General features: G+C 66.0%; 54 protein-coding genes (1 of these 54 running past the window's edge). 26 read left to right on the forward strand and 28 right to left on the reverse strand.

The features are described from left to right. Positions 1–80 precede the first annotated feature (80 nt). Positions 81–1,526: an MFS transporter gene (locus ACFUTU_RS01065; protein ID WP_377959926.1), complete on the forward strand. Its 1,446-nt coding sequence runs from the start codon at positions 81–83 to the stop codon at positions 1,524–1,526. A 119-nt stretch (positions 1,527–1,645) separates the two neighbouring features. Here ACFUTU_RS01065 and ACFUTU_RS01070 read toward each other — a convergent pair whose 3' ends face one another. The 4 genes from ACFUTU_RS01070 to ACFUTU_RS01085 form a co-directional block, all read right to left on the reverse strand. After that, on the reverse strand, positions 1,646–2,323 hold the full coding sequence (locus ACFUTU_RS01070; RefSeq protein WP_377959927.1) for a haloacid dehalogenase type II: 678 nt from the start codon (positions 2,321–2,323) through the stop codon (positions 1,646–1,648). 172 nt (positions 2,324–2,495) lie between these two features. Then, complete coding sequence (locus ACFUTU_RS01075) at positions 2,496–3,332, reverse strand: hypothetical protein (RefSeq protein ID WP_377959928.1); 837 nt, start codon at positions 3,330–3,332, stop codon at positions 2,496–2,498. Beyond that, positions 3,329–3,877 (reverse strand): RNA polymerase sigma factor, encoded by a 549-nt coding sequence (locus tag ACFUTU_RS01080; protein ID WP_377959929.1) that lies wholly within the window; start codon positions 3,875–3,877, stop codon positions 3,329–3,331. The genes ACFUTU_RS01075 and ACFUTU_RS01080 overlap by 4 nt, the downstream gene beginning before the upstream one ends. Before the next feature lie 101 nt (positions 3,878–3,978). Continuing rightward, positions 3,979–4,734 carry a hypothetical protein gene (locus ACFUTU_RS01085; RefSeq protein WP_377959930.1) on the reverse strand — a complete coding sequence of 252 codons (756 nt, stop codon included), beginning with the start codon at positions 4,732–4,734 and terminating at the stop codon, positions 3,979–3,981. A 195-nt stretch (positions 4,735–4,929) separates the two neighbouring features. Between ACFUTU_RS01085 and ACFUTU_RS01090 the strand changes: the two genes are divergently transcribed. Beyond that, complete coding sequence (locus tag ACFUTU_RS01090; RefSeq protein ID WP_377959931.1) at positions 4,930–5,289, forward strand: LuxR family transcriptional regulator; 360 nt, start codon at positions 4,930–4,932, stop codon at positions 5,287–5,289. Between the two features lie 27 nt (positions 5,290–5,316). Here ACFUTU_RS01090 and ACFUTU_RS01095 read toward each other — a convergent pair whose 3' ends face one another. Together ACFUTU_RS01095 and ACFUTU_RS01100 are read right to left on the reverse strand one after the other, a co-directional pair. Then, entirely contained in the window at positions 5,317–5,988 is a 672-nt protein-coding gene (locus ACFUTU_RS01095) for a hypothetical protein (protein ID WP_377959932.1), read from the reverse strand. Positions 5,989–6,040: 52 nt separating this feature from the next. Next, a complete protein-coding gene (locus ACFUTU_RS01100) occupies positions 6,041–6,463 on the reverse strand; it encodes a DUF3592 domain-containing protein (protein WP_377960093.1) in 423 nt (140 codons plus the stop codon). 151 nt (positions 6,464–6,614) lie between these two features. On the opposite strand from ACFUTU_RS01100, the gene ACFUTU_RS01105 reads away from it, so the two are divergent. Continuing rightward, positions 6,615–7,202, forward strand: coding sequence for a GNAT family N-acetyltransferase (locus tag ACFUTU_RS01105; RefSeq protein ID WP_377959933.1), 588 nt, complete (start codon positions 6,615–6,617; stop codon positions 7,200–7,202). A 122-nt stretch (positions 7,203–7,324) separates the two neighbouring features. Here the strand turns inward: ACFUTU_RS01105 and ACFUTU_RS01110 are convergent, their stop codons facing one another. After that, on the reverse strand, positions 7,325–8,386 hold the full coding sequence (locus ACFUTU_RS01110; RefSeq protein ID WP_377959934.1) for a glycerophosphodiester phosphodiesterase family protein: 1,062 nt from the start codon (positions 8,384–8,386) through the stop codon (positions 7,325–7,327). A gap of 188 nt (positions 8,387–8,574) precedes the next feature. On the opposite strand from ACFUTU_RS01110, the gene ACFUTU_RS01115 reads away from it, so the two are divergent. After that, on the forward strand, positions 8,575–9,102 hold the full coding sequence (locus tag ACFUTU_RS01115; RefSeq protein ID WP_377959935.1) for a flavodoxin domain-containing protein: 528 nt from the start codon (positions 8,575–8,577) through the stop codon (positions 9,100–9,102). A 28-nt stretch (positions 9,103–9,130) separates the two neighbouring features. On the opposite strand, the gene ACFUTU_RS01120 is transcribed toward ACFUTU_RS01115, so the two are convergent. The 4 genes from ACFUTU_RS01120 to ACFUTU_RS01135 form a co-directional block, all read right to left on the reverse strand. Next, on the reverse strand, positions 9,131–10,105 hold the full coding sequence (locus ACFUTU_RS01120) for an SAM-dependent methyltransferase (protein WP_377959936.1): 975 nt from the start codon (positions 10,103–10,105) through the stop codon (positions 9,131–9,133). 350 nt (positions 10,106–10,455) lie between these two features. Beyond that, positions 10,456–11,307 carry a sugar phosphate isomerase/epimerase family protein gene (locus tag ACFUTU_RS01125; RefSeq protein ID WP_377959937.1) on the reverse strand — a complete coding sequence of 284 codons (852 nt, stop codon included), beginning with the start codon at positions 11,305–11,307 and terminating at the stop codon, positions 10,456–10,458. 179 nt (positions 11,308–11,486) lie between these two features. Next, entirely contained in the window at positions 11,487–12,380 is an 894-nt protein-coding gene (locus ACFUTU_RS01130) for a potassium channel family protein (RefSeq protein ID WP_377959938.1), read from the reverse strand. A 59-nt stretch (positions 12,381–12,439) separates the two neighbouring features. Continuing rightward, the gene (locus ACFUTU_RS01135) at positions 12,440–12,940 is read right to left on the reverse strand and encodes a helix-turn-helix transcriptional regulator (protein ID WP_377959939.1); all 501 of its coding nucleotides are present in this window, start codon (positions 12,938–12,940) and stop codon (positions 12,440–12,442) included. A 779-nt stretch (positions 12,941–13,719) separates the two neighbouring features. On the opposite strand from ACFUTU_RS01135, the gene ACFUTU_RS01140 reads away from it, so the two are divergent. Next, a complete protein-coding gene (locus ACFUTU_RS01140) occupies positions 13,720–14,118 on the forward strand; it encodes a DUF1304 domain-containing protein (protein WP_377959940.1) in 399 nt (132 codons plus the stop codon). Between the two features lie 9 nt (positions 14,119–14,127). On the opposite strand, the gene ACFUTU_RS01145 is transcribed toward ACFUTU_RS01140, so the two are convergent. The 3 genes from ACFUTU_RS01145 to ACFUTU_RS01155 form a co-directional block, all read right to left on the reverse strand. After that, complete coding sequence (locus ACFUTU_RS01145; protein WP_377959941.1) at positions 14,128–15,192, reverse strand: hypothetical protein; 1,065 nt, start codon at positions 15,190–15,192, stop codon at positions 14,128–14,130. Positions 15,193–15,921: 729 nt separating this feature from the next. Beyond that, the gene (locus ACFUTU_RS01150; RefSeq protein ID WP_377959942.1) at positions 15,922–17,367 is read right to left on the reverse strand and encodes an SLC13 family permease; all 1,446 of its coding nucleotides are present in this window, start codon (positions 17,365–17,367) and stop codon (positions 15,922–15,924) included. Between the two features lie 29 nt (positions 17,368–17,396). After that, on the reverse strand, positions 17,397–18,515 hold the full coding sequence (locus ACFUTU_RS01155; protein WP_377959943.1) for a PrpF domain-containing protein: 1,119 nt from the start codon (positions 18,513–18,515) through the stop codon (positions 17,397–17,399). A gap of 219 nt (positions 18,516–18,734) precedes the next feature. Here ACFUTU_RS01155 and ACFUTU_RS01160 point away from each other — a divergent pair, with 219 nt between their 5' ends. Further along, positions 18,735–19,694 carry a LysR substrate-binding domain-containing protein gene (locus ACFUTU_RS01160; RefSeq protein WP_377959944.1) on the forward strand — a complete coding sequence of 320 codons (960 nt, stop codon included), beginning with the start codon at positions 18,735–18,737 and terminating at the stop codon, positions 19,692–19,694. A 103-nt stretch (positions 19,695–19,797) separates the two neighbouring features. On the opposite strand, the gene ACFUTU_RS01165 is transcribed toward ACFUTU_RS01160, so the two are convergent. After that, positions 19,798–20,466: a TetR/AcrR family transcriptional regulator gene (locus tag ACFUTU_RS01165; protein WP_377959945.1), complete on the reverse strand. Its 669-nt coding sequence runs from the start codon at positions 20,464–20,466 to the stop codon at positions 19,798–19,800. A 115-nt stretch (positions 20,467–20,581) separates the two neighbouring features. Here ACFUTU_RS01165 and ACFUTU_RS01170 point away from each other — a divergent pair, with 115 nt between their 5' ends. Then, positions 20,582–21,418, forward strand: coding sequence for an oxidoreductase (locus tag ACFUTU_RS01170; RefSeq protein ID WP_377959946.1), 837 nt, complete (start codon positions 20,582–20,584; stop codon positions 21,416–21,418). Positions 21,419–21,501: 83 nt separating this feature from the next. On the opposite strand, the gene ACFUTU_RS01175 is transcribed toward ACFUTU_RS01170, so the two are convergent. Next, positions 21,502–21,975 (reverse strand): DUF4383 domain-containing protein, encoded by a 474-nt coding sequence (locus tag ACFUTU_RS01175; protein WP_377959947.1) that lies wholly within the window; start codon positions 21,973–21,975, stop codon positions 21,502–21,504. Positions 21,976–22,318: 343 nt separating this feature from the next. On the opposite strand from ACFUTU_RS01175, the gene ACFUTU_RS01180 reads away from it, so the two are divergent. Then, entirely contained in the window at positions 22,319–24,598 is a 2,280-nt protein-coding gene (locus ACFUTU_RS01180) for a phytase (protein WP_377959948.1), read from the forward strand. Positions 24,599–24,633: 35 nt separating this feature from the next. Here ACFUTU_RS01180 and ACFUTU_RS01185 read toward each other — a convergent pair whose 3' ends face one another. Next, positions 24,634–25,383 (reverse strand): DUF2306 domain-containing protein, encoded by a 750-nt coding sequence (locus tag ACFUTU_RS01185; RefSeq protein WP_377959949.1) that lies wholly within the window; start codon positions 25,381–25,383, stop codon positions 24,634–24,636. Between the two features lie 9 nt (positions 25,384–25,392). Further along, the gene (locus ACFUTU_RS01190; protein ID WP_377959950.1) at positions 25,393–26,454 is read right to left on the reverse strand and encodes an NAD(P)-dependent alcohol dehydrogenase; all 1,062 of its coding nucleotides are present in this window, start codon (positions 26,452–26,454) and stop codon (positions 25,393–25,395) included. A 110-nt stretch (positions 26,455–26,564) separates the two neighbouring features. Between ACFUTU_RS01190 and ACFUTU_RS01195 the strand changes: the two genes are divergently transcribed. Both ACFUTU_RS01195 and ACFUTU_RS01200 read left to right on the forward strand, forming a co-directional pair. After that, positions 26,565–27,335 carry a TetR/AcrR family transcriptional regulator gene (locus tag ACFUTU_RS01195; protein ID WP_377959951.1) on the forward strand — a complete coding sequence of 257 codons (771 nt, stop codon included), beginning with the start codon at positions 26,565–26,567 and terminating at the stop codon, positions 27,333–27,335. Positions 27,336–27,491: 156 nt separating this feature from the next. After that, positions 27,492–28,589, forward strand: coding sequence for a TerC family protein (locus tag ACFUTU_RS01200; protein WP_377959952.1), 1,098 nt, complete (start codon positions 27,492–27,494; stop codon positions 28,587–28,589). A 104-nt stretch (positions 28,590–28,693) separates the two neighbouring features. Here ACFUTU_RS01200 and ACFUTU_RS01205 read toward each other — a convergent pair whose 3' ends face one another. Together ACFUTU_RS01205 and ACFUTU_RS01210 are read right to left on the reverse strand one after the other, a co-directional pair. Further along, a complete protein-coding gene (locus ACFUTU_RS01205) occupies positions 28,694–29,623 on the reverse strand; it encodes an NADP-dependent oxidoreductase (RefSeq protein WP_377959953.1) in 930 nt (309 codons plus the stop codon). Positions 29,624–29,716: 93 nt separating this feature from the next. Further along, on the reverse strand, positions 29,717–30,493 hold the full coding sequence (locus tag ACFUTU_RS01210) for a FadR/GntR family transcriptional regulator (protein WP_377959954.1): 777 nt from the start codon (positions 30,491–30,493) through the stop codon (positions 29,717–29,719). A gap of 95 nt (positions 30,494–30,588) precedes the next feature. Between ACFUTU_RS01210 and ACFUTU_RS01215 the strand changes: the two genes are divergently transcribed. From ACFUTU_RS01215 to ACFUTU_RS01235, 5 genes are all read left to right on the forward strand, one after another. Continuing rightward, complete coding sequence (locus ACFUTU_RS01215; RefSeq protein ID WP_377959955.1) at positions 30,589–31,467, forward strand: carbon-nitrogen hydrolase family protein; 879 nt, start codon at positions 30,589–30,591, stop codon at positions 31,465–31,467. Positions 31,468–31,477: 10 nt separating this feature from the next. Beyond that, positions 31,478–32,830 (forward strand): APC family permease, encoded by a 1,353-nt coding sequence (locus tag ACFUTU_RS01220; RefSeq protein ID WP_377959956.1) that lies wholly within the window; start codon positions 31,478–31,480, stop codon positions 32,828–32,830. 30 nt (positions 32,831–32,860) lie between these two features. Next, complete coding sequence (locus ACFUTU_RS01225; RefSeq protein WP_377959957.1) at positions 32,861–33,640, forward strand: carbon-nitrogen hydrolase family protein; 780 nt, start codon at positions 32,861–32,863, stop codon at positions 33,638–33,640. A gap of 464 nt (positions 33,641–34,104) precedes the next feature. After that, positions 34,105–34,740 (forward strand): hypothetical protein, encoded by a 636-nt coding sequence (locus ACFUTU_RS01230; RefSeq protein ID WP_377959958.1) that lies wholly within the window; start codon positions 34,105–34,107, stop codon positions 34,738–34,740. A gap of 298 nt (positions 34,741–35,038) precedes the next feature. Next, positions 35,039–36,427: an MFS transporter gene (locus tag ACFUTU_RS01235; protein ID WP_377959959.1), complete on the forward strand. Its 1,389-nt coding sequence runs from the start codon at positions 35,039–35,041 to the stop codon at positions 36,425–36,427. Positions 36,428–36,785: 358 nt separating this feature from the next. On the opposite strand, the gene ACFUTU_RS01240 is transcribed toward ACFUTU_RS01235, so the two are convergent. Continuing rightward, the gene (locus tag ACFUTU_RS01240) at positions 36,786–37,739 is read right to left on the reverse strand and encodes a hypothetical protein (RefSeq protein WP_377959960.1); all 954 of its coding nucleotides are present in this window, start codon (positions 37,737–37,739) and stop codon (positions 36,786–36,788) included. Between the two features lie 616 nt (positions 37,740–38,355). Between ACFUTU_RS01240 and ACFUTU_RS01245 the strand changes: the two genes are divergently transcribed. The 3 genes from ACFUTU_RS01245 (at position 38,356) to ACFUTU_RS01255 (ending at position 41,401) form a co-directional block, all read left to right on the forward strand. Continuing rightward, a complete protein-coding gene (locus ACFUTU_RS01245; protein ID WP_377959961.1) occupies positions 38,356–38,793 on the forward strand; it encodes a hypothetical protein in 438 nt (145 codons plus the stop codon). 547 nt (positions 38,794–39,340) lie between these two features. Next, positions 39,341–40,621 (forward strand): DUF1524 domain-containing protein, encoded by a 1,281-nt coding sequence (locus ACFUTU_RS01250; RefSeq protein WP_377959962.1) that lies wholly within the window; start codon positions 39,341–39,343, stop codon positions 40,619–40,621. A gap of 45 nt (positions 40,622–40,666) precedes the next feature. Further along, on the forward strand, positions 40,667–41,401 hold the full coding sequence (locus ACFUTU_RS01255; protein ID WP_377959963.1) for an excalibur calcium-binding domain-containing protein: 735 nt from the start codon (positions 40,667–40,669) through the stop codon (positions 41,399–41,401). A 103-nt stretch (positions 41,402–41,504) separates the two neighbouring features. Here ACFUTU_RS01255 and ACFUTU_RS01260 read toward each other — a convergent pair whose 3' ends face one another. Continuing rightward, positions 41,505–42,245 carry an ABC transporter ATP-binding protein gene (locus ACFUTU_RS01260; RefSeq protein ID WP_377959964.1) on the reverse strand — a complete coding sequence of 247 codons (741 nt, stop codon included), beginning with the start codon at positions 42,243–42,245 and terminating at the stop codon, positions 41,505–41,507. 52 nt (positions 42,246–42,297) lie between these two features. Beyond that, entirely contained in the window at positions 42,298–43,419 is a 1,122-nt protein-coding gene (locus ACFUTU_RS01265) for an ABC transporter permease (protein WP_377959965.1), read from the reverse strand. A gap of 177 nt (positions 43,420–43,596) precedes the next feature. Between ACFUTU_RS01265 and ACFUTU_RS01270 the strand changes: the two genes are divergently transcribed. Then, on the forward strand, positions 43,597–44,853 hold the full coding sequence (locus ACFUTU_RS01270; RefSeq protein ID WP_377959966.1) for a sensor histidine kinase: 1,257 nt from the start codon (positions 43,597–43,599) through the stop codon (positions 44,851–44,853). Continuing rightward, a complete protein-coding gene (locus ACFUTU_RS01275; protein WP_377959967.1) occupies positions 44,850–45,509 on the forward strand; it encodes a response regulator in 660 nt (219 codons plus the stop codon). The genes ACFUTU_RS01270 and ACFUTU_RS01275 overlap by 4 nt, the downstream gene beginning before the upstream one ends. A gap of 28 nt (positions 45,510–45,537) precedes the next feature. Here ACFUTU_RS01275 and ACFUTU_RS01280 read toward each other — a convergent pair whose 3' ends face one another. Genes ACFUTU_RS01280 through ACFUTU_RS01290 form a run of 3 tightly spaced genes read right to left on the reverse strand, consistent with a single transcriptional unit; the run spans position 45,538 to position 46,953 of the window. Continuing rightward, on the reverse strand, positions 45,538–45,927 hold the full coding sequence (locus ACFUTU_RS01280; protein ID WP_377959968.1) for a hypothetical protein: 390 nt from the start codon (positions 45,925–45,927) through the stop codon (positions 45,538–45,540). A 10-nt stretch (positions 45,928–45,937) separates the two neighbouring features. Continuing rightward, positions 45,938–46,261, reverse strand: a complete 324-nt coding sequence (locus ACFUTU_RS01285; RefSeq protein ID WP_377959969.1) for a hypothetical protein — start codon at positions 46,259–46,261, stop codon at positions 45,938–45,940. Continuing rightward, entirely contained in the window at positions 46,258–46,953 is a 696-nt protein-coding gene (locus ACFUTU_RS01290; RefSeq protein ID WP_377959970.1) for an ArsR/SmtB family transcription factor, read from the reverse strand. Before ACFUTU_RS01290 ends, ACFUTU_RS01285 begins: the two co-directional genes overlap by 4 nt. 100 nt (positions 46,954–47,053) lie before the next feature. On the opposite strand from ACFUTU_RS01290, the gene ACFUTU_RS01295 reads away from it, so the two are divergent. Next, positions 47,054–47,542: a hypothetical protein gene (locus tag ACFUTU_RS01295; protein ID WP_377959971.1), complete on the forward strand. Its 489-nt coding sequence runs from the start codon at positions 47,054–47,056 to the stop codon at positions 47,540–47,542. A gap of 107 nt (positions 47,543–47,649) precedes the next feature. Beyond that, a complete protein-coding gene (locus tag ACFUTU_RS01300) occupies positions 47,650–48,879 on the forward strand; it encodes an MFS transporter (RefSeq protein WP_377959972.1) in 1,230 nt (409 codons plus the stop codon). 33 nt (positions 48,880–48,912) lie between these two features. Here the strand turns inward: ACFUTU_RS01300 and ACFUTU_RS01305 are convergent, their stop codons facing one another. Beyond that, complete coding sequence (locus ACFUTU_RS01305) at positions 48,913–49,707, reverse strand: alpha/beta fold hydrolase (protein ID WP_377959973.1); 795 nt, start codon at positions 49,705–49,707, stop codon at positions 48,913–48,915. Positions 49,708–50,010: 303 nt separating this feature from the next. Between ACFUTU_RS01305 and ACFUTU_RS01310 the strand changes: the two genes are divergently transcribed. From ACFUTU_RS01310 to ACFUTU_RS01325, 4 genes are all read left to right on the forward strand, one after another. Further along, entirely contained in the window at positions 50,011–51,525 is a 1,515-nt protein-coding gene (locus ACFUTU_RS01310) for an MFS transporter (protein ID WP_377959974.1), read from the forward strand. Between the two features lie 109 nt (positions 51,526–51,634). Further along, on the forward strand, positions 51,635–52,066 hold the full coding sequence (locus tag ACFUTU_RS01315; RefSeq protein ID WP_377959975.1) for an ester cyclase: 432 nt from the start codon (positions 51,635–51,637) through the stop codon (positions 52,064–52,066). 303 nt (positions 52,067–52,369) lie between these two features. Beyond that, positions 52,370–54,028, forward strand: a complete 1,659-nt coding sequence (locus ACFUTU_RS01320; protein WP_377959976.1) for a DUF4435 domain-containing protein — start codon at positions 52,370–52,372, stop codon at positions 54,026–54,028. A gap of 72 nt (positions 54,029–54,100) precedes the next feature. Beyond that, positions 54,101–54,769 carry a hypothetical protein gene (locus ACFUTU_RS01325; RefSeq protein ID WP_377959977.1) on the forward strand — a complete coding sequence of 223 codons (669 nt, stop codon included), beginning with the start codon at positions 54,101–54,103 and terminating at the stop codon, positions 54,767–54,769. Positions 54,770–54,802: 33 nt separating this feature from the next. Here ACFUTU_RS01325 and ACFUTU_RS01330 read toward each other — a convergent pair whose 3' ends face one another. Then, positions 54,803–55,805, reverse strand: partial view of an MFS transporter gene (locus ACFUTU_RS01330; RefSeq protein WP_377959978.1) — the 3' portion only. The gene runs 242 nt beyond the window's last position; 1,003 of the gene's 1,245 nt are visible here — the last part of the coding sequence; its start codon lies off the right edge, out of view — the gene reads right to left on this strand; its stop codon occupies positions 54,803–54,805.

Consider the following 55,805-nt stretch of genomic DNA (forward strand, 5'->3'; position numbering starts at 1 on the left):
CGCCAATTCCGGCGCGGCCGCCTACCAGGCCAGACAACAGGCGGCACGCAATGACAACCACTTCACTGAAGGACGAACCAATGATGACCAGTCCCCAGCCCGTGCATGACAGGCAGCCGGACGCGGCTCCGGGCGCCGAACCACGCACCGCGGAGGGCAAGCGCAGCCTGCACCGTTCCATCCTCGGGTCCGCCCTGGGCAACGCCGTCGAATGGTTCGACTACGGCGTGTACGGCTACCTGACCATCTACATGGCCACCAACTTCTTCGGATCGAAGGAGGGCGACGGCGGCCTGGGGGTCACGCTGACCCTGGCCACCTTGGCGCTGTCCTTCCTGGTGCGGCCGCTGGGCGGACTGATCCTGGGACCGCTGGGTGACCGGGTGGGGAGGCAGAAGGTCATGGTGCTCACCGTGACGCTGATGACGCTGGCCACCGGTGCGATCGGCCTGCTGCCGACGCTGGATACGGTTGGCCTGCTGGCTCCGGTGCTGCTGCTGGTGTGCCGCCTGGTCCAGGGCTTCTCCGCCGGCGGCGAGTACGGCGGCGCGGCGGTCTACATGGCGGAGTCCTCCCCGGACCGGCGCCGCGGCTTCCTGGGCTCCTTCCTGGAGTTCGGCACCACTGTCGGGTTCATGCTGGCTGCCATCCTGTGCACCACGCTGATCGCGATCGTGGGTGACAGCGGGATGGAAGCTGGCTGGTGGCGGCTGCCGTTCCTGCTGACCATCCCGCTGGGCCTGACCGCGCTGTGGATTCGGACCCGGCTGGTGGAGGCGCCGGTGTTCTCCGAGGCTTCACAGCACAAGGAGACCATTAAGTCCCCGCTGCGGCACGTCCTGCGGAACAACTGGCGGCAGCTGCTGGTCCTGGCCGGTTTCGTGGTGCTGCTGAACGTGGCGTTCTACCTGATCCTGGGTTACATGCCGACGTATTTGAGCGGCCAGCTGGGGCACAGCACGGCACAGGGCAACTGGATGCTGGTGGCCATCATGGCCCTGATGCTGGTGGCCATTCCTCCGGTGGGCGCCCTGTCGGACCGGGTGGGGCGCAAGCCGCTGCTGCTCGTGGCTGCGGCCGGCTACATGCTCCTGTCCGTGCCTGCGGTGCTGCTGCTGGGCATGCAGAACCTGGTCCTGCAGTTCCTGGGCCTGGCCGTGCTGGGCTTGCTGCTGGTGATCCTCGTGGCCTCGGTGTCCTCGACTTTGCCGGCACTGTTCCCCACGGCTGTCCGCTACACCGGCTTTGCGATCGCCTACAACTTCTCCACGGCGTTTTTTGCGGGCCCCTCGCAGACCGTGGCCAACCAGCTGATTGAGTCAACAGGCAACCAGTTGGTGCCGGGATGGTACATGGCGCTTGCCGGCCTGATCGGACTGGTGAGTGTCTTGTGCATGCGCGAAACCGCGCAGGCCAGCCTCCGCGGCGAGGAGCTTCCGGGCGTGCCCGGTTCCGAAGGCCTGCCCAAGCGCAGCCACGTTGAGCTGAACCGCCGGGACGCCGAAGCACGGAGGGCGCGCGTCTAAAACTGCCTTACCCAACTGACTGGCAGTTGTCGTCGTTTTGAACCCTCAAAGCGACGGCAACTGCCAGCTACTTTTCTGGCAACTCGGCGCTTGACCGGTGGCGCCTGGGCCGAAACCGGCTACCGCTTGACCAGCGCGCCCGGAAGCTGCCCAAGCGACGTAATGGTGTAATCGGGCTTGGTGAAGTAGCCCGGGTAGGCGGCCCCCGAGCGGTTAATCCATGCGGTGACAAGCCCGGCCCGTGCGGCGCCATGGATATCCCAGGGATGGACCGCCGCCAGGAGCATGTGTTCCGGATCGGTGCCGCAGGCCGTCGCGGCATGGTCGTAAGCCGCGCGGGCAGGCTTCCAGGCGGGCCCGTCCTCGACCGAGAGCAGGCGGTCGAAGCTGTCCCGGATACCGGCAGCAGTGAAGAGTTTCTCCGCAACGTTGACTGAGCCGTTGGTCAGCGTCACGAGCCGGTACCCGGCAGTCTTCAGAGCGGACACCCCGTCGGGCACGTCCGGATGGAGGCCCAGGCCAGCCATGCCCTGCATGATGTGCTCCACGGCGGCGTCTGGCTCCATGTTCAGGTTGAAATCAACGAGCAACCCGCGCAGTGCCTCGGCTCCGATCTCCGCGAAAGCCTTGTTGTCGCCGGCCGCGGTGAGGGCGAAGCCGTCGCGGAGCAAAGTGGCGAACCACAGCTTGGCGAGCGACGCCGGGGCGCCGGTTTCGGCGAAGCGGTCGGCCAGCGGGGACATATCGGACAGGGTCTCGTTGACGTCGAAGACGATGACCGGGTGTTGGCGAGGCACGTGAGGGCTCCTTCTGCAGCGGTTGGGTCACGCCCAGTCTTGCGTGCGGAAAGCCCCGGCGGAAGGCCCCACGGGTCGCCCGCGCCGGGTTGCCAATAATGGCCGCCTGCGGACGGCTTCACGCGGCCACTTTTGGTAACAACGCTGGTTGAGCCTGTCGAAACCAGCTTGCTTATCGGCCGCTACCTTTGGCCGGGGGCGCTTTGGGCTGATCGGCACCAGGGCCGGTTCCGACGTCATTCCGTGTTTTGCCGTTGGCATTGCCAATACCCGGCGTCTCCCGGCCGCCCGCAGAAATTCCATTCGCAGGCCGGTTGTTGGAAGGCGGGTCATGTGCCGGCCGTTCCTTTGTAGGTGACGGCACCTCGGCAGCCGGGGAAGCTCCGGGCTGGGCCGGCATCCCGGTAACTGCGGCGTCCCGTCCGGTTGCCTTGCCATTCTGCGCCTGCCGTTCATGCGGAGGCTCCTGCGCGCCCTTCCGCCCTTCGCCTGCGGAACGTTCTGCTGTTGGCTCCGGGGCGGGCGCAGTTCCGGCAGGGGAGGGAAGTACGACGGCGGGCGGCGCGGGTGCGGGTGCCTTCGCAGGCTTGGGTGCCGGTGATGGTGACGACGGTGCTGGCTTCACCGGCGGGGGAGGGAAGAACGAGCTGACGATGCTGTCGATAGTTCCCTCGGCCTTGCTGCGCACGGTGTCATTTCCGGCCGCTGCCCCGCCGGCGACCCCGAGCGAGGCTGCTACAGCGAGCGTGGTGAAGATGACGCGCTTCCTCCCCGGGCGTTTGCGGGGCCAGTCTTCCAGACGGATCACGTCCGGCGTCGCTTGCTTACCCAGGAGCGCGGCGAGCTCTGCGGAAGGCTCGGGGACCTCAGCGGCCCGAAGGTTCCGAAGCTCCAGCAGCACAGCCCGCAGTTCGGCGTCGTCGGGAAGGCCCGCCTCGGCGAGCAGCCCGTCCACGCAGCGTTCGTCGTCGAGCCGGCGCTCTTCCTGCCACTTGTCCGCATTGGTCATGACGCGCCCTCTCTTAGTGAGTTCCGGAGTTTTCGGAGCCGGCACAGGGCTCGACGCTGGAGTTGCTTGATGGCTCCCGGGGATTTGCCCATGATTTCCGCCGTGGTTTCCAGGGACAGGTCCGCGACGATCCGCAGTGCGAGGACCTCCTGCTGGTCGGGTTGCAGCGTCCCGAGCAGCTCCTTCACGTTTGCGGTGGCCTCTTCTGCCAGGACCTGGTCTTCGGCGGACGGGTCACAGCGAGGGTCTGCATCGGGGTCGTAGCCTGTGGTCGCCGGGGCTTTGCTGCGGCGCCGATGCTCGTCCACATAGCGTGCGTGGGCGATCGAGAAGACCAGTGACTTGATTCCCGGCAGCCCGCCCCGCACGCCGGCCAGTTGGGGGTGCAGGGCGAGGAAGACCTCCTGCGTGGTGCCTTCCGGATCTTCCACGCCGCGCGAGCGGAGATAGCTCAGCACGGCAGGGGAGAACTCGCGGTAGGCAGCGCAAAAGACGCCCTCGTCGGACTGACCGGACGTCGTGGGATCACCCTTGACCTCTTGCATCCACCCCCCTGCCAGATGCCCATGCGCAGACATCGGTTGGACGGGCCCCCGGGCCGGGCCGAATATCTCGTCCCGGCCCGGGAGTCCCCCCAGCTGACAGGCTACCCGCGGCCGCCGGACTTGGCGTGCGAGTTGCCGGAGTGGTTGTGCGAGTTGCCGGACGGGTGGCCCTGACCGCTCCGCTGGCCCGGCGCGGCGCCCCGGCGCTCCTGCTGCACCTGACGCTCCTGCTCCACCTGCTGTTGCGGCTCCGCCTGCTGTTCTGTCTCCTGCTGGCCGGTCACTTCCTGGCCAGTCGACGTCTCGGCGGCATCGTCGTCGTCCGTGTCGCGCGCACCTGTGACGTCCGCGCAGTAGGAGACGATCCGGCTTTCACCGCCGGCGGCCTTGACGAGTGCGGCACGGGCTGTGGATGTGGCGCCCAGGCCGCCGTGACTGAAGGCATTGCAGAGCCCGAAGGCGGCCGGGCCAGTGGCGTCTGGTCCCGCGGCGGCGGAGCCGGGCGATGGTGCTGGTTCCTCAGACTCAGAGGGCGACGGGCTCGGGGTTTCCGTTTCCGTAGGAGACGGTTCCGGAGATTCGGACTCGGTCGCTGTGGGACTGGGCTCCGGAGATTCCGTTTCCGTTTCTGTAGGAGTCGGCTCCGGAGATTCGGACTCGGTGGCCGTCGGGTTGGGCTCCGGTGATTCAGTTTCGGTAGCAGTGGGGCTGGGCGACGGCGATTCCGCTTCCGCTACTGTGGGGCTGTCCTGCAGCGAAGCAGCGACGGCGGTGACTCCTGTTCCGCCTACCACCAACGCTCCGGCCGCCAGAACGGTTGCCGCCAGCTTGTTTCCGGTAAGGGTGAACAAAGACATGAGATGAGACCTTCCGTTGACGAAAAAACTTGCGTTCAACTTTGCGGTTTTTCCCCCCGCACTCTGTGGATCGAAAATCGGGTCACAAAGGTTACGGGTTTGGTCAAAAACTTTCTGGCCGCATCGAATCGGGTGTCGAGTCAGCCGTCTGCCTGCGCCCCGTTTACCGGAAGAGCATCTGGGTACCGTAACTCCATGCAGAAGATATCGATCGATGCCTTGGCCAAGCAGCAGCTCGAAGCTGCCGTCACCTCGACCAGCGGGCGGGCGGCCGACACCGTTTTTGGCGGGCACGAGAAGGTACTCCGCCAAACAGTGATCGCCATGAAGGCCGGGGTGCAGCACAGCGAGCACCTGAATCCAGGCGAGGCCACCCTGTTTGTCCTTCACGGTTGTATCCGGCTCGTGGTCGAGGATGCGTCCTGGCAGGGAAAGCCCGGGGACCTCCTAATCGTGCCGGACGGACTTTACAGCGTCGAAGCCGAGGAGGACTCCGCGTTTCTCTTCACCGTGGGCAAGACCGACGGCGGAACGGGAGCCTATGAAGGCTCCTAGCGGGCACAGAAGTCAGAAGGCGCCGGTTCAGGCGGCTGGCAGGACGTGGACGATGATGACCTGCACGTCCTTGGACCCGTCGTAACGGAGGTCGTAGTTCACCTCAACGCCCGGAGCGTGGCCAGAGGTGAGGGAAAATCCGCTCTTGCCTGAAGGGTCCGTCTCCGTGGAGCTGATCCAGCGTTCGGCGGATTCGCTGTCGATGCCGTAGCGCTGGACCCCGTCGCGGATGAGCCCGTAAAACTCCTCCCTGGATTCCGCCGTGAGGAAGTACGTGACTTGGCTGAAGTCCGTCCGGGTTTCCGCTGCAAGGAAGCGGATCCTGTCTGTCTTTGCTGTGATTTCTCCTGACGGTCCTTCAATCGTGAGGTCGATCTTGCCCTCACCGATCGTGTTGATCTCGGGTCCGAAGGTCTCCGTTGCACCAACCTTGACGGCAGTTTTCTCCAAGGTCCCGGAACGCATGTCCAGCCGGGCAACCTTGCTTGCCTCGATCTGCGCAACGCCGGCCGGGTCCAGGGTGGAGAAAGCGCCGGGCGCCAAAGTGGCAGTTGATGTGGGTTTTGCCGGCCCGCTGGTCACAACACACGATGGGAGCAGCAGTCCGACCGCCATCAGGGCGCCAGTTACGGCCAAGGTCCGGCCCCGGGCGCCCGCCATGGGCCGGTGAATGGACTTACGCAGTGCCGCGATATTCATGAGACCCCCAGCTTGTCACGTGAAAATTCCTTGACGGTTGGCAGCGGGCAGGTCAGCCCATCGGAAAGACGCCGATGAACCAGAACAGGGCAACGGCAAAGACAGCGAAGAAGGGAATCAGGCAACCCAGCGCCGTCCTTGTCTGAGTTGAGACGAGGAATGACTCGCTGGGGTTGGCGGGGTTGTAGGCAATCTCCACCTGCGATCCCGGCACTGGCTGCTCGACAGACGAGACATCGGATTTCCCTATGAACGGCCTACCGTGCAGATCGGTGAACTGGTACGTGGGAAAGAAGCGGCGGTTGCGGGTCATGTTGCCGGTGCCGCCACTCCAGCCGGCCCGGCTGCCGGTGACCATGGCCTGAACGCGGGGCCAATCAGCTGTCCGCTGTTCGTGTTGTCTGTTTTTCCGGATCGTGTGGATAAACGAGTAGACGGTCCCGGCAACAAACAATGCCCAGATGACGTACAGCACGATTTTCAAGAGAACCCCCAAAGCTCACTAAGCAGTATGTCAGCTTGGCGTAGCGTCACAAGCCAGAGCTCGGGTGAAAGACAATAAGTGGCAGCAATCCATGTTGCCAACGGAACCCAGCCGGCCCATCCTTCAGGAGACAGAAGACCCGATGAGAGTCACCACGACCACACTCGAAATGCTTTCGCCGCCGGCACACGAGGCACGGGCCTTTCCCGAGGAGGTCCGGCTGGACCGCGCGACCGGTGTTTCCCCTGAGTACGCGCGGTTCCTCTACGGGCTGGTCGGGGGTCCCTGGCACTGGACCGACCGGCTCGGCTGGTCCCGGCAGCAATGGGTCGATGAGCTCAGCGTCCCCGGCAGTGAGTTCTGGATCCTTTACGGCGAGGGCGTTCCACTCGGCTACGTGCACCTGCACCCCGTGACTGCCGGCGAGGGCACGGACGTGGAAATCCGTTACTTCGGGCTGGCGGAACGGGCCATCGGCCGCAGCCTCGGCGGATGCCTCCTCGAACACGGCATCCAGGCAGCCTGGTCACTTTCGGAGCGGTTCGAGCTGCCACCCGTCTCCCGTGTCTGGGTCCACACCTGCACTCTCGACGGACCCGCCGCCCTAGCCAACTACCAGGCCAGGGGGTTCGTCGTGGTCGCCGCGGAAAACGAAGAACAGGACATCGCAGAGCACCCTCTCGGGTCATGGATCTCAACGGGCGGACCTGCCGGCGCCGATCGCCCCTGAACCGTCCCTGTCCTGCTTCCCGACCTCGCCGCCCAATGGGACGGCCGCCCAACGGAACGGCGAACCAACGGAACGGCCGCCCCCGAAAGGACGGCCCGCCGTCGTACATTCTGGCTGGACAGCTAGAGTGCGTAAGCCTTCGGCAGCTTGGACCCGCGCTCCTGCATGAGGGTGCGCAGGCGGGTGGGGTAGTCGGTGATGATGCCGTCCACGCCCAGGTCCATCAGGTTGGCCATGTCCGCGGTGGTGTTCACGGTCCACGGGATGACGGGCAGGCCGAATTCGTGGGCTTCGGCGATCATCTGCGGCGTGACCGAGCGGTACGTGGGGGAGATGACGTCGTAGCCGAGTGCTTTGGCCGCCTTGGCCAGGGAGCCGTCGTAGTCGTCGATGTCGATGCCGCCGAGCTCCGGGGCGGCGCCGGGCTTGCCCACCTGCAGCCAGGCGTCGCCGCTGGAGAGTGCCACGAGCGGCAGCTGCGGGGCGATCTTCTTCGTGTAGTTCAGGGTGGACCAGTCGAACGACTGCACGGTGGTCCGGCCGGACATGCCAGCCATGTAGATCTCGGTGACCACGGCCTTGGTCAGCGCCACAGAACCTTCGCCGCCGGCCTGGCCGTCCTCCACCTTGGTCTCCACGTTGAAGCGGACCTTCTTGGCGCCGTACTCGTTCACCAGCGCGAAGACGTCCTTGAGCTCGGCGATGCGGTTGCCCTCGATGACCTGCTGCTCCGGGTAGCCGGCCAGCTGGGTGTAGCCGCAGTTCAGGGTCTTGACCTGGGCCAGCGACAGGTCCGCCACGCGGTCGCCGACGTATGGGAACTCGGGGTCGTTGGGCGTAGCGGGGGCGGTGTCGGTGCACTTGTTGGCCTGGATCGTGTCGTCGTGCCAGACGATGACCTTGCCGTCCTCGGTCAGGTGCGTGTCCAGCTCCAGCGTGCTCACGCCCAGCTTCAGCGAGTTGGCGAACGCCGCCAGTGACTCCTCGGTCCACTCGCCGCGGCCGCCGCGGTGCGACTGCAGGTCGAAGGAGCCGTTGCTCTCGTTGGTCTTTACAGCTGACGTTGCGGTGCCCGCAGCGTTCGACGACGGCGTGCCGGCCTCCGCGGCAGGTGCGGCGACGGCGGGGCTCGCCATGGCGGTTAAGAGCGCGACGGCGGCCGCAGCGGTCAGGACTTTACGCATTGTTGGGGTTCCTCCCGGAAGTCGGTGGTCGGCGCTGAGCCGCCGACCCGTTCACCCTAGGGAGGCCAGGTGGCCTGCTGTCTGCGGGCAGGTGGCGGTGAGGTTAACGGCATAGAGGGGACGTTTGGCAGGTTCCATCCGGCGCCTGTTCCAGCAAAATGGTGGGAGGAAAGGCAGGAGGCTCCACCATGACTGTTCTTGTTGCCTACTCAAGCGCGCTGGGTTCCACCCGCGAAATAGCCCAGCACATGGCCGCACGCATGGCGGATACTCTGGACGGGATCGAGTGCCGGTCCGTGGAGGAGGTCGGTTCCGTCTCCGGCTACGGGGCCGTTGTGGTCGGCAGTGCCATCCACAACCAGGCGTGGCTGCCGCCGGCCTTGGAGTTCCTCACCCGGCATGGCCCCGATTTGGCCAGCCGTCCGGTCTGGGCCTTCAGCGTGGGGATGTCCGACGGTCTGCCGAAGCTGTTCCGCGGGCGCGGCGCCGAGCTGCAGAAACAACGCCTGGAACAAACGCAGTTCCAGAACGTCCCGCTTCGCGGCCACGCCGTCTTCTCCGGCGTTTACGAGGCGAGCCAGTTATCGGCTCCGCTCCGGGCGCTGTTCCGGCTCACCGGCGGCCAGTTCGGAGACCTGCGCGACTGGTCGGCAATCGACGCCTGGACGGATCAGGTGGCAGCCGAACTCGCAAAACCGTCGGCATCACCGTCCTGAGGCAGTGCCCTGTTCGGGCCGGGGTGGCTTACGGCAGCCAGGCGGTGACAAAGCCGCCGCGGGACTGGTCTTGCCCGTGGGTGTCCTGGCCCCGGGTCTCCGGTCCGGCCTGCTCTGCTTGGGGCTGCTCTGCTTCGGGCGCGCCGACTCCAGCGTCAGTGGCTGGGTCCAGCGACAGCACCCTGCCGTACTTCGAACACAGGTCCTCCACGGAGCTGGCGTTGCACCGCCAGCCGGCCGCTTCGAGCAGTTCCACGGGGTCCGGCGGATCTGCCCGTGCCAGCAGCTGGCTCATGGGGAGGCCGGTTTTTTCGCTGAACTCACGCAGCTTGGTGTCCATGTCGTCGGTCTTGGGAATCGGTACGGCGCGCTCAATCACCGCCCGGGATCCCGACGACGACAACGCGGCTATTTCGCCCAGCGCCGCATGCTGGGCGGCGGCATCGAGGTACGGCAGCACGCCTTCGAGGACCCATGTCGTCGGCTGTCCGGGGTCGAAGCCAGTGGCGAGCAGCGGCTCCCGCCAAGGCAGTGACAGATCCGCGCCCAAAGGAATCACTTCGCAGCCAGGCTCCGCGGACAGCCGGCTCAAAACATGGGCCTTGAATTCCAGCACGTTGGCGCTGTCCAGCTCGAAGACCCTGGCGCCGGCAGGCCATGCCAGCCGGAACGCCCGGGTGTCGAGCCCGGCGCCCAGAACTACTGTCTGCAGGGTGGGGGAGCCGGACTGCAGGAAGTCGTCGATGAACCTGGTCCGCATTCCGATGTAGATGGAGGCCAGCAGGAGCGGCTGCTGCAGGGGAGCTGCCTCGGCCGGTTGAGCAGGCCAAACTGTCGGCAGGTCCAGGTGCGAGCGGGCGGCCACCACCAGGGCGGATGCGTAGGGATCGGCCACGAGCGGGTCGGGCCGGGACGCCTCGACGGCCCGGCCCGCCGCCACGGCCAGCGCGGTCAGCGGCAGCCCCTCGTCCTTGAGTTCTGTACTGCCGCCTGGCTCTGCCACGCTGTGCCCTCCCGATGCGCCGGACCGTTTTCGGCGAGCTTACTCCACGCCCGTCACGCCTGTGTGGGGCTGTCCCACCAGCCTTCCCAGGGTGCGGAAGTGAGTTTGCCCTGGGGGAATTCACTGGCCGGCCCGGTCTCACCAAATGATGAATTTCCGTTTGCCAGCGACGAAGTGAAAAACAGGTTCAAGGTGTTCCAAAGCACGGCAGCTGTTTCCTTTCAGTTGACCTGTGGGTGACCCTCTCTCAGGTAGGAATTAGCGTAGCCATGGCATGTTTCAGCGCGTCGCTCCAAGGTTTCGTTCTTGTATCCGTCTGCTCACACGGCAATTCTGGAGACGTGGAACCGTCAGGCCAGGAGCATCTGGACGGTGTTGCGCAGCGTGAAGGCCACCAGGGTGTCCTCGAGCTCGGCAACCTTGTCGCAGAAGATCTCCGGGCAGTACCAGCCCTCGTAGCCGGTGGCCTTGCACGCGTCGATCCACTCCTGCAGCGGGATGTTGCCCGCGCCGGTCCAGACGTTCCGGGAGATGGACTGGTCGGGAACTTCGCCCGGCGGGACGTGCAGGCCGTCGCACACGTGGACGGCGGCGATCAGGTCCGAAGGGAGGGCGGCGATGTCCTCGGGGGTGTCGCCGGAGGCCCAGAAATGCCAGAAGTCCACGCACAGCTTCGCGTTGGGCCGGTCGATGGTTTCAAAGATCTGCAGCGCCTGGCTCACACGGTTGATGGGGGACCAGGCCAGCGGCTCCAGGTACAGGCTGACGCCGTGGTCGGCGGCGATGTCCGCGGCCAGGGCGACCCGGCGGGCGGTATCGGCGAGGGCATCCTTGTCTGCCATGCCCAGGGCGCCGCGGAAGCGGAGGTCGTCGTCGCCGAGGGACCCGGCGCGGAACTCCTTGACCACCCGCACGTCGACGGGTCCGGTGCACATCTGCACGAACGGGGCACCCACAATGCCGGCCACCCCGGAGAGTCGGACGGCGTCGCGCTTGAATTCCTCGTCCGGGGCTTCCTGGATGGCGCCGACGCCGGAGACCGGGAAGCCGTCCAGCAGCGGCAGCAGGTCATGCCCGGTGTAGCCCGCGTCGAGGAAGCGGAACAGCTTGGGCGTCTGGAGTTCGACGGCGTCATAGCCTGCCGCTTTGGCCACGGCAATGTCGCGGCTGGTGGTTCCGTGGAACGCCGCTGTCGAATTCATTGAAATCTTCATGTTTCCCCTTTAGAAGTGCATGACTGGAGTGCGTGACCGGGTGCCGCCGTAACGCCGGTGTCCCCGCCCGCCGTCGTAAATTTCCGCCCAAGGGCAAAAGCGCACGGCGAGCTACCCAAGAACTTTGTAAGTTTGTCAGCACATATCCGGGGAGTCAATGACCGGAATTAAGGGGTCCCGGGCCAGCCGTCCCGCCGGTGCCTGTGGTGGTTGGAATAGTGTTCGAACACTTCGGACGACGTCGTCCCCGCGTGGCCGAATCTGCCTTGGAGGACCTTGGCGAGATCCTCCAGCGCCGCCTCCAGCATCCGCCCGGCGAACTGCAGGTCGGGGTGGTCGCTGGCCCTGGCTTCGGAGGCGAGCTCCTGCGCGTAGGTCACCGTGGCCGGCAGGGAGCCCCTCTGCTCGACTTCCTGGAAATAGTACGTTTCGTGGAAGGCAAGCAGATCGATGCTGACGGCGGCCACGCTGCCGGCCAGCGATTCGAGCAGCCCGGCGGCGTGGCCCGCGTCCATTGAGAACGGATTGCCGGGAGTGGCTGCTTCCCGGAAAAGGTTCAGTTGGTGGGCAAGGGCACGGCGGCGGTTCAGGGCTGGGTACATCTGCAGGATCCAGGACACCGTGGCCGTCAGCAGGCCGAAGCCCGTGACGGCCTGGGCGGCCGAGATCAGCCTCAGCAGGGGGTAGCCCGCCACGACTTCCCCGAATCCGACAGTGGACAGGGTCACCATGGAGACGTAGACCGCCTCGAGGAAATCCGCCTGCCGCGGGACCCCGTCACCGTAGATGAAACCCTCGGGCAGGTGAGGAAGGTACAACAGCGCCCAGCCCAGGATGGCCATGCCGGCCCAGGCGAAGATGACGGCAGCCATGGCCACAGGGGCCGCGATGGAGGAGGCACCTCCCCTGGTGAGGCGGGAGAGGCTCCAGCAGGCGTGCATGATGGTCCTGCACACCGGACCGGAGCCGTGCGGATAGAGCAGTGTGTGGAAGACATCGACGAACATCAGCAGAATCAGCCCGGCCCCCGCCACGGTCCACACGACGTCCCAGAAGTCCATGCCCCATCATAGGATCCCGGCACTCCGCGGGGCTCTGGGAACACCTCTGCCGGAACGCCTCAGGCCAGCAGCTTCGCCACGAGTTCACCGCGGCTGCCCACGCCGACCTTCTCGAAGAGGGCTTTCAGGTGGTCGTGCACCGTGTAGGGGGAGATGAACAGGCGGCTGGCCATCTCCGCTGTCGTCGCTCCGGCGATGACCTCCAGGCACACGTCGCGCTCTCGGGAGGTGGCGCCGTATGCGGCGAGCAGCAGGCTGACGAGGTCGTGGGTGGTGACCGGCTCCACCTTGACCACCATCTGCCCGGGATCGTCCCCGGTGATGAGGCGGCTGGCCTGGAGCACCACCCAGTTGTTGCTGGCGTCGCGCATCCTCCCGCGCGCGGTGCCGGAGGGTGCCGCCCGGGCCCCTGCCACCACGCCGTACAGGACCATGCTGAACCGGCCGGGTGCCGCGTCCTCGAGCTCGGCCAGCCAGGAGGCCGCCGCTGACGTGCCGGCACGCAGCTCGCCGCGCGGACCCACCAGCACGATCACCGGACCCTCGGCCGTCCGCTGCACCGCACCACCGGAGCGCTGCCCTGCACCACCGGAGCGCCCGGAGTGCCCGGCCCCGCTCCGCCCGGACGGCAATCCGGCTGGCCGCGGCCAGGGTCGCCGTGAGCGCTCCGAGGAACTCCACCTCGCGGTCCGTGAAGTCCTGGCCCTGCCCGCGGAACAGGCTGCCGACTCCCCAGCAGGCCTCGTCCACGCGGAAGGCCGCCCGCAGTTCGTGCTCCAGGCCCTGCGGGCGCAGGAGGTCGTTCAGGCGGACGCTGCGGACCACGTCGCGGTGCGCAGCGTCGGAGATCCGGGCCACCGGGCGCGGACGGAGCACCAGCTGGGTGAAGGTGTTTGGCTCAGAGCCCGTGTATTCGGATTCGGCGAAGCGCAGCGCGTACTCCTCCGGCACCGGCCAGTCGTGCCAGTTGGTCACCGAGGTCATGGCCATGGTTCCGGGGTCGACGCCGGCCCAGCAGGCCTGCTCGAACGGCACTACTTGCTGCACGGCGGCCTGCGCCGAGGCATGCAGCTCGGCCACACCCAAACCGCTCGCCGCCAGCGCCGCAATCTCACGCCGGACACGCTCCGCGCGTTCCTCCCACATACGTCCAGTATCCGTCCGCTGCCGTCCGCGGCAATCCCCTCGGAAGGGGATACCGCAAAGCAGCCCAAGCCCCGGCGCCGGGGATGGGTGCCCGCGGGCCGCCGTCGTACTGTTCGATCAGGGGCACCAAGCACCCTTTCTTCTACTCACCGGAGCCGAGCACCATGGGCCACTCACGCAACAGGAACCGGCGATGAACGCCGTGGCGCAGGTTTTCGCGCTGCTGGCTGCGCTGATCTACATTCTGGTGTTCCCGCTGGAGAGCTTCCTCATGCGCTACCCGGCGGTGCAGAAATTCCTGAGCACCCCGGCGCAGAACGTGCCTGCCGTGATGATGTGGGCCATCCCCACCGGGTTCCGGAACCTCCTCATTGGCCTCGGCGCGGTCGCGGGGGTGGTGGCCGCGAACATGGGATACCCCGTGGTGGCCCACACGCTGGTCATCTACTGCTGCGCGAACATGGTGCTCAGCGGCGCCACCATGGGACTGGCCGACTGGCTGGGGCACTACCCGAAAAAGGGGGACAGCGTGCCGGGGACCCTCGCCTCGACGGTGCCGGCCCTGCTCGCACTGGTCGCCCTGGCGTTCTGACCGGAAGGTCTAGTGCCGCTCGGGCGCCCACGAACTCCAGGAACTGAGCAGCGCCAGCCCGGCGGCCACCGCGGCGCTCAGCACCACGGCGCCCAGCCACAGCGAGACGGGCCAGCGGATCGCATCCGTCACGGCGAACGCCACCAGCTGTCCAGTCCAGATGAGCGCCGCGATCCCGGCGGTGACGGCGGGCAGCCCCCTCCCCGGCCAGGAGTCCGGGAGCTGGGTCAGCAGCAGGTCGGCGACGACGGCGGCAACGGTCGCACCCGCGGCGCCGGAAATCGAATAGGCGTGCAGGCCCACCATCACCACGGGCAGCCAGGCCGCCGCCACCACCAGCAGGGTGACGATGCCGCGGACCGGGCGCCGGGCCGTGGACAGCGTGAAGAGGAACGGCGCGATGATCAGCGCGGTGGTCAGGAAGTAGCTCGCCAGGGTGATCACCACGGGCAGCTCCGCCTGGATGCGGCCGGGGGTGCCCACCGGCGACGGCACGAACACGGCCGTCGGCCCGGGCCGTACGAACGCCGAGCAGTACACCAGGAAGAACGCCCCCAGCCCGGTCATGAGGACGACGGCGAAGATCGCCGCCGGGGTCAGGCCGGCGTTCCCGGGATGCTGCAGTCCGGCCGGCTTGCCGGCGGCGCGGGCGCTCCGGACGGCGGTGCCCAGGATGAGGAACTGGCTGAAACCAAGGAGCAGGTGGGTGGGGCTGACCAGCGCGTCCAGCGAAACCTCGATGCCGAGGAGCTCGTGCCACAGCAGGTCCAGGCCGCCGGCGGTGCCGAACAGGATCACGCCCGCGGCGGTGCCGCGGTAGCCCGGCGGAACTGCCTGCAGCAGCGGCTGCCCGGGCTTGCGGTTGCGCCAGATCACGACGGCGGTCCACGCCGCCGTGGCCAGCATGCCGGAGTAGAGGGCGGCGTGCCACGGGGTGAAGAACGTCTCGAGGCCGGGCAGGTTGATGTGCGCCCAGCCGTCGAGGAAGACGGCCAGCACCAGCCACAGGCCCAGGAGCTCTGTAATCAGGTCGCGGCGGCTGTCAGTGCTGGTGCTGTGCGCAGTCTCGAGCATCGTTGCCCACCTCCACGGTTCCAACAACTGAGGGGATGCTACTGCTGCTCCGGCGGGCCCACAAGGGGACCGCACCACAGAGCGCGAACGTACACTAGGGCCCCTGGGAAGCGCTTCCCGAGGGCCACAACTGTACGTTCGCGCTGATGTGAGGCAGCGAACGTCCTTCCACGCAGCTTTCCGCGGGCCGTTGTCAGTGCAGTGATGAAGGCCTACGCTGTGCCCACGGCCCCGTTTGGGGGACCGGCGTCTTCGATGTCCCGGACGCGGCCAGCGCGGCAGCCCTTGCGCTGATGATCAACTCGTCGGCAACGTATATGTGCGGCTCAAGCCGCTCCTGACGCCGGAAGAGATTGACGAAGCGTCCAAGAAGACGCCCTCGTACCGGGCCCAGGGACAATAACGGGGCCGGGCAATGGGGCCCGCCAGGCACTGGGCCGGCCACCCGCCGTCGTGCTTCAAAAGCGCACGACGGCGGCACTCGCCACCGTGACTTACCGCGGCGTTTGCCGGGGCATGGTCTCCGCGAAAGCCAAAAGGCAGGGCGGCTGTTAAGCCGCCCTGCCTTTTAGGTGCGTACGGGGCCGTTCCTGCGCCCGGCTTTCGGGCTACCTGTTGCGATGGAGTGCAGGGTAGCGGTCCCGCCCGCCTGCCGGATGCGGATCCGGCAGCCTGCCGGCCGGTGGTCACCGGCTGGCAGCAACCCTTGTTCGTTCTGTTGGCGGTGAATCACATGATCCCGGTGGGTACCAGCAGGGCCCAGGCCAGGGCGGGAGCTGCGAGGACCACGCCGCCGGCGTACATCATCAGCTGCTTGTAGACGCGCTGGCGGTCGTTGTCCCGGGCGTTGGCCACCACGAGGGCGCCGTCCGTGGAGAAGGGGGAGACGTCGACGACGGTCGCGGCGATGGCCAGTGCCGCGACGGTGCCGGAGGCGCTGAGGGAGCTCGTTGCCAGCAGCGGGCCGGCCATCGGGATGAACGCGGTCAGCAGTGCCGTGGAGGAAGCGAAGGCGGAGCCGACGCCGATGACGTAGCAGAGGACCAGTGCGATCAGGAGCGGTGCGCCCAGGGCAAGGGCCTGCTCGGCGAGGGTGTCGATGACGCCGACGTGCTGGAGCAGGGAGACGTAGGTGATCATGCCGGCCACCAGCAGGACGGTGGACCAGGAGATGCCGCCGATGAAGGTCTTGTGTTCCTTGATGTTGATGAAGGCCAGGAGGAGGCCGGCGGAGAGGGCGACGAACCCGATGGGCATGTGGAAGCCGAGCGTGCACACCAGGATCACGCCGATCAGTGCGAGCGTGAAGATCTGCTGGCCCTGCGGGCGTCCGGCGCGGGGCGTGTCCAGGCCGGTGAACTCGTTGGCGTGCTTGTCGCGCAGCTTGCCGAGGAGGGCGAACAGCACGATGGTCAGGGCCGACAGGATGAAGTTGAGGGCGAAGCTTGCCGTGAACAGCGCGCCCTGCTCGATGGGGAAGCCGTTTTTCACCGAGATGTCGTGCACCAGCACGCCGGCGACGGAGAGCGGGGAGAAGCCGCCGGCGTGGGCGCCGTTGATGACGAAGGCGCCCATGAGGACCGGGTGGATGCGGGATTCGTAGGCAAGTCCGAGTGCTGCCGGGGCGAGGAGTGCGACGGCGGCGGGGGAGAAGGTGCCCAGTGCGGTCAGCGCGGCGGCCATGAGGAAGAAGACCCAGGGGAGCAGCATTGTCTTGCCCCGGACCAGGCGGACGCAGGTCTGGACGATGATGTCGATGGACCCGTTGCGCTGGGCCATGCTGAAGAAGTAGGTGACGCCGATGATCGTCAGGACGATGCTGGCCGGGAAGTCCGCGAGGATTTCCTTGTCGGTCATGCCGAGCATGAAGTAGCCGACGCCGAATGATGCAACCAGCCCCATGACACCGATGTTCAGCGGCCATTTGGTGGCGACGACGAACATCACCACGAGGATGACGAGCGGGATGATCTGCGTGGCGGTCATGGTCGGCTCCGATTCCGAGGCGGCCGCGGGGCTGAACAAGACACCCCCGAACAGGAGGGCGGCCAGACCCAGAATAGCGGTGGCGACTACCGTCATCAGCACTATACGGCGGCGGCGGTTCGGGCGCTGGGAGAGTTCGTCGCGGGTCTCGGTATCCAGGGGTGCAGTACGTTCTGCGGTTTTAGTCATGGTGCTGTCTCCTCATTGAGTGGCGCTGGTCAGTTGATGGCGCTTGCGAGGGAGGCTTCGACGGCGCTGCCGAGGGCCTCGGGGAGGTGGATGGTGGTGGTCGCCAGGGTGCGGGCGGTCCGGTCGACGCCGACGAGCAGCGATCCGGACTGTTCCTCGCTCCAGGTTTCGATGACCCCGGCCGGTGTGCGCAGCCGCAGGGTGGGCTGGACGGTGTTGCCGGTGATCTCGTTGAGCACGGTGCCCGGAGTGCGGGCGGCGAGGGTCAATGCGATGCTGCCGGTGATGGCGAGGGCCGGGTGGGGCTTGCCCATCGAGAGCATCATGACGCTGACGTCGCTTGCGGTATCGGCCTGCGCCGGTGCCGCCGCAATCGCGACCTTGGGGATGGCGCGGGCCGCCTCGGCTGTGGTTGCGGCGAGTCCCATGCGCACTGCTGCCTGCCGGCGGATGTGTTCGAGGGTCTCCAGTTGCAGCTCCACCCCGGCGAACCAGGTGTCGTAGCGCTCCGGGTCGAGGCCGAGGTCTTCGGCGCGGAGAATGACCACGGGTGCTCCGGCGTCGACCATGGAGACGGTCCAGCGGGTTCCGCCGGCGGTGATGGTGTCCGTGGCCGATCCGGTGGGAAGCAGTTTGCCGGTGCTTTTGCCGGCGGGGTCCTGGAAGCCCAGGCCCACCCGGTATCCGGGGAACGGAACGCCCGGCATGTGGGCTTCCGGGACGATGGGCAGTGCACCGGACGGTGTGGACACCCGCTGGATGATGATCTGGCCGGTGTTGGTGTTGCGGGTGACGATCTTGGTCACGTCACCGCTGGGTTCCACCCAGCCCTTTTCGATGGCGTACAGGCCCACCACCGCAGAGCAGTTGCCGCAGTTGCTGCCCCAGTCCACCGCGGCCTCTTCGATGCCCACCTGGGCGAAGGTGAACTCGACGTCGACGTCGTCGCCGTCGGGGCGGTGAAGGATCATCGCCTTGCTGGTGGTGGACGTCGCCCCGCCAACGCCGTCGATCTGCCGGTGGTCCGGGCTGCCGAACAGCCGGGGAAGAAGCACGTCCGGGCTGGTGCCCGTCCCGCCCAGCTGCCCGGTTTCGAAGACCCAGCACTTGCTGGTGCCTCCGCGCATCCACTCCGCTTCGATCTTCATGATCCGTTCCTTGCTTCTCGACTGCCGCGATGTGTTCGGGGCCTGTATTGAGATTGAGCCAGATCACAAATGAAGACAATGTCGGATTTGTGAGGCACCATGTAGCGATTCTTCATTCATTGCGGTGAAAGGCCCAGAGGTGCTGTCGAAGCGGATAGGGCCATGCCAAGTCGCACGCTTGCCCGCGCGTTCAGAGGCATAACTGCATAGAATGAACCAATGACGGAGAAGGCTGAAGAACTGCTTAAGGATGCTGCTGCGGATTTATTTGATATCCGGCGGCTGGCCCTGCTCGTGGAGGTGGTCGAGCAGGGATCGATCACGGCTGCCGCCGAGCTGATGCTGTACACGCCGTCGGCCGTTTCCCAGCAGCTGCGGAAGCTCGAGCAGGAAGTCGGCCAGCCCCTTCTCAACCGGCGCTCCCGAGGCGTCGTCCCGACGGAGGCCGGCCAGGTGCTGGCGGGTCACGCCCGCAAAATTGTCGGACAGATGCGGGCGGCGCAGTCGGACCTGGACCAGATTGCCGGACTCAAGCGGGGTTCGCTGACCGTCGGGACGTTCCCGACCCTTGCCGGATCGTTTATGCCGCTGGTCATCCGTGCCTTCAAAAAGAGGTATCCGGCCATTGGGTTGTCCCTGCGGAGTGCACGTTTCGACGAGCTCGTTTCGGATCTGTTGTCCGGCGTGACCGGGCTGTGCCTGCTCTGGGACTACCCCTGGAACCGCTTCCAGGACGATTCAATCCGGATCACGGAAGTCTTCCAGGAAAGTACTGTCCTTCTGGTGTCCCGCGGGCATCCGCTGGCTGACCGCGACGAGATCCGGATGGAGGAACTCCGCAAGGAGTCGTGGATCGTGCGGGCCGAGGCCCATCCGGTGGTGGAGGTGCTGCAGCGCTCCGCACATGAGGCCGGATTCGAACCGACGATCGGGTTCCTGGCCAACGACTACCAGGAAGCCCAAGCGATGGTCAGCGTCGGCATGGGCGTGGCCATGGTGCCGAAGACCGCCGTCGCCCTGCAGCACCCGGACGTCAGGGTGGTCAGCCTCGGCGACGCCGCACCCTTGCGGCGGGTACTCCTGGCGCAGCGCCAGGACAAGGTCTACGCCCCGGCCGAGGTGGCGTTCCACTCCACCCTGCTCGAAATCGCGCGCGAACACGCCGGAGACTATCTGTAGCCCGGATGGGGCGGAGTTTTTGTACAGATAATCGCCTCTAAAGGGCCCTTAACTCGCGATACGTGTACAAAAACTCCACCTCGTGGACGTTCGGGGTTGTTGGTTAATCCGCCAGCAGCCCCATGAGAACTATATGAATCGTCCGCTCCAGGGATGCGGCGAAGCCGGCCGGCAGAAACACGAGGGACGGGTCGGCGGTGTACGCGTCCTGGACCGCCTGGGGCGGGTGGGTGTGAGTCCACAGCGCGCCGGCGAACAGCGTGATGGTTCTCGTGGCTTCTGCTGCAAGGTCCTCGCTGAGTTCGGGGAGGACCCGCCGGAGCGCAGCGGTGAAACCGGCCAGGCTGACATAACCGTCCCGCTTGTACTTCGCGACCGTCGCTGCGGAGACGTTGTGCTCGAGGACGCCCGCCTGGACGCTGAGCAATTCGCACAGCATCGGGTGTGCCGCGATCGCTTCGGCCAGTGCCGCGGCGACGCCTCCGGCCCTGGCCCGGACCGAGTCGTCCGCATCGACGGCGCCCGGCAGCTGCTCCGCAAGCTGGGTGAAAAAATCGTGCGCGAGCTGGATGAGCAGGTCCAGCAGCACCGCCTCGCGTGAGTCGAAATAGCGCAGCACGTTCGATTTCGCCAGCCCGACGCGGCGGCTGAGCTCGTTGAGGCTGATGGCGGAAACCGGCATGTCGGCCAGCATCTCCGCCGCTGTCTGCAGGATGGCCTGCCGCCTGACCTCCCGCTGGTCCTCGCTTCGGGCGCGCTGAAAAGTACTCACGAGACCATTTTACAGACCAGAGGTCTCTTGACTGTAGACCGCCGGTCTTTTACATTAGAGACCAGTGGTCCCTTATGTGTCGGACCGAAACGAGAACACGAGAACAGGAAAAGACATGGACAAGAAGGTTGCACTGGTAACCGGCGGCTCCTCGGGCATCGGCGAGGCGGCCGCCCGCCAGCTCAAGGACGCCGGCTTCACGGTATACGCCGCGGCGCGGCGGACGGACCGGATGGCCGACCTTGAGCGGGCGGGGATCAGGACGCTCGCGCTCGACGTGACGGACGCAGGGCCGGCGAGCGCCGCCGTCGAACGCATCATCGCGGACGAGGGGCGCATCGATGTCCTCGTGAACAACGCCGGCTACGGCTCCTACGGCTCCCTGGAGGAAGTCCCGCTCGAAGAGGCGCAGGCCCAGCTCGACGTCAACGTGCTCGGCCTGGCGCGGCTGACGCAGTTGGTGCTGCCGCACATGCGGACCCAGCGGAGCGGCAGGATCATCAACATCAGCTCGATGGGCGGCCGCTTCGCGACCCCGCTCGGCTCCTGGTACCACGCCAGCAAGTACGCTGTCGAAGGCCTCAGCGACGCCATGCGGCTGGAGGTCGAGCAGTTCGGCATCGACGTCGTCGTCATCGAACCGGGCGGGATCCGCACCGAGTGGGGTGCCATCGCCGCTGACAAGCTGCGCGCCACCTCCGGACACGGCGCCTACCGCACGCAGGCCGAAGCCATGACCAAGACGCTCGCCGCAAGCTCAGAGCCGGGCTACCGGCTCGCGTCGGCACCCGAGGTGGTGAGCCGCGCCATCACGAAGGCGGCCACCGTCAACAAGCCCCGCACCCGCTACAGCGTGGGCATGGGGGCAGCCCCCTTGATCTGGCTAAGCCGGGTCCTGCCCGACCGCGCTTTCGACTCCGTCATCAAGCGCTTTGCCGGCGTACCTGCCTGATAAGAACGGAGGCCGCCCCCATGGGCAGGTTTCCTGCCTTGGGGACGGCCGCCGTCGTTGGTTTTACTAACCGTGATTTGGCGCTATGGAACGCTTCGCCTCGTCGTCCTATCCATCACGTCCCGGCCGAGCCACAGGCCCAGGCCGATCATGGCGACGCCGAGGATCAGGTGCAGCCAGTTATCGGCAGTGTTGAACGGGACAAAGTTTGCTGCCCCTTCCATGTCGATGACCAGGCCGTAGATCCACAGCAGCACATACACGATGCCGCCGCCTAGCAGGAAGTTCCGGGCCATCCGGTCCGAGCGGGCCATTGCAATGCCCGCCACACCGAACAGCAGGTGGACGATGTTGTGCAGCACCGACACCTGGAACACTCCGAGCAGCATGGCGCCGGAGTCATGCCCGGCAAAGCTCATGGCGCCGTAGTTGGTGGTGATACCCGGGATGAACCCCAGGACGCCAACCAGCAGGAAAACCGCACCCAGAGCCATGGCGGTGTTGTGAAGGGACAACCCCATAGCGTGGTGGTGGGTGGGGTGTGAAGCGGTAGTCATTAGTCTCCCTTTCACGCTGGGTACCGGCTCTTCAGATGGAGAGCCGGCCTCGCGGCAGGAGTCGCAGGAAACCTGCCGACGTCCACAGCCTACTCCTGAAAACCGCGTGTGGGCAGGTTTCCCTCACCCCCATCCTTGGGGTGCGCCGCGGAGCTGCTGCAAGGTTTTTCCAAGGGGGCTTGGAAGAATCCTTTATCTCCCGGTGGCCCCGCGGTCATCGCGCTCCTTGAACAGTGGCGGTGCTTTGTTCTCCGCCAGGTGCATTCGCGTCCGTCTGCACCCCACGCGACTTTCGCGCACATCCTCGCCGCCGTAATGCGGCATCAAGAATTGGGGGCCACACGTGTCACTTAAATCGAAGCTTGCTGCCGTGCTGACAGCGGCCGGACTGCTTGCTGCACTGCTCGTGGGGCTCACCGCTCCGGTGGCGAATGCGGTAGTGCCGGTAAGCGCAACCGTGGAGACTGCCCCGATTCACGGAACCGGGGATGCCGCGGACGATCCGGCCATCTGGATCCACCCCACCGACCCCTCGCTAAGCACCATCATCGGCACGGACAAGAGCACCGACGGGCGCGGCCTTGTGGTCTACGACCTGTCCGGACGGGAATTGTTCTACTACCCCGACGGCCGGATGAACAATGTTGATGTCCGCTACAACTTCCCCCTTGGCAGCAGCCGCGTCGGCCTGGTCGGTGCCTCGAACCGCGTCCGCAGCCTGGACTTCTACAAGGTCAACGAGTCGGACCGTTCGCTGACGAAGGTCGGCAGCTTCGCGCCCACTGCCAACATCGCCACGCCCCGCGGGTTCTCCTTCTACCACTCCCCGGACACCGGCAAATACTTCGCTTACGTCACCGACATCGGCAAGGTCGAACAGTGGGAACTCGACGGCTCCACCGGATCGGTGACCGGCCGGCTCGTACGGAGCTGGACAGTAAGCGGCCCGGCCCACACTGAGGGCCTGGTGGCCGACGACGAGATGAAGCGGTTCTACGTTGCGCAGGAGGACATCGGCGGAATCTGGCGCTACGGCGCCGAACCCGGGGATTCGACCGTCGGGACGAAGGTCGTCACCACCACCGAGGTTGGCGGCGACATCGTCCAGGACATCAAGGGGATCAGCATCTACTACGGCAGCGGCGGCGCCGGTTACCTGCTGGCCGCAAGCCAGGGCTCCAACCGGTTCCACGTCTATACCCGCGACGATAACCGGCCGCTGGGAGCTTTCAACATCCCGGCTGCGAACGGAATCGACGCGGTCACCGGCATGGACGGGATAGATGTGACCAACTTCGGTGTCGGCGGGCCCTTCCCGCAGGGCTTCTTCGTCACGCAGGACCATGCCAATGACACCGGGAGGCAAAATTTCAAGGCGGTGCCGTGGCAGTCCATCGCTGCCGCTTACGCGCCGGCTTTGCTCGTCGATCCGGCCTATGACCCGCGTAAGATCGGGGCCGGGCCGGTCACCCCCGCGCCGCCCGACACTACGATCACGAGCCAGCCGGCCAATCCGACGACCTCGACGTCGGCCCAGTTCACCTTCACCTCGACCTCCGCCAGCGCGACCTTCGCGTGCTCGCTCGACTCGGCTGCATTCGTCAGCTGCACCAGTCCGGCGTCGTACACGGAACTGGCCGCCGGCTCGCACACCTTCCAGGTTCGCGCCTCCGACCAGAATGGCGTTGACCAGACCCCCGCCAGCTATACCTGGACCGTGAACACGCCGCCTCCGGGCGGGGACACCACGCCGCCGGACACGACCATCACCTCGGGACCTCCTGCGACGACGACGGCGACCAGCGCCTCGTTCTCATTCACCTCTACTGAAGCCAATTCGACCTTTCGGTGCAGCCTGGACGGCGCGGCGCGCACCGCCTGCACCTCACCCCAGAGCTACACCGGGCTGGCGGCCGGATCCCACACATTCTCCGTCTGGGCCACCGACGCGGCCGGCAATACCGACCTGACAGCAGCAACGCGGACCTGGACCGTCAGCACCGGCGGTACGGGCAGCACCATCGTCCGGGAGTCGGTGAGCCAAGCCACGAACACGACGGCGGGCACCACGCTCACGATCCCCAAGCCGGCCAATGTGGTCCAGGGCGACCTGCTCGTCAGCTGCGTCGCCCTCAACGGCGGCACCATCGGCACAACGGGCGCCCCGGCGGGCTGGACACGGCTGGCGGCGGTGACCACCATCGCAAACCCGAAAGTCTACGGCTATTACAAGGTGGCCACGGCGTCAGAACCGGCGAGCTATGCCTGGACGACAACCTCGACGACGAGCGGCGGCGGCATCGCGAGGTACTCCGGCGCCTCAGGGCTGGACACCGCCGCCACGTCTGCGTCGGGCGCGGCAGCCTCGTCCGGCACCGTCCCAGCGGTCACGACCACCACCGCGAACGCGATGCTCGTCGGCTGCATGAGCGTCAACTCCAGCTCCGTCACCCTCACGTCGCCGGCCGGGATGGCGCAGGCCGTTGAGGCCGGTGCACGCCGCTTCGAGCTTGCCGACGGCATCCAGGCGGCCGCGGGATCAAGCGGTACGAAGAGGTGGACCTTCAGCTCCGCCCGCGAGTGGGCCGGCTGGCTGGTTGGGCTTCGGCCGAAGACGCCGTAACCCGTCTCGCGCTCGCAGGTATTTGCCGAGGAAATTTATCGCCCAGGGAAGGTTGCCGCCGTCCGGTCGGCCTGGGTTGGCGGTGCCTTCCTGTTCGGCCGGGTGCCGCGCCGGATGACGTATTCGGCCACCGCCAGGTTGATCATCCAGGCCGCACCCATGAGGACGGCCCGGGTTGTCACATCGGGCGACCCCGTGAGGAGCTCCGGGATGATGAGGATGAGTGCCTGTGTTCCAGCAGCAATTCCGATGGCGTAGGCCCGGGTCATCCAGGCGCCGTGCCGGGCGAAGTCCCTCCGGCCGATGGCAAGAACTCCGAGGATGAGGCTCACCAGCAATGCGCTGCCGAAGACCAGCCGGAGGATGAGCAGGAGGAGCCCGTCGCTGGGCGGAAGTTCGTAGAACAGGGCCATCCACAGTCCGGAAAGTGCCGCGAGGAAGCCGGCCGGTATCAGGAGGCGTCCCGCTGCCCGGTGCCAGCTGCGCCTGCCCCTGCGGAGGGAAGGGCTGAACTGGAAGGCTCCCAGGAGGGAGTAGGCCGTGGCGCTGACAATGTGGATGACCACCGGGACGGGGGAGGTGAAGAACCTCTCGTTCCTCGGCGTGATGGCAGCACCGCCGGTCAGTTCGGTGAGACGTGCGGCTCCGGCGAGCACCGGGATGAGCGTGAGGAAGATCAGGCCGGCCTGCACCAGCCAGCCGGGCCGCCGTCGTTCTTGGGAGCCGGGCAGGGAGTTGCCGGTCTGAGCGGAAGCCTGTGCGGTGGCATTTCTGGTGGTGTTCACGGGAATCTCCTACTCGCCTGCGATGCGGATGACGACGTTTCCCCTTTTGTGCCCGGCATCGACGTAGCGGTGCGCGTCGGCGATGCCGGGGAGGGTGTAGGTGCGGTCGACGACGGCCCTGTAGCGGCCCGTTTCCGCGAGGCGGACGAGCGATGCGAGGTCTTCGGCGGTGTACCGGAGCTTCAGGTCGCCGGCGGTGACGAGCTTTCCGCTTCTGCGGCTGTTGCCGGATGCCTGGAGGATCCCCTTGAGGTCGGCGACGACGAGAAGCAGTTTTCCGCCCGGGTTCAGGCTGCCGGATACCCGGCTGAAAGGCGCGTTGCCGACGCAGTCCATGATCACGTCGTAGGTGTGGTCCCCGGCGGCGAAATCCTGAGCGGTGTAGTCGATCACCCGGTCCGCGACCAGGGAGGCCACCAGATCCCGGTTTCCGTTGCTGCAAACGGCCGTGACATGGGCGCCCAGGTTCTTGGCGAGCTGCACCGCGGCTGTGCCCACCGCGCCGGAGGCGCCGTTAATGAGGACGGTGTCGCCGGGCCTGATCTCGGCGCGGGCCAGGAAGCAGCGGGCTGTGAGACCGCCGAGGACGAGCGTGACAGCCTCCTCGAAGCCCATGGTGCGCGGTTTGGGGGTGATGGCTGCGTTCTGGGATACCGTGACGTATTCGGCATGGCCGCCGAACTTTGCCCCGAGCATGGCGACCACCTCGTCGCCGACGCCGAACCGGTCCACGTCCCGGCCGACAGCCTCGACCACGCCGGCGACGTCCATGCCCAAAACCCTGTGCCGTGGCCTGAAGATGCCCAGTCCGAGGGCTGACAGGATTTTCAGGCCCGCGGGGACGGTGCGGCTGCGGGCGCGGTGGTCGGCGGCGCTGAGCGTGCTGGCGTGGACTTTGATGAGGACCTCGTCCGGCCGCGGTGCCGGCCTGGGGATTTCCCCGACGCGGACCACCTCGGGCGGGCCGAACCGGCGGTAGGACGCAGCCCGCATGGTGCTGCCCGGATGACCGTGGCCACCTGTCCGGCCAGGATGTCGGTCAAATTCTGCCGCTGCCTGCTGAGTCTTCATTGGAAGCTCCTCCACCAATGGTGTACGGCGTACACCTTATGGAAGAAAGATTAGGTGTACGGCGTACACCTGTCAATGGCGTAGATTTGAAACTGGGAAAGGGGAGGTCCGTGGCCCAGCAGATCGAAGAGCAGCGGCGCGTGCGCCTGAACCGGCAGCGCGTGCTGCAGGCTGCCGTTGCGCTGGCCGACGAGGCCGGCATCGACGAGCTCAGCATGCGCAGGCTCGGGCAGGAGCTGGGCGTCGTGCCGATGGCGCTGTACAAGCACGTTGCCAACAAGGAGGAGCTCCTCGACGGCATGGTCGAGGCAATCATCTCCGAGATCGACCCGGCGGTGACCGACCCGGCGGCAAGCGGCGCCGGCTGGAAGAACGCTGTCAGGCTGCGGGTGCTGTCGGCCAGGGCCGTGCTCCAGCGGCACCGGTGGGCCCGGCAGGTGCTGGAATCACGGACCAACCAGACCCCCGCCGTCCTCGGCTACATGGACTCCTTCATCGCCATGTTCCTGGCCGGCGGCTTCTCCGTGGATCTCACCCACCACGTCATGCACGCCATGGGCAGCCGCATCTGGGGCTTCACGCAGGAACTGTTTGATGACTCTGCCGGCCAGCCCGGGGGAGGCGCCGTTGAGGTGGCACCCGAAGTGCAGGCTGCGATGTTCGAGCAGATGGCGGCGCGCTATCCGAACATCGTCCAGGTGGCCACCGCAGCGAGTCACGATGAAGGCTCCGTGGTGGGCCACGGTTGCGACGACCAGTTTGAGTTTGAATTTGCGCTCGACCTGCTCCTGGACGGCTTCGAGCGGCTCCACCGCCAGGGATGGACCTCGCGGCAGGCCAAAAAGCAGCAGCGGAACGACGGCCGTCCCGCCGCCCGTTGATCAGTTACGATTTAACCCATCAAGGGGAGTACTCCCGTCTGTGAGTGGCCCGTCAATACGGATGCAGCGATGCATCCCGGGCCGCCGGCTCCGGCTAAGCCGGGCGGAGGAGACCTTGGCGTACATGTCAACGCCTACCCCTTTGGAGTACCCACCATGCAGGTAACCCCTCTGGTCTGGATCATCACCATTGCCGTGACCATCCTGTTCTTTGTCTACGAGTTCTTCGCCCACGTCCGCAAACCCCACGAACCGTCAACCGGTGAATCGGCGCGCTGGTCGGCCTTTTACATCGGACTGGCGCTGCTGTTCGGCGTCGGGATCGGAATGGTCTCGGGGTGGACGTTCGGCGGAGAGTACTTCGCCGGCTACCTCACCGAAAAAGCCCTGTCCGTCGACAACCTGTTCGTCTTCCTCATCGTGATGGCAGGGTTCGCCGTTCCCAGGAAGTACCAACAGAAGGTGCTGATGGTGGGCATCATCATCGCCCTCATCCTGCGCGGCGGCTTCATCGCCATCGGGGCCACGCTGATTGAGAACTTCTCCTGGGTGTTCTACATCTTCGGCGCCCTGCTGCTCTTCCTCGCGTACCGGCAAGCCTTCGGCGGCCATGACGCCAACCCGGCCGACGGCAGGTTCATGAAATTCGTGCGCCGCGTCCTGCCGGTCACGCCGGACTACCACCGGGACAGGCTCACTGTGAACCTGGACGGCAAGCGGTTCGTGACGCCGATGCTGCTCACCATCATCGCCATCGGCTTCGTGGACCTGGTCTTCGCGGTCGACTCGATTCCCGCAATCTACGGCCTGACGGGCGAGGCGTATATCGTCTTCACCGCCAACGCTTTCGCCCTGATGGGCCTGCGGCAGCTGTTCTTCCTCATCGGAGGACTGCTGGAACGCCTGGTGTACCTCGCGCAGGGCCTGGCCGTCATCCTGGCGTTCATCGGTGTGAAGCTGGTCTTCCACGCCCTGCACGTCAATGAGGTGTCCTTCATCAACGGTGGCCAGCCGCTCCTGTGGGTGCCCGAGATCCCCATCTGGTTCTCACTGCTCTTCATCGCTGCCACCATCCTGGCGGCCACGGCGGCCAGCCTGGCCAAGACCCGCAGCGGCGGGGCTGGCGACGGCGGCGAGGCTGCCCTCGGTGACGGAGCGGCCCATGACCGCACCTCCGCGGCGACCGGGCCATACCAGGATGCGGACGCTGGCGTGGGTGAGGACAGGGACAGCAAGGCCAGCAGCGGTCGGTAGCCCCCGGGCCGGCTACCCCTGCAGGACGCACGACGGCGGCACCAAAGCTTGGGTGCCGCCGTCGCCGTCTGGTGGGCTGGAACCTTAGACAACCACCTGCGGGATCAGGAATCCTGGTCCACGGCAACGATGACCTTTCCGCGGGTATGTCCCGCCATGTTGGACCGGAAGGCATCCGCGGCCTGTTCCAGCGGGAAGACTTCGGCAACTTCAACGCGGATTTTCCGGCTGTCCACCAAGTCGGCCAGTTCCTGCAGGTCGGCGCCTACCGGGCTGACCCACATCCAGGTGCCGCCATGCTTCTCCGCTTCACTGTCCGCGATCGAAGCATGCCGGCCTCCTTCAGCCAGCACGGCCAGCGTTGCTTCCAGGTTTCCGCCCACGAAATCGGCAACGACGTCCACGCCGTCAGGGCGCAGCGCGCGCACGCGCTCTGCAAGTCCATCCCCGTAGGAAACCGGCTCGGCACCCAGGGAGCGGAGGAATTCGTGGTTCTTCTCCGAGGCGGTGGCAATGACACTGGCGCCCATGGCTACGGCGATCTGGATGCCAAGGGATCCCACGCCCCCGGAACCACCGTGGATCAGAACAGTTTCGCCCGCTTTCACGCCCAGCCGGTTGAGGACCTGGTAGGCGGTCAGCCCGGCCAGGGGCAGGCCCGCCGCTTCGTTCCACCCCAGCGAGGCAGGCTTCCGCGCCAAAACCCGCTCCGGCAGCGCGATGTACTCGGCAAAACTTCCGCCGTGGACGTAGTCCTTGCGGCCATAGGCGATGACCTCGTCGCCGGGCTTGAACTGCCGGGCATCGATGCCTACCGACTCCACCACCCCCGTCACGTCCCAGCCGGGGATCGCGGGGAACTCCAGGTCCATTACTGCGTCCAGGTAGCCGGCCATGATCTTCCAGTCCACCGGGTTCACTGCGGCTGCCCTGACCTTGACGAGGACCATTCCCGGCCCGACCTTAGGCATCGGCTGATCGCCGTATTCGAGAACGTCCGGGTTTCCGTATGTGCTGTAAGTGATTGCCTTCATGTTTGCCACAACCACGTGGCCGGACTTCGCTATTCCGGATGCGGACACGACGTGTTGTATCGCACCGGGCGGCAGGCCGGGTGCCGGACCGGTTCAGGCGGGAGCAGGTTGGGATCCGCCCTGTGCCAGCCCCATGAACATGGTCCGGTGCAGGATGTCCACGTGTTTGCGTGAGATTTCGACGGCGGTGTCCCCGTCTCCCGCCCGCAGCGCCGCCACCAGGTCGATGTGGTCGCCGTTGGACTTGTGCAGCAGCTCGATGGGGTAGGGGATGAAGTAGGCATAGAGCTCGGCCAGCGTCTCGTGGTAAATCCCGACGGCGGTCCCCAGGCAGGACGCTGTCCCCACCAGCTGGTGGAACTGCTCATCCGCCAAATGATAGGCGGACCAGTCGGTGGAGTCAGCCATCTCCCGGGTCAGCCGCTCCAGCTCATCCAGCTGCCCGGCCGTGGCGTTGACCGCCGCATAGTGCGTCACCGCGCACTCGAACAGCAGCCGCCGGTCCACCAGCCGGTTCACCGCCTGCGACTCCGCCGGGGAAGCGGTCAGCTCGGCCAGCACGTCCCGCGGCGGCTCGTCCGCCACGAACGTCCCGCCGGCCCGGCCGCGCCGGCGCACCACCACGCCCTGGTCCGCCAGGCTCGCCAGCGCGCGGCGGGCCGTGATCGGGCTGACGGAAAGGCCCAGGGCCACGTCCTCCTGGTCGGGCAGGCGCTCGCCGGGCTTCAGCAGCCCCAGCGAAATGGCCATGCCGATCCGCAGCCGGACGGCGTCGATGGCGCTGCGGCGGTCGATGCCGGCCAGTGCACCGCCACCGATGGCAGAGGAAGCTCCGGCGGGGAAGGAGGTGTCCTCCAGCTGTCGGGTCATATCCGCTACTTTACGGCCCATCGGCACCCCTTCCCATAATTCGATCATTCTGATCTAATATATTCCAGATCACACCCCAGTTCTGGAGTAAACCCATGCAACGCATCCTTCCCCTCATCGCTGCCCAGGCCCGGCCGCGGCTGATCGGCGAGCCCGTCCAAGCCTTCGCGGACGAGGTCACGGCAGCCCTGGGCACCAAGCCGGACAGCAAAATGGTGGTCTTCCCCGAGCTGCACCTGTTCGGCGACGGGAATCCGGACCGGCAGCGCACCGAAGCGCTGCAGGATTCGGCCGAGCCGCTGGACGGCCCGCGCGTCAAGGAACTGAAGGAGCTCGCCGCGGACCTGGGCATCTGGCTGGTGCCGGGCAGCGTCTGCGAGCGCGGCCCGGAAGGACAGCTGTTCAACACCCAGTTGGTCCTCTCCCCGGAGGGGGAGCTGGCCGGCTACTACCGGAAGATCTTCCCCTGGCGCCCGTTCGAGCCGTACGACCCCGGCGACCGGTTCACCACCGTGGACCTGGCCGGGATCGGCCGGGTGGGCCTGAACATCTGCTACGACGCCTGGTACCCGGAGGTCTCCCGCCAGCTGGCCTGGATGGGCGCCGAGGTGATCCTCAACGTCGTCAAGACCACCACCCCGGACCGCCGGCAGGAGCTGGTGCTGGCCAAGGCGAACGCCATCGTGAACCAGGTGTTCGTGGTCAGCGTCAACTGCGCCGGCCCCACCGGCCAGGGCCACAGCATCATCGTCGACCCCGAGGGCAACACCATCACGGAAGCCGGGGACGACGCCCCGGTGCTGCTCACAGCGGACCTGGACCTGGCCGCCGTCGAACACGTCCGCACCCACGGGACGGAGAACCTCAACCGTCCCTGGTCCCAGTTCCGGGACGGGGAGGCCGCCGTCGAACTGCCCGTCTACCAGGGGCGGATCAATCCGCTGACCTGGACGCCCCCAACTTTCAATGCCTAAGGACAACCACGTGACCACACCAACCCTGACCCGCACGCTGAAGCTGCCCTCGCTGGTGCTGTTCGGCCTGGCGTACCTGACCCCGCTGATCGTCCTGGCCATCTTCGGCCTGATCGCCGAGACCACGGGCGGGGCGGCGCCCTCGGCCTACCTGGTGGCGATGGTGGCCATGCTGTTCACCGCGCACAGCTACGGCCGGATGGCCATTGCCTACCCGGTGGCCGGCTCCGCCTACACGTACGTGCGGAAGTCCATCGATTCCCGGGTGGGCTTCCTGGTGGGCTGGGCGATCCTGCTGGACTACCTGTTCCTGCCCATGGTGATCTGGCTGATCGGCAGCTCGTACCTGAACGCGCAGTTCCCGGGGGTGCCGATGTGGCTGTGGATCGTGGGCTTCATCCTCATCACCACGGTGCTGAACATCCTGGGCATCAAGGTGGCGGACAAGGCCAACTACCTGCTGATGGCGTTCCAGATTCTGGTGATCGTGATCTTCGTGGGGCTGGCCGTCGGCAGCGTGGTGTCCGCCTCCGGCGCGGCCGGCCTGGCCAGCACGGAGCCGTTCTTTAACGGCACGTCCAGCTTCGCCACCATCTCCGCCGGCGCGGCCATCGCGGCGTATTCGTTCCTGGGGTTCGACGCCGTCACCACCCTCACCGAGGAAACCGTTGACCCGCGCCGGAACGTGCCCCGCGCCATCATGCTCATCGCACTGATCGGCGGCGGCATCTTCGTGGCCGTCTCCTACGTCACGCAGCTGGTGCACCCGGGCGGGGTGTTCGAGGACTCGGCGTCCGCAGCCAGCGCCATCGCGCTGCAGATCGGCGGCCAGGTCTTCGGCGCGGTGTTCCTCGCCGGGCTGGTGGTGGCGCAGTTCGCGTCCGGCCTCGCCGCGCAGGCCAGCGCCTCCCGTCTGGTCTACGCCATGGGCCGCGACTCGGTGCTGCCCAAGGCGGTGTTCGGAAGGCTCAATGCCAAGTTCCACACCCCCGTTGTGAACCTGGTGGTCACCGGCGTCGTGGGCCTGATCGCGATCTTCCTGGACGTGGCGACGTCGACGTCGTTCATCAACTTCGGCGCCTTCACCGCCTTCACGCTGGTCAACGTGTCCGTGGTGTTCCACTACGTGCGGCGGCGGCGGGCGGGGGAGCAGCTGAACTTTGTTTCGTACGTGGTGGTGCCCGCGGTGGGCGCTCTCGTGTGCGCGTACCTGCTCTCCCAGCTGGACAGCAACGCCATTACGCTGGGACTGTCCTGGCTGGCGCTGGGCATTGTGGTGCTGGCCCTGATCACGCGCGGCTTCCGGGCCGCGCCGCCGGAAATGACGACGACGGAGAAGGCCACCGTGGAGGCCGCCGCCTAGGGTTTTGGGAACTTACGGGAGGAAACTGAGGTGAGGATAGCGCTCGGGCAGCTGGAGTCCGGTACGGACATTGCGGCGAACCTGGCCGCGATCGACCGGTTCGCCGCGTCCGCCGCCGCCGACGGTGCCGCGCTGGTGGCCTTCCCGGAGTACGCGACGTACGAGAAGAAGATCGTGGATGCCTCGTTCCCGGCGGCGGCCGAGCCGCTGGACGGGCCGGTCTGCCGGGAACTCGCGGCCACCGCCGCCCGCCACGGCATCACGCTGGTGGCGGGCGTGGTGGAAACGTCCGACGAGGAGGGCCGGGCGTACAACACGCTGGTGGCTTTCGATTCCTCGGGTGCATTGGTGGCGGTGTACCGGAAGATCCACCTGTTCGACGCGCAGGGCTTTGGGGAGTCGACTTTTATCAAGCCGGGGCCGTCCACCGAGCCGGTGGTGTTCGATGCCGGGGAAGCGATGTTCGGCCTGATGACCTGCTACGACCTGCGGTTCCCGGAGCTTGCCCGGTCACTGGCCGACGCCGGCGCTCAGGTTTTGCTGGTGTGCTCGTCGTGGGTGCCGGGGACGCACAAGACGGAGCAGTGGCTGGCCTTGAATGCGGCCCGGGCGATCGAGAACAGCGTGTACGTGGCGGGGGTGTGCCAGGCGCCGCCGGTGTCCGTTGGCCGCAGCCTGCTGGTGGATCCGATGGGGTACGTGGAGGCGGATCTCGGGCTGGAGCCGGGGGTGCGGGCGGTGGAGGTTTCTTTGTCTACCGTGGCGCGGGTGCGGGAGCAGTTCCCTATGTTCCGGCAGAGAAGGCTGTAGGTCTACGCTTCCTCGTAGATCGCTTCCTCCTCAAGTTCATGCTGGAACCGTAATCGGTGTTGTGGGGTCGACTGGCTTCCGGTGAAGACCTTAACTCCTTCTCCGTCAGCCTCGGTCTCGGGCTGGTGATTGAGACTCTCATTCCGTATGGCTTCAAAAGCTTCCCGTGCTGTCAGTGCCTCCCTGGCGACCTGATGCTCGCACGGGTCCGAGCTCACACCTTCGTCCTGCGCCAATGTGTCCCAGTGGGAGCGTTCGTATCGGGGCCAAGCTTGTTCCCGTCACACACGGGCACTTCCCAGCAATTGCTCAGCTTGGGCTGCTTGTGTCGCTATAATCTTCCCCGGGGGACTAACCTGTCATCTGGTCTGACGCAGGGGCTATATCTCAGTGATACCGCAGGCAGCGAAGCCGCCCACAGAAATTAGCCAATAAAATGCCAATTAAGTTAGACAGGATCTGCAATGACAGAGAACACCACGGTGCCGGAAGCTCCGCGCAACGGCAAAGCCCAGGCGGCAGCGGACAAGGCGTATCGCAAAGCGTCGCGGCCTTGGTTCAAGAAGAAGCGCTTCCTTTTCCCTCTGATCATTGTCGCGCTGATGATCATTTCGGGAATTGCAAACGGCGGCAAGGAAGAGCCCGCAGCTACTGTTGCTCCTTCCACAGACGCATCGGCTGTGGCGGAAACATCGGCAGCAGCGGCTCCCGCTCAAAAGCCCGCCCCCGCACAGGCAGTTGCCCCAGCACAAACGCCCGCCCCCGCAAAAACAGCTGCCCCCAAGCCTGTGTCAGTTGAAGCCGCTCAGCTACTCGCAGACTTCGAGGGCAACGAGGCCGCTGCCGACGTGAAGTACAAGGGGAAAGTTCTGCAGGTCACTGGCCACGTCGCGAAGGTCGATACTGAGTTCCTTGACAAGGACCAGTATGTCGTAAGGCTGGACGACGGTAGCCAGTACAGCATCATCAGTGTCAACTGCAATGACGTTGCCTCCGCTCAGGCAGCCGCTGTTGTGCCCGACAGCACCGTAACGGTACAGGGTACGTTCAAGGATGGCGGAGACCTCGGCGTCGAGATCAAGGATTGCCGAGTCCTCTGATTCGAAGGCTTCAGGTCCGCGGTCCAGGTCCGTGTCCGTACTGGGCGCGGACCTGGACCGTTGTCTTTGAGGGAGGGTCCGTTGGAGCCGACGACCGACACGGTGCCCGCCAGGACGACTTGCGCGGGTGGACTATGAGGTTGCGCTGCTTCTGGGTTCGCCCTAATGGCTGCGCTGCTGGCGGTCTTGACGGGTGCCGGCCTTTTCCTCACTTAGTGGTCGCCTGAGGACCCTCCCCTGCGCCTTGAGCGTGAGGGACACGTTCGCTGCCGCCTTCACTTTGCGGAAGACTGTTGCCGTGAGCAACTCTCCCCGCGGCAGCAACCAAACCCGCCAGCGCACCGGCCTCGCCGTGGCCGGCCTCAGCCTGGGCACGGCGCTGAACCCGCTGAACTCGTCCATGATCGCCGTCGCCCTGGTGGTGCTGCGCGAGGACTTCCGGCTCGACGTCGCCACGGTGACCTGGGTGATCACCGCCTTCTACATCACCTCGGCCGCGGGGCAGCCGCTGATGGGCCGGCTGGCCGACAGGTTCGGGCCGCGGAAACTCTTCATGCTGGGAATGGGGCTGGTGATCGTGTCCTGCACGCTGGCGCCCTTCTCGCCCGACTTCGTGTTCGTCTGCATCGCCCGGGCGCTGATGGCGCTCGGTACCGCGACGGCGTACCCCAGCGCCCTCGTCATGGTCGGCACCCTGGCACGGCTGGCCGACACGACCTCCACCCGGCCGCTCGGGCGCATCCAGATGGCCACCACCTCCGGGGCGGCGGTGGGCCCGGTTGTCGGCGGGCTGCTGGTAAGCCTGGTCGGCTGGCAGGCGCTGTTCCTGATCAACGTGCCCCTCGCACTGGCCGCGCTGCTCATGGTCCGGCGGGCCGCGCCGCCGGACGAACGGAGGGAGCACGGGAGCATCGCCACCCTGCTGCGCGATTCCGACATCCCCGGCATCCTCGCGTTCACCGGCGGCCTGGTCCTGCTGCTCATGGGCCTGTTGAACGCGCTGCCCGGCTTCCGCTGGTGGCTGCTCGCCGGGGCCATGGTCCTGGCCGTGCTCTTCGCCTGGCGGGAGCTACGCTTCGACCGGCCCTTCCTGGACCTGCGGCTGCTCGGCAGGAACCGGCCGCTGCTGCTGGTCTACCTGGGCTTCACGGTATTCAGCAGCGTCTACTACTTCGCGTTCTTCGGGTTGCCGCAGCTGCTGCAGGAGGCTGCGGGCTACGACCCCGGCCTGGTCGGGGCGCTGATGCTGCCGCTGGCGGCCATGTCCGTGGTCGTCACCCCGCTCGCCGTCCGGGCGATAGACCGGTTCGGCGTGCGGCGGGTGCTGATCGCCGGCGTCCTACTTCTGACAGTTGCGGCAGCGGCACTGTGGCTCCTGACGGGGTCGTTCGCCGTCTTGCTGGTGCTGCTGCTGACAGCCCTGATGGGCGTGCCGTACGGGTCGGTCAGCATCGCCTCCAACCAGGGGCTCTACCTGTCCGCTGCGCCGGAGGAAAGGGGAGTGGCGGCGGGGATCTTCCAGACCTGCCGGTACGTCGGCGCCATCAGCGCGACGGTGATGATCGGCATCTTCTACGGCACCGGCGTCAACCAGGAGAACTGGGGCCGGGTGGTGCTGGTGATGCTGGCACTCTCCGTGGTGACGTTCGTGGTGTCGCTGCTGTGGCGGGAGAAGAAGGCGGCGTAGGGGCTCTTAGGCTTGGCAAAGATGAGACCCGTCCTCGTTTACCGCATCATGCCGAACAGCACCCGCCGCGCATTCTGGGGTGTAGACGGGGTAGAGCCGCCAGTCGCCCTTGTGCTGAGTTCACGTACCGTGAGCCTTGCCGGAAACCATTCCGACCAGCCACGCCTGCCGGCGCTACGTCGTCCATAGCCTTGGTCCTTACGTTCCCGTTGTTGGCACGCGCCCATCAGTGGTGATTCGGCTCGCCCGCAGTAAACACGAGTGGCTAGCCCAAGTGCCTGCGAAGGAGCCGTCCCGCGACTCAGCGGAACGGCTTCCTTTTTTCGATCAGGACTTGAATCTGGGCTAAGTGGTCCGCCTATTTGATGGTGGCGCTCCAGTTGCCGTCCGCGATGACCGAGTAAAGGCCAGGTCGCCACACGACGGTTCCCTTATACGGTCCGATCTCATTGATAAGTAGGTCACTATCCAACCCGTGAGTCTTAACAGCAATGTTGTGCGAACCGTCATGGGTAAACGTAGCTGAAGCGATCTCGCCTGTGTAATAGAAGACGTCGTCCCCATGCCCAGTAATGGGTGCTTTTCCGTTGAAGGACTTCACCTTCTGAAGTGGCACTAGCGTGATCGTCCACGCTCCGCCAGCGGTAATCTCCAGCTTGGATGTCTCAGTGCTTGACCAGCCGCCATCCAGTAGGACCGTGCCATTATAGTTGCCGATCTCGTTCACCAGGAGGTCGGTGGACTCCAAGGATGAATCCAGGGAGTGGACGGCGAAGTTGCTCGGCCCTTCGTGCTGGACGACGAGAGCTTCGGCGCCTGTGTCGTGTTTGGTGATTGCCACAACGTCATCACCAAAGCCGGAGTAAACCTTTGGCTTTAGTTTTGCCTCTTCGGCAGCCTTCTTGGCAGCTGCAGCCTTCTCGGCGGCTCTCTTGTCGGCGGCCGCCTTCTCGGCCGCCTTCTTTTTGGCGGCAGCCTCCTCTGCCTTCGCGGCTGCGATCACATCGCTTTCGTTCATATCGATGTTTAGCCGGATAAGTTTCGCGTCCGTGCTGGACCCGGCCGCTGGGACAGAGGAAAGAACCTTCGCGTCCCCCGGATAGCGGCTCTTCCATTCCTTTCCGTCCTTGCCGAATGCGACGCCGCTTAAGCCGTCATTGTTAAGCAGGTTGTTCGCCACAGGGAAGAGTTTTCCGGTGACATCCGGAACAGTCTTTGTTACCGCGGATGATGAAGTGGCCGAGGTATTACTACCTGCGGGCGTGCTGTCACTGCTGCATCCCGCCAGCATGACTACCAGGACGGCTGCCACGGAAATGCATCGTATTCTTTTCAAAGTTTCCCCTTTTTCGATAAATTCTGTGCATCGCCACAGGCCGGACGGTGCGAGTCGGCGCGCCTGTCGCGGGATTGCTGCAGAGCCCAAACTTGGTTGCAGTCATCCAGACTTGGATCTTTGACTAGGACGCGTCGCTCACGTCCCGCTTACTAGTGCTGTCGGAGTCACGGAGGCGTCGATCCAGGTAGGTTGCGTCAACGGTGGCTGTTCATTGACGATTCGGCCGAAGAGGCCCCTCTAACTAGGAATTAATCCCAAAAGAGAGGGGCCTCTGCGGCGGAGAGGGCAAGTTTGTTGAGCATGATTCCCGATATGTCAAATGTTAGATTCAGTGGTGCTCGCTCAGGGTACACGCCGCCAGTGGGTAGTCAAAAAACGATTCTGAAGTGCCAGTTAGCGAACCATCCTGGGAGTGTCACAAGCAATGACGTCCGAGCTAGTCCCCGTTGCGGCTGAACTGGACGGACAGGGACGGTGATCACGTTGGCTTAACGCTCTCGCCAAGCAGATAATGGTCGACGGTCGCGCCCTGAGCGGCGATCACGGAACATGGGGGCACGCCGTGGCGGCCCAGAAGGAGACTTGAAAATTGAAGACTGGCTTATTGATCCTTGCGGCTTTTTCGCTGGCCGTCCTTAATGGTTGCGCTTCAGCCGAACCGTCAACGTCGGTAGTGCAATCTATAACAGCGACGCCGACGCCTCCCGCGGACGGGGGAAGCTTCTCGACGCTTGCAGAGTTGCAAGAGGCGTACGTGGCAGCAGGGGGTGATTGTGGGAACCTTGACCAAGCCAACAACGTAAAGCTGGCGGCTGAGTCGGGCAACTGCAATGACCAAACCGTAATTTCGACCTACATATCGACTGCGGACGTCAGTCAGGTGATCCAGAACGTCAAGGCGTTGAACGAAGAAATCGACTTTCAGAGCGACGACGTCTGGCTTACGGGTCAAAACTGGATCATCAACGGCCCTGACGCCGCCGACATGCAAGAAAAACTCGGTGGGCGGCTGGTCAGCTTCAAATGACATCAACCGGCGGTCGCAAGTCTGCACGGCAGTGAAATTGAGAAGTCGGGGCGGCGTGGTGTTTGGTGCCTGTCATGCGGGCCCTAATGCCGGGACGTTCGTCGTGTAGTTGCTGTGCCGGAGCGGAAGGCGGCGTAGACGAACAATCGTGGCTGTTGCCGTGAGCGCGGAGTTGGTACAGCGCGCTGGCCGCCCCAGCACCGGTTCGGTGCCTTGCGCGCCAGGCAACTAACTACTCCAAACGTTAAGCACTGGAATCCCTTTGCGACGGGCATTCTCAAGATCGGCTCAAGACTGAATCAACGTTGGCCCAAGATCTTCGCACTTTCCGCTCTCCCGGCATATCGAGAAATAGGCTTTTCAGTAGCAAGATTTTGGCTTTAGACAAAGGGCCCGGCTATTCGCCGGGCCCTTATTTAATGGGGAAAACATGTCGCGGTATGGAATGCCTTTGGGGCCACGAGGGGCGGGCGCGGGGCCGGCTCCGAGAACGCCTAAGAAGCCACGCGTTTCCACCTGGATTGTCGGGGGCCTCACTGCGCTGTTCATGATCCTGGGGGCGTTCAGAGGTGGGCTCGGAGGCGCACTGGTCTTCCTCGCCATCACGGCCGCCCTTACTGGTCTCTATGTCTTAGTGACTGGCCGCCGTTCGTGGGCCTGGCTTCCGGCCAAGCGGAAGGCGGGCGCCATCGCGGTCGCTGTTTCCATTGCCCTGTTTATCGGCGGTGGTGCCGCGTTGCCGCGGGCCGTCACGACAGACCTTCAAGCCGCGTCACCGGCTAGCACAGCATCGCCCGCCCCCGCCGAAGCGAGCGAAACTCCCAAAGCGACACCGACGCCGTCGGCCGTCCCAACCGCGCAGGAGACGGGCGCTCCACTTGATCCCGACAGCCCCGTCCTCTCGGCGCAGGGCGCCGACGTAGCGGCACCGAAGTCGCAGCCTGCCTTCGCTACCAAGGCCATCGACCTGCTGGCCACCCTTCCCGTCAAGGGCCGGGCACCCAAGACGGGTTATGACCGGGGCCTGTTCGGGCAGGCGTGGGCCGATGTGGACCGCAACGGCTGCGACACACGCAATGACATGCTCAAGCGCGACCTCACGGCCGTCAGCTACACCAACAGCGTGCCCTGCAAGGTGCAGTCGGGGACCCTGGCGGACCCTTACACCGGCACCACCATCAACTTCCTGCGGGGAAGTGCCACCAGCAGCGCCGTGCAGATCGACCACGTTGTTGCCCTCAGCGACGCCTGGCAGAAGGGCGCACAGCAGCTGACCGTGGAACAGCGGACAGCGTTCGCCAACGACCCGCTGAATCTCCAGTCGACGGACGGCCCCACCAACATGCAAAAGGGCGACGGTGACGCCGCCACCTGGCTGCCGCCGAACAAGGGCTTTCGGTGCGAATACGTGGCCCGGCAGATTTCGGTGAAGGCGACGTACAGTCTGTGGGTCACCCAGGCGGAACACGATGCGATGGCGCGGATCCTGACCAACTGCTCGGGGCAACTGGCGCCTACAAACGAGAAGGCGCCAGCCGTTGCGGCACCCGCACCGGCGCCGGAACCTGCAGCCGCACAGCCCGCACCCGTCGTGGCCGCGCCTGCCCCGGCAGCGCCCGCTCCCGCGGCAGCTGCGCCGGCCCCGGCTCCAGTTGCCCCGGCACCTGTGGTGCCTGCACCGGTTCCCGCTGTGCCGGCACCGGCAACTGCCTACTACGCCAACTGCACGGCGGCGAAGGCCGCAGGAGCCGCTCCGCTGTACGTCGGGTCACCGGGTTACCGGCCCGCGCTGGACCGCGACTCCGACGGTGTCGCCTGCGAAAGCTAGACCAATTCCATCACTCCACAGTTCAAAATTTTCCAAGGGGGAAAAATGAAAAAGACACTCACACTACTTGTGCTGACCGGCCTCATGCTCACTGGATGCGGCGGGAACCAGACTGACAAGCAGACGGCAACGCAGCCGACAGAAACTGCCACGGCCACGGCCACTCCAGAAGCGGTCACTGTTCCCGGCGTGGTGAGCCTGACACTGGACGAGGCCACGGATCAACTGGAAGAACTCGGGTTCGAGGTCGACTCCGTGGACATCGTCGACGGCAAAACGATCGTCCTGAAGAAGAACTGGCAGGTCATGTCGCAGGACGGCGCGGAAGGTACACAGGCGGCTAAGGGCTCCACCGTCCACCTCGGCGTCAAGTCCCTGGAAAAGCTGGCGGCGGAAAAGGCGGCCGCAGACAAGGCCGCGGCCGACAAAGCTGCGGCGGTGAAAGCTGCGGCGGCCAAGGTGGCAGCAGCAAAGAAGGCTGCCGCCGACAAGGCTGCGGCTGACAAGGCCGCTGCAGTAAAGGCTGCGGCGGACAAGGCTGCCGCAGACAAAGCTGCGGCAGCTAAGCGGGCAGCAGATGCGGCCGCTGCGAAGCTGGCGGCACCGCCGGCGGCGGTACAGCCGGCCCCGGCGGCTCCTGTCGTACCTGCCGCGCCCGCCGCTGCTTACTACCCCAATTGCGCTGCCGCCCGGGCTGCCGGTGCCGCACCGCTGTACGCGGGGTCAGCAGGCTACCGTGCAGGCCTTGACCGCGACGCTGACGGTGTGGCCTGCGAATAGTATTTGTCGCTGACTTCAAGGCCGTGGATACCCTCGTTTCGAGGGTATCCACGGCTTTTTCACGTTTACTTGACGTGAGCTTTGAATCGACACGCGGGCACGGTCACGCCGGCACCGGCGCACTGAGCCTGCCATCCCGCATCGTTGCCACGGCGTCGGTGAGCGGCACAAACTCGGTGTCGTGCGTGACCATCACGGTCGCCACCCGGAATTCGTCAGTGACCCTGCGCAGCAGCCTGACGATCGACTCGCTGCGCTCGTGGTCCAGGGCCGCCGTCGGCTCATCCACCAGCAGCACGCCCGGGTCGCCCATCAGGGCCCGCGCCATGTTCACCCGCTGGCGCTGGCCGCCGGACAGCTGATGCGGGCGCTTGCCCGCGTCCGGGCCGAGCCCGACCAGGTCGAGCAGGTCCGCGGCCTTCCGGCGGGCGGCCTTGAGCGGCTTCCGGCGCAGGTGGTCGCCGATGATCAGCTGCTCGGCCGCGGTCAGCGACGCGAACAGGTTGGGCTGCTGGAAGATGATGCCCACCCTGTTGCGGCGCAGCGCGGTGAGCTCCCTGTCCGGCAGCCCGGTGACGTCGGTGCCGCCGATGGCCACGAGGCCGGCGGTGGGTCGGGTCAGCGTCGCGGCGACGGCCAGCAGGCTCGACTTGCCGGAACCCGACGGCCCCACCAGCGAAACCATCTGCCCGGCCCGCACCGCCAGGCTGACGCCGTCGAGGGCTTTGACTGTGCCGTCGCCGTCGGGGTACTCGAGCGTGACGTTGGCCAGGTTCAGGGGGATGGGCATGGAGGCGGAAGGTACGACGGCGGAGGCCGGGGAAGCGGGGGACGTGAAGGACATGCCGTGGTTTCCTTTGCGGAGTGTGCGGGAAGAGTCTGCGGGGCAGGTGGCGCTAGTTGCCGCCGAGGGCGATCAGCGCGTCAACCTTTGTGACGCGCCGGACGGCCAGCGCGGCGCCGGCCAGGCCCAGGACGATGATCCCGAGCACCGGGAGCAGCGTGGTGGCGGGGGTCAGCAGGAAGGGCGCGGCCTTGGCGGCGAAGGAACCGCCCAGGACGCCGAGCGCGCCGCCCGTGCCGGCCCCGGCCAGCAGGACGATCGCCGCCTGGGTAACCGCGTCCCGCAGGATGTAGGAGCCGGAACCGCCGAGGGCTTTCAGCACCGCGACGTCGCGGGTGCGCTGCACGGTCCACACGGTCAGGAAGGCCACGATGACCAGCGCGGAGATGCCGTAGAGGAAGCCCTGCATCAGCAGCAGGGAGCCGTTCTCGCTCTTGTAGGAGCCCAGCGCCTGGAAGGAGCCGGTGCGGGATGCACTGACCGTGCGGGCGGCGGCGTTCGCCGCGGACTCGTCCACGCTGCTGCCCTCCCGGTAGCTGACGGCGAGGACGGTGCCCAGCTGCTGCGGGTCGGTGATGTGGGCCAGCCGGGACCAGTCGGGCAGGACGGTCCACACCACGCTGGTGTGGGAGTACCACTGGTCCTCCACCACGGCGCTGACGGTCAGCTCGGTCCCGCCGACATTGACTTTGTCGCCCGCGGTGAGCGAGAGGTCCCTGGCCACGGCGCTGCCGACCACCACGGTGCCGGGCGCGACGGCGGCCGGCGCCAGCCCGCCGTCGGCCGCCACACCGAACACCGAGACATTCGCGGTGCCGCCCGCGGCGGTGCCGGAACCGCCCGTCTGCAGGCGGGCCTGGCTGATCCCGACGGCCTCGGCCGTGTCCACACCGGGGACGCGCCTCCACGCGTCGAGCTGCGCGGCGGTCACAGCACTCTCGGTGTAGGACGCCTTGGGTTCGCCGACGCCAGGGGCGCCGAACACGATGGTATCCACCGGCCGGGATCCGCCGGTGCCGGTGCCCAGCTTGGCGATGGCCGACGTCGACTGATCACCAAGGCCGGCGGTGAGCCCGGAGAGCATGACCAGGAGCAGGGTGATCAGGGCGACAACGCCGCCCATGAGGGCGAAGCGGCCCTTGGCAAAGCGGATGTCGCGGAGGGCAAGGAACACGGTGGCACTTCTTTCGGTTGGTCGGGGCGGCGGGACGGAAGGCCGCTGTATCCACTCTCCGGTCTGGCGCAGCCGTCCACATGGCGGAGAAGGATGATTCGCGCGGGACGGGCGGTTGATTCCGGAGTCAACCGATCGGTTGATCCAGCCCGGAAATCCACGGCATATGCTGAAACAATGTCTGCTCCGCCGTCCGGGACCGCGATCCTGCTCTTCCTGCGGGTCACCCTCCATGTCGGCTTCGCCGTCCTGCTCGGGGTGGCCACGCTGGGGCTGCCGACAGGCGGCGGTGTCAACGGCAGCCGGTACGGCTGGGCGGCCCTCGCCGCGGTGCTGGCTGGTGTTTACCTGGCCGGCACACTGGTGGAGAAGCGCTTCGCCGCGGGCAAGTCCGGCTTCGACCCGCGCCCGTATGCGGTCCTCTGGCTGGGAACCGTCACGGTGCTGTGGGTGATGCTGCTGGCCGGCAGTGCGGACTTCTCCTGGCTCGCGTTCCCGCTCTTCTTCCTGCACCTGCACGTGCTGCCGCGGCCCGTTGCCCTGGCCACCATCGCGCTGCTGACGGCGGCGGTGATCGCCTCGCAGTGGGCGGCCAGCGGGCAGCCCGTTCCGCACGTGGCTGTGGTGCTGGGGCCGGTGGTCGGTGCCGCTTTCTCCGTGGTGACGGGGCTGGCGTACCGGGCGCTGTACCGGGACGCGGAGAACCAGCGCCGCGCGGCCGACGAGCTGCGCCGCACCCGCGCTGACCTGGCCAGGACCCAGCACGACGCCGGTGTGCTGGCCGAGCGGGAACGGCTCGCCCGGGAGATCCATGACACCCTGGCGCAGGGACTGTCCAGCATCCTGTTGGTGGCCCGTGCCGCCGAGAAGTCCCTGCACGACGGCGACCCCGCCGCCGCGGGGGAGCGGCTGGCCCTGGTGCAGCAGACCGCCGCGGAAAACCTGGCGGAGGCACGGCATTTTGTGCGCGGGCTCGCCTCCCCGCAGCTGCAGGAGTCGTCGCTGGTGGACGCGCTGCGCCGGCTTTGTGACGAAACCGCGGCGCTCGCGGCCGCCCGGGGATCCGGACTGGGGTGCCGGCTGCACGTGGAGGGCAGCCCGGCGGAGCTGCCGCAGCCGTACACGGTGGCCCTGCTGCGGGCTGCGCAGGCGAGCCTGGCCAACGTGCGCGAGCACGCGCATGCCGGAACGGCGGTGGTGACCCTGGCGTTCCTGGGCAACGAGGTGACGCTGGATATTTTCGACGACGGCGTTGGCTTTGACCCGGCGGATCCGCGGCCGGATGGCCGCGGCTTCGGGCTGCGCTCGCTGCGGGAACGGGTGGCGATGCTGGGCGGCTCGCTGGACCTGGAGTCCGCGCCCGGCGAGGGAACGGTGGTGGCGGTCCGGCTGCCGCTCGACGGTCCCCGGAACGCTGCGGAGGATCAGGCGTGACAGGGGACACCCAGGTGCTGCTGGTGGACGACCACCCGGTGGTGCGGGCAGGCCTGCGGGCGATGCTGACGGAGTTCGACGGGATTTCCGTGGCGGCCGAAGCGGCGCACGGGGAGGCGGCGCTGCAGGAACTCGCAAGGCTGAACGCGCTCGGCGAGCGGGTGGACGTGGTGCTCATGGACCTGCAGATGGGCGCCGGCATGGACGGCGTGACGGCGACGTCCAGGATCCGGCTGCTGGACAACGCGCCGCCGGTGCTCATCCTGACCACCTACGACACCGATGCCGACATCCTCGCGGCCGTCGAAGCCGGCGCCAGCGGCTACATGCTCAAGGACGCGCCGCCGGAGCAGATCCGGCAGGCGGTGCTCGCCGCCGCGGCCGGGCAGACGGCGCTCGCCCCCAGGGTGGCCGCGGTGCTGATGGGACGGATCAGCAGCCCCGCTCCTGCGCTCACGCCGCGGGAGGTCCAGCTGCTGGAACGGCTGGCCACAGGCCTGTCCAACCGGGCCATCGCCAAAGAGATGTTCATTTCCGAGGCCACGGTGAAGACCCACCTGGTGCACATCTACGGGAAGCTCGGCGTGGACAACCGCACGGCAGCCATCGCCGTGGCGACGGAACGGCGGATCATCCGGGGATCGGGTTCGCGATGACCCGTAAGCCCCGCCGGCGGGGACGAATTTAGTCACGCGGCAGGCGGCCGAACCCGGCGTGGAAGTCCCGGACAGTGACCGTTGCGTCGCCGAGGAGTTTCGCCTTGGAGTGAAGCTGTGCAACGAGCTCCTCTGTGGGCCGGCCAAATACCTCGATGGACCGCATCCTGATGAACTGGGCAATGGGCGGGAATTTGGGCCCCGCCACCTGCATGTGGAACTCCAGTGACGCCACGTCCGGGTGAAAGTGGAGGACGCTCATCGTCGAACCATCCGCGGAGAAATAGACGCGGTAGGCGAGGATCCGGGGCTCATTCAGCTCCACGAACGAGGCCAGGTCGGCCATGGCTGCCTTGAGCTCCTTGAGCTTTCCGGCCTGGACCTCCGATGTATCCAGATACGCGATGAAGCCATCCATGGCAGCCGCTTCAGTGCCCCAGGCGCCGGAGGCGCGCCAGACGCACCAGCCGCCGGAACGCAAGGATAAAGACCGCCTCGATCAGCACCATCAGCCCGAGCATCAGCCAGTGCCCCTGGGCGATGAACACGACGGCGCCGGTGAGGACCAGCACGCTTCCCAGGATCAGGGCGTACACCGCGAACCCGAGGGCCACCTTCGCGCTGCGCACGCCGGTGCGGAAGCCAAAGCCCTGCGGCAGTCCGCCGGGCAGTCCCTGGACGCGGTCGGGCCCTGCGGGCGGGAGCAGGTCGAACTCCTGCCACAGATCCTCGTCGTGATCCCGGTCGGTCATGCTTCCATTATCCCGCGCTGGCTGCCTCCTGCTCCGGATTCCACAGGGAGCCCGGCCGCCTTCCACTCAGGGAAACCTTCCTCCAGCCGCAGCGCCCGGCGCCCGTCGTCCGCAAGCTGCCGTACGGCGTCGTCCGCGTAAACACAGTAAGAGCCGCGGCAGTACGCGACGATTTCGGTCCCTCGGGGGATCTGCCGGAGGCGGACCTTCAGATCGCCGACCGGCACTGAAAGGGCACCCGGGATATGCGCGGTGTCGTATTCGGGGCGTGGCCTCACGTCGAGCACGACGACGTCGCCCTGCCGCAGCCGCCGCCGGAGCTCGTCCCGGCTGATCGTGCCCAGAGCCGCCCGGTCGCCCAGATACGAGCGGGCCAGGTCGCCCAGTTCCCCCACGTGCGCCTCGGCCGTCTCGCGCAGCGCCCGCCACAGCCGCTCCACGGAGGGACCTGCCAGGGAGTAGTACACGCGTGTCCCGGACCGCCGGGACGTGATCACCCCTGCCCGCAACAGGCGCTGCAGGTGCTGGGAAGTATTGGCGACGCTTTGCCGGATCTCTCCGGCCAACTCATCCACCGAGCGCTCGCCCTGGGCAAGGACGTCAACCAGTTCCGCCCTCCGGCCGTTTCCCAGCGCCCTCGCCGCTTCGACGAGGGCATCGTAGAGGGCTTCCTTGGCTTTGTGGTCTCCCATGCGGGCCCCGTTCCACTCTTGTTCAAGCGTTCTCTTGACAACAGTACCCCGCCGGGAGTCTTATTCAAGTACCTACTTGAATAAGAAAGGGGTGGTGGCAATGGCCACCATTCAGACACCGCAGAGCCAGCAGTCGCGCCTCCGCACGGGAGCCGGCCTCATGGCTTTGGCGGGCCTGGGATTCATCGGTTACGGCGTGATCTTCTTCGTGCTCAACTTCACGGACGCATTCCTCGAGCTGGGCATCGGGCCCGAGCAGGTGGACAAAGGCAAAGAGCAGATCGAGGCCCTCAGTCCGTCGCTGTACCACTACATCAGCCACCTGCAGATAGCGCTCAGCGGATTCATCGCTGCAGCCGGGCTGGCCGTCGCAGCCCTGTCCTGGTACGGCGTGCGCCGCGGTGAGCGGTGGGCATTCATCACGGCCGTCGTCGTGCCGGTGCTGGCACTGGCCGTGGCCCTGCCTGCCCATTATCCGTGGGGCTTCGCCACGCTTGGCCACCTGGGCCTGATTTACCTCGCTGTCCTCATCTTCCTCGTCGGCGTCGTGATTGCGTTCAGTGCCATGAGAGGCCGAGCGAGGGCATAATCTCCGGCGCCAGGGGCATTGCCAGGAGCGGAGGGATCACGGACCCGAACGAGTCTGAGCGGGCCCCGGAGCCGCGGCGGCGCGGTGACGCATCCGCCGCGCCGCCGGTGCTGGGGCTGCGGCAGAACCTGGCCCAGTTCATCCTCCTCGTCGCTGTCAACGCCCTGGTCGGCGCCACGCTCGGCCAGGAAAGGACCGTCCTGCCCCTGCTGGCCACCGACGCCTTCCACCTCGACCTGTACACCAGCGCCCTGACGTACATCCTCGCCTTCGGCCTGTCCAAGGCGGCCACGAACTACTTCGCCGGGACGCTCTCCGACCGGTTCGGCCGCAAGCCGGTACTCCTTGCGGGATGGCTGGCCGCGATCCCCGTCCCGCCCATGCTCATCTTTGGGCCGGCATGGGCATGGATCGTCGCGGCCAACGTGCTCCTGGGTATCAGCCAGGGATTGACCTGGTCCACCACCGTGGTGATGAAGATGGACCTCGTCGGCCCGTACCGGAGGGGACTGGCCATGGGGCTGAACGAAGCCGCCGGGTACCTCGGCCTCGCCGTCACCGCCCTGGCCACGGGCTACCTCGCTTTCGCGTACGGACTCCGCCCCGCCCCCTTCCTGCTCGGGGCCGCCTACATCGCCCTTGGCCTGGCTCTATCCGTCCTGACCGTGCGCGAGACCCGCCACCACGCGCTGCTGGAAGCCAAGGCCCACGTTGACGCCCACCGGCACGCACATGGCGGGCTTACGAACCGCGAGGTCTTCACCCTGACCAGCTTCCGCGACCGTTCCCTCTCGGCTGTGAGCCAGGCCGGCATGGTGAACAACCTCAATGACGGCCTCGCGTGGGGCCTCTTCCCGGTCCTGTTCGCGGGCTCCGGGCTGGGCGTCGGGCAGATCGGCGTCCTTGCGGCCGCCTACCCGGCCGTGTGGGGCGCCGGGCAGCTCTTCACCGGGGCAGCGTCGGACCGGTGGGGGCGGAAGTGGCTCATCGTGGCCGGCATGCTCGTCCAGGCTGCGGGACTGGCGATCGTCGCAGCCTCGCACAGCTTCGGGCCCTGGCTCGCCGCCGCGCTGCTCCTGGGCACGGGGACGGCCATGGTCTACCCGACGCTGCTGGCCGCGATCGGCGATGTCGCCCATCCGGCCTGGCGGGCCCGCTCCGTTGGCGTCTACCGGCTCTGGCGCGACAGCGGCTTCGCCGCCGGGGCACTCCTGTCCGGCGTCCTCGCGGACCTTTACGGGATCCCCGCGGCCGTCGGGGCCGTCGCCGCGCTCACCGCTGCCTCCGGCCTGGTCGTCGCCTTCCGCATGCCCGGCCGCAACCACGGGACACGGTAGGCCGGCGCTGGTGGCCTGCTTGCCGGCGCGCTTTCAGGAGCCGCGTCCGTGGAGGAAGGCCCGGACCGTTGCCCCGAACTCGTCGGCGGCATCAATGTTGCAGACGTGCCCGGCGCCGGGGAGCACCACCAGCGTCGAGTCGGCTATGGCGGAGTTGAGGGCGTGGGCGACGGCCAACGGAGCACGGACGTCCTGGTCGCCATAGACGAGCAAGGTCGGCACGGAGATCAGGGGCAGGGCTTCCCGTAAGTCTTCGGCAGCGGCCCGGGCCATCGCCCGGAAACCGGCCGGGTGGAACTGCCGCATTGAGGTGCCGAAGGCGTCAACCGTTTCGGCCGGCGTCGATGGGCGGAACATGGTGGGCAAAAGGGTGTCAACGAATCTGTCCGGGGTGAGCCCGGACAACTGGAGCGCCTGCTGCAGGCGCTGACGGGCGGCGTCTGCGGGGAGCGAGCCGCCCCACCCGGCGTAGGCGGACGCCAGAACCAGGCTCGCCGGGATACCCGGGTGGCGGCGGGCAAACTCAATCGCGAGGGCCCCGCCGAAGGACAGCCCGATGACGTGCGGATTCCGCAGATCGAGCCGGTCGATGAACTTGGCCAGGCAGTCGGCGTAGCCTGCGGTGCCGAAGTCCTCGGGCGGATCTGAAGACTGTCCTGCCCCGGGAGCATCCCACGCGACCACGGTGAATTCATCCGAGAACTCTTCCAGCTGCTGCTGCCACGTGGTGAAGCCGTCGCCAACATAGCCGTGCAGGAGGACCAGAGGCGGTCCGTTGCCAGCGCGTGTATAGGCCACATTTAGCCCATCGAGCTCGACCGAGTCCACATCAACACCCCTGTACCTGAACCAGCGGATAACTCGATGCTCCAACCAGAAGTCCTGCCTGGCAACAGCCGGAGGAGCCCCGCGAATGAACCGGCCTGCGGGTGGCTGGTGGACCATCGGGGGCACCTTTAGCAGCGCCGGGAACGGACGACGGCGGCTGTCCGGGTGATGTGAAAAGGCTGCGGTTTTCGTTGTTGTACCAGAACGCCAGTGGGAAGATGGTGGGGAGTTGGGCACTAAGAGGGGGTGCCGGCAGAACGGCGGCGCGTGTCCAGTCCGAGAGACAGGGACGGTGACCGAGCCATGACAGAGCACCCTTTGAAGCAACGGCGGCTGCGCGTATCCGACGTCAACGTCGTCAACCACCGCACACTGCGGAAAGCACTCGGCGGGACCATCGTCGGCAACACCATGGAGTGGTACGACGTCGGCGTGTTCGGCTACCTGATCACCACCATGGGCCCGGTGTTCCTGCCCGAGGCTGACAGGGCCGTGCAGAACCTGTTCCTGCTGGGAACCTTCGGCGCCACCTTTATCGCCCGGCCCCTAGGCGGCATCTTCTTCGGCTGGCTCGGCGACAAGATCGGCCGGCAGAAGGTCCTGGCCATGACCCTGATGATGATGGCTGCGGCGACGTTCGCCGTCGGCCTGCTGCCCGGGTATGCGGTGCTGGGCATCTGGGCCGCGGTGCTGCTGGTGGTCACCAAGCTGGTGCAGGGTTTCTCCACCGGAGGGGAGTACTCCGGCGCCACCACGTTCGTGTGCGAGCATTCACCGGACCACCGCCGCGGCTTTTTCGTCAGCTTCCTGGACATGGGCAGCTACCTCGGCTTCGCGCTGGGCGCCGCACTGGTGTCGGCGCTCCAGCTGATCCTGGGACAGGGGCAGATGGAGGCGTGGGGCTGGCGCATTCCGTTCCTGATCGCGGGGCCGCTGGGCATCGTGGCCATCTACTTCCGGATGAAGATCGAGGAATCGCCCGCGTTCAAGGCCACGCAGGAGGCCGAAGCCGTGGCCGCCAAGCACCACGAGACCGCCGACGAGCTCCGCCCCGTCGGCCCGGTGGCGATCTTCAAGGACCACTGGCGCCGCATCCTGCTGGCTGTGATCCTCGTGGCTGCGGGCAACACCGTGGGCTACGCGCTCACGTCCTACATGCCCACCTACCTGACCACCAACAAGGGCTACGACGAGATCCATGGGACGCTGCTCACCGTTCCGGTGCTGGTGGTCATGTCCCTGTGCATCCCGTTGACGGGCCGACTCTCGGACAGGATCGGCCGCCGTCCGGTGCTCTGGATCGGCGCCATCAGCACAGTGGTCCTGGCGCTTCCCGCGTTCCGGCTGATCGCCGTCGGCAGTGTTCCCGCCACACTGGCAGGCCTTGCCATGATCGCGTTTCCGGTGGCGTTCTTCGTTGCCATTCTCGCCTCGGCGCTGCCGGCGCTGTTCCCCACGGCGCACCGCTACTCCGCGATGGGCATCGCCTACAACTTCGCCGTCGCGATCTTCGGCGGCACCGCGCCGTTCATCATCGCCGCCCTCATTCAGGCGACGGGCAACGACCTGATGCCGGCGTTCTACCTCATGCTGACGTCGGCCATCGCGGCGGTTGCCATCTACTTCCTGCCGGAATCCGCCAAGCGGCACCTGCCTGGATCCATGCCGAGTGTCGATTCGGAAGCTGCAGCCCGGGAGCTGGTGGAGACGCAGGACCACAATCCCCTGCTGGAGATGGACACGCTCCCGTTCGACAGCAGTTACGAGGAGGCGCAGGCGGCGCACGGGGACCGTCCCAACAGGCCAACGGTGATGTAAATCTGCCGGGCAACGCGTCCCCAATCCGGCCGGACTAACTGAGCGTTGACTACGGTCTGGGCGCGCCTACCATGAGGCGCATCAGGACATTTCGAGGAGGAGATGTGTGATGTCCCGCGCTGAAGTAGAGGAAATCGACGACCGCGGCATGGCGGCCTGGGACCAGCACGACACGGCGGCGTTCGCCGGCCTGCTGGCCGATGATTTCACTTTTGAGGATGTCATGGCGCCGGAGCCGTTCCATACCCGGGAACAGGTCAAGGCGTACATGGAGGCATGGTTCGAGGCGTTTCCTGACATGCACGCCAGAAGCACCAGAAGGGTGGTCAGTGAGGACGAGGTGGCGGGGGAAATCGAATTCACCGGCACCAACACGGGGCCGCTGCACATGGGAGACAAGGAGATTCCCGCCACGGGCAAATCGGTAACCGGGACCGGAACATACTTCGCGTCCATCAGGGACGGAAAGATCGTCTCCTTCCGCGCCCATCCGGACGTCGCCTCCATGATGGGGCAGCTTGGGCTGATGCCGGGGATGTGAGTAGGGATGGCAGCAAAAAGGAGGCCGGGATTCCGGCCTCCTTTTTAGTGCTGGTGCACCGGCTCCGCGGCTTCCGGCTCCGATCAGCCGCGCTTTTTGCGGCCGGGCGGGTAGGCGTGCCGCCTCCCCGCCAGCGTAATGATAAAGTGCGACGGCGACCCGCAGCGCCGCGGCGACGGGCACCATTAGCGGGCCGGCCAGGACCAGGGCGGCCGAGCCGTAAAGCGCGCCGACAATGATGCCGAGCTGGATGGTCAGGACGGATGAGACCGTTCGCGGCATCCCCCTGAATAGAATGACATCATGCCCGAAATCTCGACAGCACAATCAGGAACGCCCCTTCATGCTTGGCAGGTTCCCACACTCGACGGAACCACGGGCATAACTGCCAGTGCGGGGCAAACGACAGTAGTCCTCGGTGCGAACGGTGCTGGTAAGTCTGGACTAGCTACCTGGATGATGCGCGAGTGTCCAGCGGATAAAACGATTGAAAGACTGGTTGCTCATCGTCAAATATGGTTGAGTACGTCCGCATCGAGCCTCACCCCCTCGAGTCGATTGTCAAATGGGTCATATTGGGACCATCAAGACAAGGAAGACGAGTCGCGATGGAAGGACGTATTGGGCGACAACAGGAATTCGATCCTTCTCCTCGATCTTTCGTCAGCGGAAAACTTCCACAACGCCAAGATAGCTATGGCTGTGGAGTCCCAGTCGGATTGGAAGGCTCTTGGCGAAAGGCCTTTCGTGAAGCTTAATCGCATACTCCAACGGGCAGGTCTCGACGTCTCAATCAGCATCAGTGAGCTAGGTGAGCTGTCCACCAAAAATGCTTTAGGAGTCGAGTATCAAATTGCCATGATGTCCGATGGTGAAAAAAGTGGCCTGATCTTAGCGGGGGAAGTTTTGACAGCGGGCGAAGACGCCATCATTCTGCTCGACGAGCCAGAACGCCATTTGCACAGATCGGTCAGCGCCCCGCTTGTTACTTCTGCGCTGCACGAGCGCCCAGACTGTTCATTTATTGTGTTCACGCACGACATCGAATTAGCTAGTGAGTTGAAGACTGGCGGAGCCTCGGTTCTCGTACTAAAGGAAAGCATCTGGCGCCAAGGGCGGATCGCGAAGTGGGATATACAGGAAGTACCGTCAGGAGGGGGCATCCCTGATGGGGTCGTGCAGGCCATTCTTGGAGCGAGGCGTCGCATCCTGTTCTGCGAAGGAATCCAAGGCGGCTTAGATGATCAGCTGTATACAGCTCTTTATCCTGATTGGCACGTTGTTCCTGTTGGCTCATGTGGTGAAGTTATTCGCTCCACGAAGAGTCTAAGGAATCTTAAGGACTTTGCCTGGGTTGAATGCAGAGGAATAATTGACGCAGATCGCCGCACCCAAGCGGAAGTTGAGGCGTTCGCCAAGGATGGGATCTGGGTAAACGCGAGCCATGAGATAGAGAACCTTCTGTTTCTGCCTGTATGCCAAGCTACCCTTGCTGAGAAACAGGCCGCCGCGCGTGATCTAGATTATATAGAGTTGCTCGAGAAGTGTCATGCGGAATCCGCTGAGGAGCTCAAGCGCAAAGATGTCAAAGACCGCATCATTACGCAGGCTGTGCTCGCAAACGCAAGAACGGTGCTTTCTGCGCAAGTCGACTCTATAACGCAAAAATGTCTTGATAAAAACTCTATTGCACTAACTCACAATCTAGACCGAGACAGTTTTGCAGCTCAATATGAGACACTTGTAGTGCAACCTGATTTAGAAGCGTTTATGCTCGAGTTTCCTATTCGGGAATCTGGCTATCGCAACAGAGTTGCTAAAGCCCTTCTCTGCAACTCCGTTGACGACTACACCGCTATGGTCATGGTACAGATTCGTCAAGACACTGCTCTGCAGCAGGAGTTGCGCAATCGCATAGAACGTATGACACCAACAGCTCAAGAAGCTTCGGACAACGTGTAAGTTAGCGGAGTTAGGGACTGCCGCCTAGCGCATAACGAGTGAAGATACTCTTCTAACTTTGATGGCGTTCCAGTGCTCGGTGTCGAGGGCATCCCCACCAGCTCCGTCACGGCGACCGGGGTCGGCCTGGTTCTGGGCGTCGAGACCGGGGAGGATGTCACGGGCTGTCTGGACTGCGGCGTCGTTGCCGTGGGACATGGCCGCCGGAGGGTTCGGCTCCGTAACATTCCGTGTTTCGGCCGGCCGGTGCGGCTGCTCTGGGCCAAGCGCGTCTGGCGGTGCCCGGATCCGGGCTTCCCCAGAACAACGTTCACCGAGGAGTATCCGATGGCGGTATCCCTGGCGAAACTCACGACCAGGGCAGGCGGGTGGGCGACCGACGCGCTGCAGCGTTTCGATACCTTGGTTTCCGCTATGGCCCACCAGTCGGGCGTGTTCTGGCACAGCGTCTGGGACGCCGTCCGAGTGGAAGCATCCCGCCGGATCGTAGCGACGGACCGGCTCTTAGGGGTGGATGTGCTGGGTGGCGATGAGCATGCCTGGGCCTACGTCGGACGGCCCGGATCCGGCATGGTGGTCGGGATCGTGGACCATACCCGCGACGCCCAGGTACTGGTGAATGCCCGGTGTTGGATCTCGTCCCAGGACGGTCCGGGAAGGCCTAGGCCTACGGACTCAGATGCCGACTGGCCGCTGGCGGCCACCGCCCCTACGGGAACAAACAGAGCAACCATGCCCTAATACGAAGGACCCTAAACTAGTACGCTGGTGGCGCTACTTGCCAGCCTCTATCAGTGCTGGAGTGCCGGCTTCCGCCTCAGACCAACCGCGCTCTTTGCGGCCCGGCGGGTAGGCGTGCCGCTTGCCGGCCAGCGTGATGGCAAGGGCCACGACGACCGGCAGCGCGGCGGCTACGGGAACCATGAGCGGGCCGGCCAGGACCAGGGCGGCGGAGCCGTAGAGGGCGCCGACGGTGATGCCGAGCTGGATGGTCAGGACGGTGAGGCCGTTGGCGGCATCCCGGTATTCGCCGCCGGCGCGGAGGATGGCGGCCTGGTTGAAGATGCCGATTGCGCCGAGACCTGCACCCCAGACGGTCATCAGCACCATGGCGACCGGGAAGATTCCGCCGCCGAGCGGCAGGAGGAGCATCGCGACGGCGATGGCCGCCGTCGTAATCAGAAGCGAACGGCGGGGCCGGGTGTCCACGGTGATGCCCGCGATCCATATGCCGAGGAGGCCGGCGGCGCCGAGCACTGTGAGGGAGAGGCTGATGGCGTAGTCAGGCAGGCCGGCTTCGCGGATGAACGGCGCGATGTAGGTGAAGAGCGCGAAGTGGGCCAGGACAAGCAGCGGCCAGGCGATCGCCACCGACTTCACGCCGGGCTGGGCGATGGCCAGCCGCATGGAGGGGCGGACGGCGTCGGGAGTCCGGCGGACAAGGGGCAGCAGCCAGAGGGCCAGCCCGGTCAGCAGCAGGCCGAAACCGGCGAGGAAGAGGAACGCCGCGCGCCAGCCGAAGAACGTTCCCAGTGCGGTGCCGAGGGGAGCGCCGATGGCCAGGCCCAGGCTGTTGCCGCTGAAGACGATGGCCAGGGCCTTGCCCACCTTGTCGGCCGGGACCACACGGGAGACGAACGGCGCCATGGTCGTCCAGAGCAGGCCGTGCGCCAGACCGCCGACCAGCCGGGCGCCCATGGCCGCGGCGAAGTTGGGGGCGAGGCCCACGAGCACGTTGCTCAGTGCGAACGTCAGGACGAGCGAGACGAGCAGGGTC

The sequence above is a fragment of the Arthrobacter sp. NPDC057388 genome (genome assembly GCF_042668165.1).
Taxonomy (GTDB): Bacteria; Actinomycetota; Actinomycetes; order Actinomycetales; family Micrococcaceae; genus Arthrobacter.

Bases quoted from the DNA above. Each gene is read 5' to 3' on its own strand.
- ACFUTU_RS01130 (WP_377959938.1), bottom strand. From the start codon at position 12,380: ATGGACTTCTGGGACGTCGTGTGGACCGTGGCGGGGGCCGGGCTGATT.
- ACFUTU_RS01110 (WP_377959934.1), bottom strand. From the start codon at position 8,386: ATGCGTAAAGTCCTGACCGCTGCGGCCGCCGTCGCGCTCTTAACCGCC.
- ACFUTU_RS01320 (WP_377959976.1), top strand. From the start codon at position 52,370: ATGCCCGAAATCTCGACAGCACAATCAGGAACGCCCCTTCATGCTTGG.
- ACFUTU_RS01215 (WP_377959955.1), top strand. From the start codon at position 30,589: ATGCAACGCATCCTTCCCCTCATCGCTGCCCAGGCCCGGCCGCGGCTG.
- ACFUTU_RS01290 (WP_377959970.1), bottom strand. From the start codon at position 46,953: ATGGGAGACCACAAAGCCAAGGAAGCCCTCTACGATGCCCTCGTCGAA.
- ACFUTU_RS01310 (WP_377959974.1), top strand. From the start codon at position 50,011: ATGACAGAGCACCCTTTGAAGCAACGGCGGCTGCGCGTATCCGACGTC.
- ACFUTU_RS01115 (WP_377959935.1), top strand. From the start codon at position 8,575: ATGACTGTTCTTGTTGCCTACTCAAGCGCGCTGGGTTCCACCCGCGAA.
- ACFUTU_RS01125 (WP_377959937.1), bottom strand. From the start codon at position 11,307: ATGAATTCGACAGCGGCGTTCCACGGAACCACCAGCCGCGACATTGCC.
- ACFUTU_RS01140 (WP_377959940.1), top strand. From the start codon at position 13,720: ATGAACGCCGTGGCGCAGGTTTTCGCGCTGCTGGCTGCGCTGATCTAC.
- ACFUTU_RS01080 (WP_377959929.1), bottom strand. From the start codon at position 3,877: ATGCAAGAGGTCAAGGGTGATCCCACGACGTCCGGTCAGTCCGACGAG.
- ACFUTU_RS01260 (WP_377959964.1), bottom strand. From the start codon at position 42,245: ATGTCCTTCACGTCCCCCGCTTCCCCGGCCTCCGCCGTCGTACCTTCC.
- ACFUTU_RS01160 (WP_377959944.1), top strand. From the start codon at position 18,735: ATGACGGAGAAGGCTGAAGAACTGCTTAAGGATGCTGCTGCGGATTTA.
- ACFUTU_RS01210 (WP_377959954.1), bottom strand. From the start codon at position 30,493: ATGACCCGACAGCTGGAGGACACCTCCTTCCCCGCCGGAGCTTCCTCT.
- ACFUTU_RS01200 (WP_377959952.1), top strand. From the start codon at position 27,492: ATGCAGGTAACCCCTCTGGTCTGGATCATCACCATTGCCGTGACCATC.
- ACFUTU_RS01190 (WP_377959950.1), bottom strand. From the start codon at position 26,454: ATGAAGACTCAGCAGGCAGCGGCAGAATTTGACCGACATCCTGGCCGG.
- ACFUTU_RS01145 (WP_377959941.1), bottom strand. From the start codon at position 15,192: ATGCTCGAGACTGCGCACAGCACCAGCACTGACAGCCGCCGCGACCTG.
- ACFUTU_RS01175 (WP_377959947.1), bottom strand. From the start codon at position 21,975: ATGACTACCGCTTCACACCCCACCCACCACCACGCTATGGGGTTGTCC.
- ACFUTU_RS01085 (WP_377959930.1), bottom strand. From the start codon at position 4,734: ATGTCTTTGTTCACCCTTACCGGAAACAAGCTGGCGGCAACCGTTCTG.
- ACFUTU_RS01285 (WP_377959969.1), bottom strand. From the start codon at position 46,261: ATGACCGACCGGGATCACGACGAGGATCTGTGGCAGGAGTTCGACCTG.
- ACFUTU_RS01270 (WP_377959966.1), top strand. From the start codon at position 43,597: ATGTCTGCTCCGCCGTCCGGGACCGCGATCCTGCTCTTCCTGCGGGTC.
- ACFUTU_RS01205 (WP_377959953.1), bottom strand. From the start codon at position 29,623: ATGAAGGCAATCACTTACAGCACATACGGAAACCCGGACGTTCTCGAA.
- ACFUTU_RS01065 (WP_377959926.1), top strand. From the start codon at position 81: ATGATGACCAGTCCCCAGCCCGTGCATGACAGGCAGCCGGACGCGGCT.
- ACFUTU_RS01155 (WP_377959943.1), bottom strand. From the start codon at position 18,515: ATGAAGATCGAAGCGGAGTGGATGCGCGGAGGCACCAGCAAGTGCTGG.
- ACFUTU_RS01280 (WP_377959968.1), bottom strand. From the start codon at position 45,927: ATGGATGGCTTCATCGCGTATCTGGATACATCGGAGGTCCAGGCCGGA.
- ACFUTU_RS01250 (WP_377959962.1), top strand. From the start codon at position 39,341: ATGATCCTGGGGGCGTTCAGAGGTGGGCTCGGAGGCGCACTGGTCTTC.
- ACFUTU_RS01090 (WP_377959931.1), top strand. From the start codon at position 4,930: ATGCAGAAGATATCGATCGATGCCTTGGCCAAGCAGCAGCTCGAAGCT.
- ACFUTU_RS01230 (WP_377959958.1), top strand. From the start codon at position 34,105: ATGACAGAGAACACCACGGTGCCGGAAGCTCCGCGCAACGGCAAAGCC.
- ACFUTU_RS01105 (WP_377959933.1), top strand. From the start codon at position 6,615: ATGAGAGTCACCACGACCACACTCGAAATGCTTTCGCCGCCGGCACAC.
- ACFUTU_RS01255 (WP_377959963.1), top strand. From the start codon at position 40,667: ATGAAAAAGACACTCACACTACTTGTGCTGACCGGCCTCATGCTCACT.
- ACFUTU_RS01170 (WP_377959946.1), top strand. From the start codon at position 20,582: ATGGACAAGAAGGTTGCACTGGTAACCGGCGGCTCCTCGGGCATCGGC.
- ACFUTU_RS01150 (WP_377959942.1), bottom strand. From the start codon at position 17,367: ATGACTAAAACCGCAGAACGTACTGCACCCCTGGATACCGAGACCCGC.
- ACFUTU_RS01295 (WP_377959971.1), top strand. From the start codon at position 47,054: ATGGCCACCATTCAGACACCGCAGAGCCAGCAGTCGCGCCTCCGCACG.
- ACFUTU_RS01315 (WP_377959975.1), top strand. From the start codon at position 51,635: ATGTCCCGCGCTGAAGTAGAGGAAATCGACGACCGCGGCATGGCGGCC.
- ACFUTU_RS01095 (WP_377959932.1), bottom strand. From the start codon at position 5,988: ATGAATATCGCGGCACTGCGTAAGTCCATTCACCGGCCCATGGCGGGC.
- ACFUTU_RS01075 (WP_377959928.1), bottom strand. From the start codon at position 3,332: ATGACCAATGCGGACAAGTGGCAGGAAGAGCGCCGGCTCGACGACGAA.